The sequence below is a fragment of the Clostridium sp. YIM B02569 genome (assembly GCF_022320765.1).
Taxonomy (GTDB): domain Bacteria; phylum Bacillota; class Clostridia; order Clostridiales; family Clostridiaceae; genus Clostridium; species Clostridium beijerinckii.
In genome coordinates, this window is record NZ_JAKJJX010000025.1 from 1 (window position 1) to 57,671 (window position 57,671).

The 57,671-nt window shown below is 30.3% G+C and carries 48 protein-coding genes and 1 riboswitch (1 of these 49 running past the window's edge); of the genes, 30 read left to right on the forward strand and 18 right to left on the reverse strand.

Annotation, left to right across the window (positions count from 1 at the left end; genetic code table 11):
- Positions 1-94: 94 nt before the first annotated feature.
- Together L3B96_RS20280 and L3B96_RS20285 are read right to left on the reverse strand one after the other, a co-directional pair.
- Positions 95-2,056, reverse strand: coding sequence for a fructose-1,6-bisphosphatase (locus L3B96_RS20280; RefSeq protein ID WP_012060697.1), 1,962 nt, complete (start codon positions 2,054-2,056; stop codon positions 95-97).
- Between the two features lie 149 nt (positions 2,057-2,205).
- Positions 2,206-2,766: a CYTH domain-containing protein gene (locus tag L3B96_RS20285; protein WP_012060696.1), complete on the reverse strand. Its 561-nt coding sequence runs from the start codon at positions 2,764-2,766 to the stop codon at positions 2,206-2,208.
- A gap of 405 nt (positions 2,767-3,171) precedes the next feature.
- Here L3B96_RS20285 and L3B96_RS20290 point away from each other — a divergent pair, with 405 nt between their 5' ends.
- From L3B96_RS20290 to L3B96_RS20315, 6 genes are all read left to right on the forward strand, one after another.
- Positions 3,172-5,922 (forward strand): sigma-54-dependent transcriptional regulator, encoded by a 2,751-nt coding sequence (locus L3B96_RS20290; protein WP_238948416.1) that lies wholly within the window; start codon positions 3,172-3,174, stop codon positions 5,920-5,922.
- 191 nt (positions 5,923-6,113) lie between these two features.
- Positions 6,114-6,425 (forward strand): PTS sugar transporter subunit IIB, encoded by a 312-nt coding sequence (locus L3B96_RS20295; protein WP_012060694.1) that lies wholly within the window; start codon positions 6,114-6,116, stop codon positions 6,423-6,425.
- A gap of 20 nt (positions 6,426-6,445) precedes the next feature.
- Complete coding sequence (locus L3B96_RS20300; protein WP_012060693.1) at positions 6,446-6,757, forward strand: PTS lactose/cellobiose transporter subunit IIA; 312 nt, start codon at positions 6,446-6,448, stop codon at positions 6,755-6,757.
- Positions 6,758-6,802: 45 nt separating this feature from the next.
- Positions 6,803-7,705, forward strand: coding sequence for a BadF/BadG/BcrA/BcrD ATPase family protein (locus tag L3B96_RS20305; protein ID WP_238948417.1), 903 nt, complete (start codon positions 6,803-6,805; stop codon positions 7,703-7,705).
- A gap of 85 nt (positions 7,706-7,790) precedes the next feature.
- Complete coding sequence (locus L3B96_RS20310; RefSeq protein ID WP_238948418.1) at positions 7,791-9,068, forward strand: PTS sugar transporter subunit IIC; 1,278 nt, start codon at positions 7,791-7,793, stop codon at positions 9,066-9,068.
- A gap of 445 nt (positions 9,069-9,513) precedes the next feature.
- Positions 9,514-10,368 carry a PRD domain-containing protein gene (locus L3B96_RS20315; RefSeq protein ID WP_238948419.1) on the forward strand — a complete coding sequence of 285 codons (855 nt, stop codon included), beginning with the start codon at positions 9,514-9,516 and terminating at the stop codon, positions 10,366-10,368.
- Between the two features lie 44 nt (positions 10,369-10,412).
- On the opposite strand, the gene L3B96_RS20320 is transcribed toward L3B96_RS20315, so the two are convergent.
- Positions 10,413-10,910: a PTS glucose transporter subunit IIA gene (locus L3B96_RS20320; RefSeq protein WP_039769952.1), complete on the reverse strand. Its 498-nt coding sequence runs from the start codon at positions 10,908-10,910 to the stop codon at positions 10,413-10,415.
- 408 nt (positions 10,911-11,318) lie between these two features.
- Between L3B96_RS20320 and nagE the strand changes: the two genes are divergently transcribed.
- Together nagE and L3B96_RS20330 are read left to right on the forward strand one after the other, a co-directional pair.
- Entirely contained in the window at positions 11,319-12,755 is a 1,437-nt protein-coding gene (nagE, locus tag L3B96_RS20325) for an N-acetylglucosamine-specific PTS transporter subunit IIBC (RefSeq protein WP_012060688.1), read from the forward strand.
- A gap of 203 nt (positions 12,756-12,958) precedes the next feature.
- Positions 12,959-13,996: a nucleoid-associated protein gene (locus tag L3B96_RS20330; RefSeq protein WP_238948420.1), complete on the forward strand. Its 1,038-nt coding sequence runs from the start codon at positions 12,959-12,961 to the stop codon at positions 13,994-13,996.
- 169 nt (positions 13,997-14,165) lie between these two features.
- Here L3B96_RS20330 and L3B96_RS20335 read toward each other — a convergent pair whose 3' ends face one another.
- The gene (locus tag L3B96_RS20335; protein WP_238948421.1) at positions 14,166-14,948 is read right to left on the reverse strand and encodes an AraC family transcriptional regulator; all 783 of its coding nucleotides are present in this window, start codon (positions 14,946-14,948) and stop codon (positions 14,166-14,168) included.
- 414 nt (positions 14,949-15,362) lie between these two features.
- Here L3B96_RS20335 and L3B96_RS20340 point away from each other — a divergent pair, with 414 nt between their 5' ends.
- The 3 genes from L3B96_RS20340 (at position 15,363) to L3B96_RS20350 (ending at position 20,889) form a co-directional block, all read left to right on the forward strand.
- Positions 15,363-17,600, forward strand: coding sequence for an FAD-dependent oxidoreductase (locus L3B96_RS20340; protein ID WP_012060685.1), 2,238 nt, complete (start codon positions 15,363-15,365; stop codon positions 17,598-17,600).
- Between the two features lie 215 nt (positions 17,601-17,815).
- Positions 17,816-19,135 carry an MFS transporter gene (locus L3B96_RS20345; protein ID WP_077829109.1) on the forward strand — a complete coding sequence of 440 codons (1,320 nt, stop codon included), beginning with the start codon at positions 17,816-17,818 and terminating at the stop codon, positions 19,133-19,135.
- A gap of 278 nt (positions 19,136-19,413) precedes the next feature.
- Complete coding sequence (locus tag L3B96_RS20350) at positions 19,414-20,889, forward strand: amino acid permease (RefSeq protein ID WP_238948422.1); 1,476 nt, start codon at positions 19,414-19,416, stop codon at positions 20,887-20,889.
- Between the two features lie 226 nt (positions 20,890-21,115).
- Here the strand turns inward: L3B96_RS20350 and L3B96_RS20355 are convergent, their stop codons facing one another.
- Positions 21,116-21,805: a GntR family transcriptional regulator gene (locus L3B96_RS20355; RefSeq protein ID WP_238948423.1), complete on the reverse strand. Its 690-nt coding sequence runs from the start codon at positions 21,803-21,805 to the stop codon at positions 21,116-21,118.
- A 158-nt stretch (positions 21,806-21,963) separates the two neighbouring features.
- Between L3B96_RS20355 and L3B96_RS20360 the strand changes: the two genes are divergently transcribed.
- Positions 21,964-23,334 (forward strand): glycoside hydrolase family 1 protein, encoded by a 1,371-nt coding sequence (locus L3B96_RS20360; RefSeq protein WP_238948424.1) that lies wholly within the window; start codon positions 21,964-21,966, stop codon positions 23,332-23,334.
- Between the two features lie 222 nt (positions 23,335-23,556).
- On the opposite strand, the gene L3B96_RS20365 is transcribed toward L3B96_RS20360, so the two are convergent.
- The 12 genes from L3B96_RS20365 to L3B96_RS20420 all read right to left on the reverse strand — a co-directional run bounded on the left by L3B96_RS20365 (position 23,557) and on the right by L3B96_RS20420 (position 36,325).
- Entirely contained in the window at positions 23,557-24,183 is a 627-nt protein-coding gene (locus L3B96_RS20365) for a flavodoxin family protein (RefSeq protein ID WP_238948425.1), read from the reverse strand.
- Between the two features lie 90 nt (positions 24,184-24,273).
- Positions 24,274-24,804, reverse strand: a complete 531-nt coding sequence (locus L3B96_RS20370) for a nitroreductase family protein (protein ID WP_238948426.1) — start codon at positions 24,802-24,804, stop codon at positions 24,274-24,276.
- Positions 24,805-24,919: 115 nt separating this feature from the next.
- Positions 24,920-26,002, reverse strand: coding sequence for a GIY-YIG nuclease family protein (locus L3B96_RS20375; protein ID WP_238948427.1), 1,083 nt, complete (start codon positions 26,000-26,002; stop codon positions 24,920-24,922).
- Positions 26,003-26,349: 347 nt separating this feature from the next.
- Positions 26,350-27,270, reverse strand: a complete 921-nt coding sequence (gene argF / locus L3B96_RS20380; protein ID WP_012060677.1) for an ornithine carbamoyltransferase — start codon at positions 27,268-27,270, stop codon at positions 26,350-26,352.
- Between the two features lie 95 nt (positions 27,271-27,365).
- Positions 27,366-28,547: an aspartate aminotransferase family protein gene (locus tag L3B96_RS20385; RefSeq protein WP_012060676.1), complete on the reverse strand. Its 1,182-nt coding sequence runs from the start codon at positions 28,545-28,547 to the stop codon at positions 27,366-27,368.
- Positions 28,548-28,661: 114 nt separating this feature from the next.
- Positions 28,662-29,519 carry an acetylglutamate kinase gene (gene argB, locus L3B96_RS20390; RefSeq protein WP_012060675.1) on the reverse strand — a complete coding sequence of 286 codons (858 nt, stop codon included), beginning with the start codon at positions 29,517-29,519 and terminating at the stop codon, positions 28,662-28,664.
- Positions 29,520-29,615: 96 nt separating this feature from the next.
- Complete coding sequence (argJ, locus tag L3B96_RS20395) at positions 29,616-30,839, reverse strand: bifunctional glutamate N-acetyltransferase/amino-acid acetyltransferase ArgJ (RefSeq protein WP_038457999.1); 1,224 nt, start codon at positions 30,837-30,839, stop codon at positions 29,616-29,618.
- Positions 30,840-30,936: 97 nt separating this feature from the next.
- Entirely contained in the window at positions 30,937-31,971 is a 1,035-nt protein-coding gene (gene argC, locus L3B96_RS20400) for an N-acetyl-gamma-glutamyl-phosphate reductase (protein ID WP_238948428.1), read from the reverse strand.
- Positions 31,972-32,296: 325 nt separating this feature from the next.
- Positions 32,297-33,682, reverse strand: a complete 1,386-nt coding sequence (gene argH, locus L3B96_RS20405) for an argininosuccinate lyase (RefSeq protein ID WP_238948429.1) — start codon at positions 33,680-33,682, stop codon at positions 32,297-32,299.
- Complete coding sequence (locus L3B96_RS20410) at positions 33,682-34,905, reverse strand: argininosuccinate synthase (RefSeq protein WP_012060671.1); 1,224 nt, start codon at positions 34,903-34,905, stop codon at positions 33,682-33,684. Before L3B96_RS20410 ends, argH begins: the two co-directional genes overlap by 1 nt.
- A 344-nt stretch (positions 34,906-35,249) precedes the next feature.
- Positions 35,250-35,630 carry a DUF4363 family protein gene (locus L3B96_RS20415; RefSeq protein ID WP_077829107.1) on the reverse strand — a complete coding sequence of 127 codons (381 nt, stop codon included), beginning with the start codon at positions 35,628-35,630 and terminating at the stop codon, positions 35,250-35,252.
- The gene (locus L3B96_RS20420; RefSeq protein ID WP_012060669.1) at positions 35,627-36,325 is read right to left on the reverse strand and encodes a DUF421 domain-containing protein; all 699 of its coding nucleotides are present in this window, start codon (positions 36,323-36,325) and stop codon (positions 35,627-35,629) included. The genes L3B96_RS20415 and L3B96_RS20420 overlap by 4 nt, the downstream gene beginning before the upstream one ends.
- A gap of 352 nt (positions 36,326-36,677) precedes the next feature.
- Here L3B96_RS20420 and L3B96_RS20425 point away from each other — a divergent pair, with 352 nt between their 5' ends.
- The 10 genes from L3B96_RS20425 to L3B96_RS20470 all read left to right on the forward strand — a co-directional run bounded on the left by L3B96_RS20425 (position 36,678) and on the right by L3B96_RS20470 (position 47,840).
- Positions 36,678-38,333 (forward strand): nucleoside kinase, encoded by a 1,656-nt coding sequence (locus L3B96_RS20425; protein ID WP_238948430.1) that lies wholly within the window; start codon positions 36,678-36,680, stop codon positions 38,331-38,333.
- A gap of 647 nt (positions 38,334-38,980) precedes the next feature.
- Positions 38,981-39,694 carry an MIP/aquaporin family protein gene (locus tag L3B96_RS20430; RefSeq protein WP_012060667.1) on the forward strand — a complete coding sequence of 238 codons (714 nt, stop codon included), beginning with the start codon at positions 38,981-38,983 and terminating at the stop codon, positions 39,692-39,694.
- Positions 39,695-39,779: 85 nt separating this feature from the next.
- Positions 39,780-40,337 carry a glycerol-3-phosphate responsive antiterminator gene (locus tag L3B96_RS20435; RefSeq protein WP_012060666.1) on the forward strand — a complete coding sequence of 186 codons (558 nt, stop codon included), beginning with the start codon at positions 39,780-39,782 and terminating at the stop codon, positions 40,335-40,337.
- Between the two features lie 292 nt (positions 40,338-40,629).
- Positions 40,630-42,129 carry a glycerol kinase GlpK gene (gene glpK, locus L3B96_RS20440; RefSeq protein WP_012060665.1) on the forward strand — a complete coding sequence of 500 codons (1,500 nt, stop codon included), beginning with the start codon at positions 40,630-40,632 and terminating at the stop codon, positions 42,127-42,129.
- Positions 42,130-42,583: 454 nt separating this feature from the next.
- Complete coding sequence (locus L3B96_RS20445) at positions 42,584-44,011, forward strand: NAD(P)/FAD-dependent oxidoreductase (protein WP_012060664.1); 1,428 nt, start codon at positions 42,584-42,586, stop codon at positions 44,009-44,011.
- 17 nt (positions 44,012-44,028) lie between these two features.
- Positions 44,029-45,282, forward strand: a complete 1,254-nt coding sequence (locus L3B96_RS20450) for an FAD-dependent oxidoreductase (protein WP_238948431.1) — start codon at positions 44,029-44,031, stop codon at positions 45,280-45,282.
- 1 nt (position 45,283) lies between these two features.
- Positions 45,284-45,637, forward strand: coding sequence for a DUF1667 domain-containing protein (locus tag L3B96_RS20455; RefSeq protein WP_026885910.1), 354 nt, complete (start codon positions 45,284-45,286; stop codon positions 45,635-45,637).
- Between the two features lie 281 nt (positions 45,638-45,918).
- Positions 45,919-46,599 (forward strand): L-serine ammonia-lyase, iron-sulfur-dependent subunit beta, encoded by a 681-nt coding sequence (sdaAB, locus tag L3B96_RS20460; RefSeq protein WP_236896054.1) that lies wholly within the window; start codon positions 45,919-45,921, stop codon positions 46,597-46,599.
- Position 46,600: 1 nt separating this feature from the next.
- Positions 46,601-47,479, forward strand: a complete 879-nt coding sequence (sdaAA, locus tag L3B96_RS20465) for an L-serine ammonia-lyase, iron-sulfur-dependent, subunit alpha (protein ID WP_236896057.1) — start codon at positions 46,601-46,603, stop codon at positions 47,477-47,479.
- Between the two features lie 199 nt (positions 47,480-47,678).
- Positions 47,679-47,840, forward strand: coding sequence for a hypothetical protein (locus tag L3B96_RS20470; protein ID WP_238948432.1), 162 nt, complete (start codon positions 47,679-47,681; stop codon positions 47,838-47,840).
- A gap of 92 nt (positions 47,841-47,932) precedes the next feature.
- On the opposite strand, the gene L3B96_RS20475 is transcribed toward L3B96_RS20470, so the two are convergent.
- Positions 47,933-48,217 carry a putative quinol monooxygenase gene (locus tag L3B96_RS20475; protein ID WP_236896062.1) on the reverse strand — a complete coding sequence of 95 codons (285 nt, stop codon included), beginning with the start codon at positions 48,215-48,217 and terminating at the stop codon, positions 47,933-47,935.
- Positions 48,218-48,636: 419 nt separating this feature from the next.
- Here L3B96_RS20475 and L3B96_RS20480 point away from each other — a divergent pair, with 419 nt between their 5' ends.
- The 8 genes from L3B96_RS20480 to thiM form a co-directional block, all read left to right on the forward strand.
- Positions 48,637-49,326: a response regulator transcription factor gene (locus tag L3B96_RS20480; RefSeq protein ID WP_012060652.1), complete on the forward strand. Its 690-nt coding sequence runs from the start codon at positions 48,637-48,639 to the stop codon at positions 49,324-49,326.
- Entirely contained in the window at positions 49,323-50,879 is a 1,557-nt protein-coding gene (locus tag L3B96_RS20485; protein ID WP_238948433.1) for a HAMP domain-containing sensor histidine kinase, read from the forward strand. The genes L3B96_RS20480 and L3B96_RS20485 overlap by 4 nt, the downstream gene beginning before the upstream one ends.
- A gap of 284 nt (positions 50,880-51,163) precedes the next feature.
- Positions 51,164-52,168: an FAD:protein FMN transferase gene (locus L3B96_RS20490; RefSeq protein ID WP_238948434.1), complete on the forward strand. Its 1,005-nt coding sequence runs from the start codon at positions 51,164-51,166 to the stop codon at positions 52,166-52,168.
- A 427-nt stretch (positions 52,169-52,595) separates the two neighbouring features.
- On the forward strand, positions 52,596-54,170 hold the full coding sequence (locus L3B96_RS20495; protein WP_238948435.1) for an FMN-binding protein: 1,575 nt from the start codon (positions 52,596-52,598) through the stop codon (positions 54,168-54,170).
- Between the two features lie 65 nt (positions 54,171-54,235).
- Positions 54,236-54,346: riboswitch (TPP riboswitch) on the forward strand.
- A 189-nt stretch (positions 54,347-54,535) separates the two neighbouring features.
- Positions 54,536-55,075: an energy coupling factor transporter S component ThiW gene (gene thiW / locus L3B96_RS20500; RefSeq protein WP_171779475.1), complete on the forward strand. Its 540-nt coding sequence runs from the start codon at positions 54,536-54,538 to the stop codon at positions 55,073-55,075.
- 30 nt (positions 55,076-55,105) lie between these two features.
- Positions 55,106-55,912 (forward strand): bifunctional hydroxymethylpyrimidine kinase/phosphomethylpyrimidine kinase, encoded by an 807-nt coding sequence (gene thiD / locus L3B96_RS20505; RefSeq protein ID WP_238948436.1) that lies wholly within the window; start codon positions 55,106-55,108, stop codon positions 55,910-55,912.
- Positions 55,913-55,982: 70 nt separating this feature from the next.
- Entirely contained in the window at positions 55,983-57,287 is a 1,305-nt protein-coding gene (thiC, locus tag L3B96_RS20510) for a phosphomethylpyrimidine synthase ThiC (protein ID WP_238948437.1), read from the forward strand.
- A gap of 212 nt (positions 57,288-57,499) precedes the next feature.
- A protein-coding gene (gene thiM / locus L3B96_RS20515; protein WP_012060644.1) for a hydroxyethylthiazole kinase crosses the window boundary here: on the forward strand, positions 57,500-57,671 show its 5' end (the start). It continues 659 nt past the right edge of the window; the window shows 172 of its 831 coding nt (coding positions 1-172); the start codon lies at positions 57,500-57,502; the stop codon falls past the right edge of the window.

Here is a 57,671-nt window from a genome sequence, read left to right on the forward strand (position 1 = left end):
TTTATTCTACCTCCAACCTTATAAAATAAACATATTACTTTTTGAAGTTTACACGAAAGTCTTGACAGACTCATTTTAGGTAAGATAATGGCTGCTATCTTACCTCGTTTATTAATCCTTTTCTATAGGCTTTGAGCAATAATTTCAAATCTTTAATTTGATTTTTAAGCTCCTTTCCTATGTCTGTATCACCAACTTTTTTTCTGTCTAGTTTTTCTACTATTTGTGTTGAAGATAATATATCCGTTTCTTTACTAAATGCATCTTCAATTGATTTGAAAGGTTGATGAGATATTAGCTGAAGTCCATAGGAATTATAAGTCAATGTGTATCCTGCGAGGCCAGTTTGACTTCTATAAGCTTTAGCAAAGCCACCATCTATAACTATCAGTTTTCCATTACACTTTATTGGGTTTTCTCCAAATTTATTTTTAACTGGAACATGTCCATTTATTATTCGTGATTCAGCTGGATCTAATCCAAATTCTTCAAAAATCATATTACACATTTCTTCAGAATCCCTAAAATTGTAGTAGGGATTTTTCTTTTCTTTATGTGTACTTTTGTCTTTTATAAAGTATCTTTCAAAAGTTGTCATATCTTCTTTTCCAAAAAGAGAAGAACAGGCTCCAGTCCATAAATACCACATTATATCAATACCATATAATTTTTCAGCACTGCCTCTAGTACTGAAATAACCTTCTCTAGCTAAAGAATCAAATTTATCTAGAAGTTTTTTTCCTTTATACTCTTCACCATGAATAGTCATACTTTTAAAAGTTTTATCTTTATTTAAAGGAATACAGCCGTGAAATAAAAGATTAGAATTATAAGTTAAATATAGTCTTCCTTTATTAAATAAAAATAGAACGTGCTTTTGCAATTTATCGCTATTTATAAATGAAATTTGAAGCTTAGAAACCAATTTTTTTTCATCACTCGTAAGTTCAAAAGGATTATTAATATTGATTGTAGGGAAACTTTTGTCGCAAAGCTCATAAGTTATATTGTTTAAAGTTATGGTGCCATCACTATAATTTATCTTATCTAAAAGTAATCTATGATCCATATTAAATTCAGGTCTTCTTTTTATAATTTCATATTCAAGTTTAAATTGAATAATTGTTATGGCTTTATGCATTTTAGAAATAAGCTCAATTTCAGAGGCTCCATATAATGTTTCATCTGTGTTTTTAGGAACGAAAGCTATGCAATTATCATTTTTATAGTGCTTAAGTGCAAAAGTTGCAAGAGGTAATAAATTTATACCGTAAATATCTTCGATGACGTCTAGATTAGAATATCTAGCTGCTATTCTTAAAACATTTGCTATACATGTAGTATTACCTGAGGCAGCACCCATCCACAATATATCATGGTTACCCCATTGTATATCAACAGAATGATAATTTATAAGGGTATCGAGGATTATATCTGGTCTAGGACCTCTATCAAATATATCTCCGATTATGTGTAATCTATCTATTACTAGTCGTTGTATTAATTTAGATAGAGCCACTATGAACTCTTGGGCTCGTTCAATTTCGATAATAGTATTTATTATCCCATCATAATAACCCTGTTTATCATTATTATCAGATTCTTCATGTAATAATTCTTCTATAATGTAGCTAAAATCTGGAGGTAGCGCTTTTCTTACTTTAGATCTTGTATATTTAGAAGATACATGTCTGCATAATTCAATCAACCTATACAGATTAATTTTATACCAATCATTTATATCTTTTTCTTCTCTTAGAACAATCTCTAATTTTTGTTCAGGATAGTATACAAGTGTGGTTAAACTTCTTTTTTCACAGTCCATTAAAGAATTTTCAAATACCTCTTGAATTTTTCTCTTTATAGCCCCTGAACCATTTTTTAATACATGAACAAAAGGCTCATACTCACCATGAAGGTCAGCTAAAAAATGTTCTGTACCTTTAGGTAAATTTAAAATAGCTTCTAAATTAATTATTTCAGTTGATGCCGCTGCAATAGTAGGATATTGCTTAGCAAGCAGACTTAAATATTTTATGTCATCATATTTTTCCATGACATCCTCCTTTTATAAGAAAAAAAGTTTAGTTTAAAAGTAAACTAAACAAATTTCATTTTAAAAGTATACCTATCTCTATGTATATTTTACATTATATAAACTTATAATTCCATAGTAGATTTACAGTTAATGGAATAAAAACTTAATTATATTCCTTTAGGGACATTATTAAGCAATCCTCTTTCAGATAATATATCGTATATTGTTTGAGAGGTTGTATCTTCTAATGTATATCCAAGTAACTTCACTACTGTTTCCAATTTTTCTTCCGATGTAGTTTCAATTTCTAAATATGGGAAGGGACAAAAACTCTTGTCATTAATATCAATTTCAATTAAGCAATCAAGTAATTTATAGCTTTCTCTATATTTTTTATTAGATTCTTTCAGAACTAATCCAAGAGATTTAAATATACCTTCTCCCATAGTTTTGTTATCAATTATAACTTCATTTTCTTCCATGACTTTAAATCTGCCCTGGGATAGCATTTTTTTGGTAGTCATAAAATACACGATTTTATTATTAATCATATCATTTATAGTTCTTATTCTAGCATATCCTTTCTTATCTAAAAGACGTCCATCTTCAAAATCATATATATCATTTACTTGATCTTCCATTTTAACTTTTTCAGCACCATTTGATAATAAAATTTTCCTTATATTTTCAACATCAATATCAACGATCCTGGTTTCTAACTCTTGCATAGAATAGCCTCCTTAGTTAAAGTTAATAAATAATACTTAAAAAGAGTAGATATTTATTTTTATATAATAATATAATATAGCAATTTTAAAAGTTGTGCTAGTAAAATTGATTTATATGGCATATTTATAGTAGAGTCAGAATTATCTAAACAATTATAATAATATGAAGAATATGGTTGCAAGAAATAAAAATATTATTATATAATGAATTCAAAACTGGTAGTATCCAGTTATATTTTCACAAAGATTTATGTAGAAGAATTCAAAGGAAAATTTCAAATGTATCTTAGAAAGCGAAAAACATGGGACAATATATATAGGTGCATTTATATAGTAGGTTAAAAGTTATAAGGACAAATTCTATGTTTTTAATGTGGACTACTTATGAGTGGGGGATAATATTAAATGAAAGGATTACCTAGAAAGGAAGAAGTAATAAAGAGTCTTATTGAGCTTGAAAAGATCAAAGTAAGAGGAATAACAGCAGATGAACTGGGATTTTATATAGGAATAGACCGAACAAATATAAGTAGGTATTTAAACCAATTATATAAGGAAAAAAGGATAAATAAAAAAGAAGGACGACCAGTTATATATAGTAGTATCAAAAGTTACAAGAATGAAATGAATTCAATTAAAAATAAATCGGACATAATCGTGAAAAATATAGATAGCCTTGAAATGCTCATAGGTTCAAATCAGTCACTTAAATTACCTGTACAGCAAGCGAAAGCTGCAATATTATATCCTCCTAGAGGCCTACATACTCTTATTTTGGGTGAAACTGGTGTAGGAAAATCATTATTTGCAGAAGCAATGTACAACTTTGCTAAAGACTCTAAAATAATAGCTTCTGAGGCTCCCTTTATTAGGTTTAATTGTGCCGATTACTCAGATAATCCTCAGTTGGTTGTGGCACAAATATTTGGAGTAAGAAGAGGTGCATTTACAGGAGCAGATACTGATAGAGAAGGTTTGTTAAAAAAAGCTGATGGAGGAATATTCTTTTTGGATGAAGTACACAGGTTATCACCGCAGGGGCAAGAAATGTTATTTACTTTTATAGATAAGGGATATTTTAGGCAGCTTGGAGATACTGAGAAAAAGGTGAAATCTGAAGTGCAGATTATAGCAGCTACTACGGAGAATCCACAGTCATATCTTCTGAAAACATTTACTAGAAGGATTCCAATGGTGATTGTATTACCGACATTAAGAGAAAGAAAATTAGAGGAAAGATATCTTCTTTTAAACGAGTTCATAACAGAAGAATCTATAAGAATAGGAAAGAGCATATATATTAGTAAAAATGCGATTATTTCATTTTTACTATATGATTGTCCTAATAATATAGGGCAATTAAAAAGTGATATACAATTAGCTTGTGCTAAAGCATTTTTAAATTATAAGATTAAGAAAAATAATTATATTTTGGTAGATAAAAGTGATCTGCAACCTAGAATTCAAAAAGGAATAATGAGAATTAGAGAATGCAGAAAAGAAATAGAGAATTTATCTCAAGATATGGCTGATATTTTAAGATTTTCAAGTGAAGATAGTATACTAAAAAATATTGAATTTCATGAAAATCAAATAGAAGGCTCGGAAAATAAAAGTTTTTATTCGATAATAGAAAATAAGATGGAAAACTTAAAGGCACGAGGAATTAATGAGACAGAAATAAATGATATTCTAAATATTGATTTGGAAAAATATTTTAGAAGATATATTAGTAATATCACAACAAATGTTAAAAAAGATGAGATTGCCAAAATTGTAAACATTAAAGTAGCTACGGTTGCAGAAAAAATGTTGAGTATAGCATCTGAAAAGTTAAATAGGGATTTTGACCAGAAAGTTTATTTTGGGTTAGCACTTCATTTACAGGGAAGCATCGAAAGGATTAATTCAGGAAAAAAGATATATCATCCTAAGCTTAATATTATAAGGGTGGAAAATAGAGAAGAATTTGCTGTGGCCATGGATATTATAAAAATTGCAGAAAAAGAATTTCATATAGATATCCCATTAGATGAAATAGGCTATATAACTATGTTTTTGGCTGCATGTAATGATGAAAATAGTGAACAATTAGAGAAAAAGGTGAGAGTTCTAGTAATGATGCATGGAACAAGTACAGCTAGCAGCATGGCTGAGGTAGCTAATTCTTTAATAGGAGAAGAATATGTGCAAGCTCTAGATATGCCACTAACTATGAAGGCGGAGGATATGCTAGAGAAAGCTAAGAAAAAAGTTAAAGAAATATATAATGAAAAAGGGATGTTGTTACTTGTTGATATGGGGTCATTGGTTAATTTTGGAGGTATAATTAGTAATGAATTAGAAATAAAAATTAAAACCATAGATATGGTTACAACATTAACTGTTATAGAGGCAGGAAGTAAAGCTTTTAATGGGAGAAGCTTGGATTCAATATATAATTTATGCAGAGATATTGGAAAGTCCTCTATGCAAGTTTCTAAGGAAGACAATAAATACAATAAAGAACTAGTTATAATAACTACATGCTTTACAGGCGAAGGAGCAGCAGAAAGAATAAAAATAAGAATAAGTAATAATTTAAAGAATATAGAAAAAGTAAAAATTATACCGCTTAATATTTCTGATAGGGAAGAGTTTTTTAGAAAAGTAAATAGGTTAAAAGAGAAGTTTATAATATTAGCAGTTGTAGGAACTATAAAGATAGTTATTGAAGATGTTCCGTTTATATCAGCACAAGATGTTTTTTTGAGTGAGGGAATAAATTATTTGGAGAATTTAATTGACATCGAGTATGACTTTTTAAAAGTCAGAAAAGCATTGAGTAGTCAATTAAATGAATTAAATTCAATAAAGGTATTTTCAGATATTAGAGATGTAATAAGAAAAATAGAAGAAAATTTAAAAGTGAGAATTCAGCATGATGCACAGATAGGAATTTTAATTCATATCACTTTTCTTATAGATAAATTAAAGCATGGTGGTCAAGAATTAAAATTCAAAGATTTAGAAAATTATCGGCATATGCATAATAGTGAATTTTCATTGATTAAGAAAATTTTAAAGGACTTGGAGCGTGTATATAATATAAATATAGGAGATAATGAAATAGCTTATATAGTGAGAATTGTTAAGGAAAATATAATTACTGTGTAATAGCCAAAGCAGTGTGTAAGTTAAATTACACACTATTTTTTTTTGTTGCACACTTTGATTCATGAATTGTGTGACTATGAGATGATTTATATTTATTTGTGTATAAATATAATATTGGTATAAAACTTGCTTTATATAATAGTGTAATAGATGAGTGCTAGTAAATAAAAATATTCAAGGAGAGGTTAAAAATGAAGAATATATTATTAGTTTGTTCAGCCGGAATGTCCACAAGTTTATTAGTTTCGAAAATGGAAAAGGCAGCTGAAGAAAAAGGGATTGAATGTAATATAAAAGCTGTAGGAGAGGCAGATGTTAAAGAATATATAGGTAAGATAGATGTTTTGTTACTGGGGCCTCAAGTTAGATTTTTATTATCAAAATTTAAAGCTAATTTATCGGATAAGAATATATCCGTAGAAGTAATTAATACAGTTGATTATGGAACAATGAATGGAGAAAAAGTCTTAGAAAGAGCTCTAGATCTTATAAAAAATAAATAATTGAAAAGGAGAGAAACATTGTGGAAGAAACAATAATGAATCTTATAGTGCATAGCGGAGAAGTTAGAAGTTATTCAATGGAAGCTATTCAATGCGCTAAAAGTGGGAATATAGATGGAGCAAGAAAATTAATTGAACAAGCAGAAGCAGAATTATTAAAAGCACATAATGTTCAAACATATTTAATACAAAAGGAAGCACGAGGAGAAAAAACAGAAGTTTCTTTACTTATGATTCATGCTCAGGATCACTTTATGACTAGTATGACATTAAAGTCTATGGCAGTTGAAATTATAGAAATACATGAAAAATTTAATAACAATATATGTTAGTCTAATTATTTATTTACTTAAAGTTAAGGAAAAGGTAGTGATAGTATGAAATACATCATAGGTGTCGATGGTGGAGGAACAAAAACAGAAGCAGTAGCTTATGACTTTCAAGGAAATATTATAGTTACTTCTGTAAAAGGATTCGCAAATTTGCTAAATAATAGAGAAAAAGCACTAAATAATATAGTAGATTCAATAAGAGAAATAATGGATGTTCTTAAAGAAGACGAACTTGTAGGTTTATATCTTGGCATTGCAGGATCGGAAGTCGGAGATAATGCAAAAATTATAAAAGATACAATAAAAAATGAACTTAAGACTGACTGTGTACTTATGAACGATGCTGAAATAGCCCTAAAAGCTATGTTAAGGGGGAATGATGGAATATTGACAATAGCAGGGACTGGATCGATAGCATTTGGAGTTAAAAATAATTCAAGTGTAAGGTGTGGGGGATGGGGCAACTTATTAGGAGATGAAGGGAGTGGATATAAAATATCAATTGATGCTATAAAAAGAATGATATTTGAAGAAGAAAATTCTTTACCCAAATCAGAATTAACTACGAGAATTATGAAAAGGTTAGGTGCTAAATCAATAGGCGAAGTAGTAACTTTTGTATATTCCTCTACTAAGGACGAGATAGCATCTTTGGCAGAAGTAGTTTCAATATTGGGCGAGGAAGGAAATAAGATAGCTGAAGAAATATTGGTTAATGAAGGCGTAGATTTGGCTAAGACTGTTATAAATGTGTATAGAAAATTAAAATTTGAAAGCTGCTCTATTGCCTTGGTTGGTGGGGTTATAAGAAAAGCAAAGATATTAAGGAAATCTTTTGAAAAGTACCTAAGAGAAAATATAGTTATTGAGTATATAGTAGATGATGAAATTTCACCTACAATTGGTGCTTATTATATTAATAAAGCGAAGAGAGAAAGTAATGTTTAGGAAAATATTATACTAGACTATATAGAGCCATGGATGAGTTTTGACTTTATTTCAAATAAATCTTAGATATGGGGAGGAAATAATTATGAATAAATTTTTTGAATGGATGGAGGAGCACTTTGTTCCAATTGCATTTAAGATTGGTTCGCAAAGACATTTAGTAGCTATACGTGACGGATTTGCTACAATAACACCTATTATAATGGCTGGTGCATTTGCAGTATTGTTCAATAATATAGGATTTCAATGGTATCAAAATTTCATGGATTGGCTATTGCCAGCAGGTTGGAAAAGCTGGGGAGGATCTATATGGAATGGTTCTTATGCAATTATGTCAATATTAGTTGTATTTACGATATCATATCATTTAGCAAGATCGTATGATAAGGATGGCTTAGGAGCTGGAATAGTATCAGTTGCGGCATCGATGATCCTATATGCAACGACACCAGATGGAGGAGCATTTCCATTAACTTTTTTAGGGGCACAAGGTTTATTTATTTCATTGATAGTATCATTAGTATCTACAGAGATTTTCGTAAAGTTAATCGGCAATCCTAAATTAGTAATAAAAATGCCTAGTGGAGTACCACCAGCAGTTTCGAAATCATTTGCAGCATTGTTACCAACAATAATAATTTTAGCATTAGCAGCGGGAATTAAGGAATTATTTATAGTTATGAGTGTACCAGATATACATCAGGCATTATTCTTTACTCTACAGAAACCATTACAATTAATTGCAGGAAGCTTTTTAGGAGTATTTGTAATAGTATTATTGGTACATGTATTATGGTTTTTTGGTTTACATGGTTCAAATATACTAGCACCAGTAATAAATGCATTATTACTTCCATTACTTTTAGCTAATACAGAAGCAATAACAAATGGATTACAGCCAGAAAATATATTAAATAGTCAATTCTTAGATTCATATGTAAATATGGGAGGAGCAGGAACTTCAATAGCTTTATTAATTGCAATATATGTATTAGGTAGAAAAGCAGGTGCACAACAAAGGGCCATTGCAAATTTAGGTATAGCACCAGGAATATTTAATATAAATGAACCAGTAATATATGGTGCACCAATAGTTTTAAATCCGATCTATTTTATTCCGTTTATATTATCTCCTATAGCCTCATTAACCATAGCATATATATTAACAGTCATTGGGTTTGTTCCAAAGGTAGCAATAATGGCAACATGGACAACACCGCCAATTTTGGGAGCAATTATATCTACAAACTCAATCATGGGTGGAGTTACAGCTCTTATTTGTCTAATTGTAAGTATATTAATATATCTTCCATTTGTATATGTTGCTGGAAGGCAAGAATTAAGAAAAGAAAATGTAAAATAGGAATTTTAATAAAGGATTCTAGGATAGTTATTAATAATGTCTCTTAGTAGAATATTATTAATACTCTATATTGAATATTGAGTAATAAATGGAATTTTAATTAATATATTTATATTAGTCCATTTATTACATTTGTGAGTTATGAAATGTAGCAGATTCTTAGGAATCTGCTTTCTATTTATATATTAAGATTTCTTAAATCTGTGCTTTACAATAAATAATATATTAAGCTATTATTAATATATTAGATTTATATGGTTTAAAAGAATCATAATAGATACTAACGGCTAAGGATAAGTAAGGTATTTAAATAATAAGGTTAATGATAGAATCGTTTTATAAGATTAATAAGGTCATTTATATTTTCTAAATAATGTATTAATTTAGATGATAAGTGATTTGCTAAAGATTAGAAAGTTCTATAAATAATAAAAAGGGTGGTCATATGAGTAAAATTATTGATCCAGCAACTATAATAAAATCTTATAACAACAATATAGTTTCCGTAAACATGAATGGAAAGGAAAGAATACTTTTTGCAAAGGGAATTGGATTCGGTAGAAAGTCTGGAGATGCCATTGAAAAGGGTACTGAGGTTGAAAAGATATTTGTTATTGAAGATGAGGATAACTTAAGAAACTTTAAACAAGTAATTGAAAACGTTGATGAAGAATTTTTTGTGCTATGCGAAAAGATGATATCATATGTCGCAAATGAATTGAAAGAAAATTTGGATGAGAGAATACACGTCGCATTAGTAGATCATTTGAATTTTGCAGTGAAAAGGCTTTCGGATAAAGAAGAAATAGAAAATCCATTTCTTATGGAAATTAGAGCATTATATCCACAAGAATATTCGTTAGCAGAAAAAGTTGCGGAAGTTTTACAAAATGAAAAAAAGGTAAGAATTCCAGAAGGAGAGATTGGATTCATAGCATTACATATCCATTCTGCTAGAAATTCAGGTAAACTATCCAATACTATAAAGAATACACATTTGATAAACTCAGTAATTGAATACGTAGAAGCAAAAACTGAAATAAAAATAGACAAAACATCGTTAGACTATGCCAGATTTCTAACACATTTGAGATTTGCAATTAAAAGAATTTTAAATGACATATCTATTGAAAATGACTTTATAAAAGAAATAAAATCAAAATATAAATTATCATATAAAGTATCTAAGGGTGTAGCAAAAATATTAGTTTTAAAGCTAGAAAAGAAAGTTTCAGATGATGAAATAGCATATCTAGCAATGCATATAGAGAGATTTAGAAAAGCTACAATAAAACTCTAATTAAAATGGCTAACATATTAATAAAAACATGTTAGCCATTTTTTTTATAAAGTAAAAGTAATTACTTCATCTTCTCCAGCAACAACTTCTTTATCAATATTTGAATTTAAATCCTTGATTATATCCATGTTTGTAACAAGGACTGGGGTGATCAAAGAAAAACCTTTTCCTAAAATAAAATCCCTATCTATTTTTATAATTGGAGTCCCAGCTTTAACTTTAGTTCCAGCTTTAGCTAATTGTTCAAAACCTTCACCATTTAAAGAAACAGTATCGATACCTATATGAACTAATAACTCAGCTCCATTATCAAGAGTAATTGCAAATGCATGCTTTGTATTAAATACTAATGTTAAGGTTCCGTCAGCAGGTGAAACTACTATATCTCCAGTAGTATCTATTGCAAGCCCGTCTCCAGCCATTTTTTCTGCAAAAACTTTATCTGGCACTTTTGATAAATCTATTGTTTTACCAGTTATAGGTGCAACTAATTTTGCTTCTTTATTTGAGTCCTTTGAATTCTTCTTAAAAAAATTAAACATACTTAATATTCCCGATTAAACAGGAACAGTCACTTCCTTTCATTCTGTTATTTATTGGTAATAAAAAAGCATAAGTTTCCGAATTACGCAAACTTATGCCTGATTAAACAGTAACACATTTATGTACTAATTATATTATTTCATACAATTAGTGTCAACAATAAAAAAATAAAAAAGGGTATTGACTATAGAATAAAAATAGAATAATATGAGTGTATAAGAATACGATCTTTGGCGTGTAACCGATTAAATCAGGGCATTAGCTGAAAGGGATAATATAATTTATCCTTTTCAGCTTTTTTATTTGCTGAAAAGGATACATGTCCATAAGAATTATAATGCATTTAGGGATATAACAATCCTTAAAATAAATTTTATTAATTATTATGGAAGGGGAATTATATTATTATGATGAAGTATTTACAAAAATTAGGAAAATCCTTAATGCTTCCAGTAGCTTGTTTACCCGTTGCAAGTATTTTAATGGGTCTTGGTTATTGGCTTGACCCTACAGGCTGGGGAGCAAATAACATTGCTTCAGCTTTTATGCTAAAAGCAGGTAGTGCTTTAATTGACAATATGGGAATTTTGTTTGCAATTGGTGTAGGTGTAGGAATGTCAGATGATAATGACGGTACAGCAGGACTTGCAGGACTTGTTTCATGGCTTATGATTACAACATTATTATCTACAGGAGCTGTAGCAATGTTTAAGGGAATTGATGTTAAAGAGGTAGCGCCAGCATTCGCTAAAACTCAAACACAATTTATTGGTATTTTATCAGGTTTAATAGGTGCAGCCTGTTATAACAGATTTAAAAGTGTTAAATTACCAGATGCATTGGGATTCTTTAGTGGAAAAAGATGTGTCGCAATTGTAACCGCAGCATATTCAATAGTTGCATCTATAGTATTATTCTTTGCATGGCCTCTTATTTATGGTGCATTAGTAGCATTTGGTGAAGCTATTGTATCAACAGGTGCAGTTGGATCTGGTATTTATGCATTCTTCAATAGATTATTAATACCATTTGGTCTTCACCATGCATTAAACTCAGTATTCTGGTTTGATGTAGCTGGAATTAACGACCTTGGTAACTTCTGGTCAGGTAAAGGAACACAAGGAGTAACTGGTATGTATATGACTGGATTCTTCCCAGTAATGATGTTTGGATTACCAGCAGGAGCATTAGCTATGTACCATACAGCTAAAGATAAGAAGAAGAAAGCGGTATATGGTTTATTATTAGCAGCAGCAATATCTTCATTCTTCACAGGTGTTACAGAACCATTAGAATTTGCATTTATGTTCTTAGCTCCAGGTTTATATGTTCTTCATGCTGGATTAACAGGAATTTCAGCATTTGTATGTACATTATTACCAGTAAGAGCTGGATTTAACTTTAGTGCTGGATTTGTAGATTGGTTCTTAAGTTTCAAAGCTCCTATGGCAGAAAATCCAATAATGTTAATCCCAATAGGTTTAGTATTTGCAGTAATCTATTATGTAACATTCCGTTTTGCAATTACAAAATTTAATTTAAAGACACCTGGTAGGGAAGATGATGATGCTGAAGAACTAAATGTAAAACTTGCGAATAATGATTATACTCAAGTGGCAGCTGTAATATTAAAGGGTGTTGGAGGAAAAGAAAACGTAGTATCTATAGATAATTGTGTAACTAGATTACGTTTAGAAATTAAAGATCAAGCTGCTGTAGATGAAAAAGTTATTAAATCAGCAGGTGTATCTGGAATAATAAGACCAGGAAAAACAAGCGTACAAGTTGTTGTAGGAACACAGGTGCAATTTGTAGCAGATGAATTTAAAAAATTATGTAAGTAAATTTGAAGATCAATAATTAGATTAGGAAAATTATCTGATTAATAAATTAAGAATATTTAAAAATGTGGAAAAGAGATTGATGATATAAGAAATTAAGTTTTATATCAGACTCTTTTCCATTTTTTTTGTATGCTTTAAGGCTTTTTTTTAATTTACTTAAAGTTTATAATATCTAATGTATAAATTTATTTGGTGGTGAAAATATGGAATACATAAATGAGATTAATATAAATGAAGCAGTTATTCATATATTAGATAGTAATGGGGAAGAACCTATTTTAAACGAGTATAGTTTGGAATTAAATGAAGATATATATTTTTTCTTACATAAACATTTAGAAAAATGTTTTAAGGATGAAGAACTTAAATATGGAAAGTTTAATCCAGAAAGAAACATAGTTAAAGAAGTATCCCAGGATTATCTGACTGGAGTAGACAATAATTTAGTTAAACTATCTAAAGAATTAGCTAGGCAGCTATTCATAATAATGAAAGGAAATGTGAATATCCCATCTGGAGATTTAATAATAGTGTCTCTAACTACAGATCAAGGTCCAATGATAGGAATACTTAAGATGGATTATGTTAAAAATTTTACTCATGAAGTTCAATTTATAGATCAGAAAATAGGTATAGGGATAGTACCTCAAGCAGCAGGACTTCCAGGAAGTGGGCAAAGAATTCAAAAAGCTGCATTTATTAAACCAATTATAGAAGAGGATAAATATAACTTAATGATTTTAGATAAGCAAAAAGGTAGTAAGGAAGATGAGTATGGAGCAAATTATTTTATAAACACATTCTTAGGTGCAAGCATTGTTACAAATGAAAGAGATATGACCAAAACTTTTGTAAAAGCAGCGGAAAACTGGACTAGAGAAAATGTTACAAATGATGCAGGAAGAGCAGAAGAGATTAGGACTGCAATAAAAACTAAATTAAAAGAAGAAGATTCTATTAATATAGATGAGTTTTCGGCTGAATTATTTAATGAGCACCCTCAAGCGAAAGAAGAGTTTTCAACTTATATAAAACAACAAGGACTTCAGGAAGAAGTTGCTGTTGATAAAACGTGGGTTGAGAAAAAATTAAAAAGGGTCAGACTTAATATTGATAAACAAATTGATTTATATATCAATGAAGAGACATACCACGACCCTAGTAAGTTTGAGATACAAAGAAACGGTGATGGAACTATTAATTTAATAGTAAAAAATGTGATTAATTATATAGAAAAGTAGATAACTAGGCTCTATGATTTGTTGCTATTTGCTTTATATTTGAGAAAGTAAAGGCTCTAAATAGTTTACTTTGTGCTGGCTGATTCACAGCAGGTTTTTAAGAATCTAATATATTTATATTGTGCAACCCACATATAAATATATTAGATTTTTATTTTATATGAATTTATTACCGGTATTTTTTTCTGTAATCAGAAGGTGATATGCCTAAGTTCTTGGCAAAGACCCTACTAAGATAAAATCCGTTATCATATCCGCATTTTGAAGCAATACAATCTAATGTATCTTCGGTTCTGAGCAATAATACTTGAGCTCTTCTTAATCTTAAAGAAGTTATATATTCAATAGGAGTGGTTCCTATACACTTGTGAAATCGTCTAGTAAACTGAACAGAACTAAGTCCTAGCGAAGCTGAAAAATCTTTGATTTTAATGGATTCATAAGCATATTTATTTAAGTACTTTAATGAATAGTTTATAATTTCATCCTGAACAAAGTTTTTTGGGGAGCCGCTATACTGTGTTTCTATATAATATAATTTCATAATATCGCTTATCAATGAGCTTTTCCATTGGTTTAATTCAATATTGTTATTGTGACTATATAGCTTTAAATAGTAGTACATATTATTGAGTCTTTTTAAATCTGATACAGATATTTTACCAACTGGAAAAGATAAAGTATCATCTTCAGAATTTATTGAAAAGTTTATGAAGTGAAATGTAAGAGTGGTAATGACCTCCCTTTTGAAAATTATTCCAGGTGGGCAAATTACAATATCACCAAATTTACCTTTTCCTTTATGAGATTCAACTTCGTAACTGCATTCACCATCTTCAATAGCGTAAAGTACCCAGTTTGAATCTATGTCTTCATCCAATAAAAAATGTTCTTTTTTATCCCAAAAAATATGTTGATTAATATTTACGTTAAGATTATTTAAATCAAACATCAATAAGCCTCCTTTAAGAGCTAAGAAGATTATGCCATAGAAGAATTATAAGAAAATAGAAGTGAAATGTAAACATTTAAAAAATAATTAAAGTGATAATATCTGTATTTATATAGAGATTTTGATTGCAGAGTATGTGAATGCTAGATGTTCATTTTTTTAGATGTTTATATTTTGTGTAAATAATAATTGTTATATCAAGTATATGAAATAAAGTATATGCAGATGATACGTTAGTGAATTCAAAAAATCAGCACCCTAATATATTATAAAGATATAATCAGTAAGAGGTGGGATAAGCTATAGTCTTCCTATAAAGCTGATTATGAAAAAATAATACAATGCATTGTAAATATTAAAACACTAAATAGATGTAGACATTTAGGATTAATATATCTATAAAGGGAGCGAATTATGAATTACAAAAATGTAAAAAAGGATATAACCGTAATAGGTGGTGGTTTAGCAGGTGTGTGTGCAGCTATTTCTGCCGCTAGAAATGGTAAAAGTGTTTCTTTAGTACAAAATCGCGGAATTTTAGGCGGAAATTCTAGTAGTGAAATTCGTGTATGGGTATGTGGAGCAACAAAACATGGAGTAAACAGATATGCCAGAGAAACTGGAATTATGGGAGAATTGTTTTTAGAAAATCAGTATCGCAATCCAGATGGAAATCCCTATTTTTGGGACATGCTACTATTAGAAAAGGTAAAAGATGAAAAAAATATTTCTTTATTTTTAAATACAGAAGTGTCAGAAATCGATGTAATTGAAGGAGAAAAAGAAAATAAAATAAAATCTGTGACAGGGTGGACAATTGGATCAGAAACTAAGACAAAATTTGAAAGTGAGGTATATCTAGATTGTTCCGGAGATGGATTTATTGGAGCATTAGCTGGTGCTAAATATAATTTAGGGAGAGAATCAAGATATGAATATAATGAATTATTGGCGCCAGAAAAAGAAGATAAAATTTTATTAGGAAGTACTATATTATTTTATACTAAAGATGCTGGACATCCAGTTAAATTTATTCCACCTAATTTTGCAAAAGATATAAGTAAAACCAGTATTCCAAAGAATAGAGTTATAAAATCCAATGACTCAGGTTGCTGCTATTGGTGGATAGAACTAGGCGGAGAAGTTGATATAGTAAAAGACAATGAAATAATAAGAGATGAGTTATGGACACTAGTATATGGAATATGGGATTATATAAAAAATTCGGGAAATTATGATGCAGACAATCTAACATTAGAGTGGGTTGGGTCAATTCCAGGTAAAAGAGAATATAGGAGGTTTATAGGAGATTACGTTTTAAATCAAAATGATATTATTGAACAGACCGAATTTGATGATAGAATAGCTTTTGGTGGTTGGTCAATAGATCTTCATCCTGAGAAAGGAATATATGAGGAAAGCTGTGGCTCGAGAAATATACAAGCTGATGGAGTATTTCATATACCGTTTCGTTCCACATATTCTGTAAACGTATCGAATTTGATGTTTGCTGGAAGAAATATTAGCGCATCACATATAGCTTTTGGAGCAACTAGAGTTATGGCAACTTGCGCTACAATAGGAGAAGCTGTTGGATTAGCGGCAGCAATGTGTGTAGAAGACAAAATTATTCCTAGGGATTTATATATGAAGCATATAAAGAAATTACAGCAGATTTTATTAAGACAAGATGGATCTATTATAGGAATAAAAAATGAGGACATGAAAGATAAGGCTAGATCAGCAGCTATTATGGCATCTACATTATTAAAGAAAATTGAAGTCGTAAATTCTAACGATGAATATAGGTTGACTACAGATATAGGAATTTTATTTCCAATAGAAAACAGAGTTGAAGATGTAGAAATACTAATTTCTAGCTTAGAACAGACTACATTGGAAGTAGAACTTTGGGATACAGGCAGAGCAGAAAACTATATTCCTAAAAATCTTTTGAAGAAGAAAAAAGTACAAGTGGAAAAAGGAAGAAATCAATGGGTTAAGAGCGACTTTGTATTGGAATCAGAAGTGGCAAGAAATCTATTTTTGGTTGTAAAGGCTAATGATAAAGTTACAATACATTTATCTTATGAACAATTAACAGGTGTACTTTCATTTACTAAAAAGGCTATAGAAAATACAAATCTTGATGATTATATTGGTATAAATCCAATTGTTGAGTGGTCTATGAAAGAAATGGCTAGAAAAGAATTTTGCTTTAGAATTCATGGTGAAACAAATGCATATTCTCCTAGTAAAATTATAGATGGTTACTCAAGACCTTATGGGGGTCCTCATATGTGGATATCAGAAGATATTAAAGATACAGATGAGTGGATACAACTTGAATGGGAAAATGATATTGAAATTAACGAAATTCATATTACATTTAACGATGATGTAAACGAAGATCTTATAAATCTTCATCATCATTACACTGATTTTTCTGTAATGCCTGAATTAGTAAAAGATTATAAGGTTTCCATATGGAAGGATAACAAATGGGAAGTTATTGCATCTAAGAAAAATAATCGTAAGCGAAAAGAAATATTTAAAAATATAGGTAAGATTTTAGCAAATAAAATTAGAGTTACCATTGAATCAACAAATGGATGCAGGAAAGCTGAGATAATTGAGGTAAGAGTATACTAAGATATGCTTTAAGAAGGCGCAATTAGAAAATAGCAAGTCAATCTTACAAGCTTATTTTCCACTATACTGTTTCAGAAAATTATCACAAGGCCAGAGGTAAGAGCAAGCTACTATGTATTAGGATTAAAAATAATAATAATATTTTGGAACTGCTATTTTCTTTAATTCGTCTAAATAGAGAATAATTTATTTAAAGATAGGAAGGAATAAAGAGTATGAATATAAATAATAATTATAAGACTAATTTAACTGAAGAGAAGCCAACTAGAGTAAGATACTTAGTATTAGCTCTAATATTTATAAATATAGTAATAAATTATATGGATCGTTCAAATATATCTGTAGCAGCATCTCATATGTCGAAAGACTTGAAATTATCAACTGTTCAAATGGGATTAATATTTTCAGCGTTTGGATGGGTATATGCTGCATTGCAAATACCTAGCGGATACTTAGTTGATAGATTTAAGCCTCGTGTTGTATATGCATGTAGTTTATTTATATGGTCATTAGCTACATTGTTACAAAGTATTGTAGGTGGATTTGGATCACTTTTAGGTTTACGTTTATCTATAGGATGTTTTGAAGCACCAGTTATGCCAGCAAGCAATAAAGTGGCATCAAGTTGGTTTCCTACAAATGAAAGAGCATCTGCTATTGCAATATACTCTTCAGCTCAATTTGTTGGATTGGCATTTGTAAGTCCATTACTATTTATATTAGAGGATAAGTTTGGTTGGAAATTCTTATTTATACTTACAGGACTTGTAGGGATAGCATGGTCAATTGTTTGGTATGCATTATACAGAGATCCAAGTAAAAGTAAACGTATAAATAATGCTGAGCTAAATTATATCAAAGAAGGTGGAGGTATAGTAGAAGATGAGGATGTAGATAATTCGACTGCTAAGGAAAAATCTCAATTCAAATTTAGTGATTTAAAGATGATGTTTTCTAACCGTAAGCTTATAGGAATATATATTGGTCAATTCACTATATCATCAACATTTTGGTTTTTCTTAACCTGGTTTCCAACATATCTTGTAGAATATAGACATTTAAGTTTTATAAAATCAGGTTTTGTGTCATCAGTACCATATTTGGCTGCATTTTGTGGAGTTTTAGTTTCAGGTTTTGTATCAGATAAACTTATAAAAAAGGGAGTCTCTATGGGAGTAGCAAGGAAAACCCCAATAATTATTGGATTATTATTAACAACAACTATAATTGGAGCAAATTTTGTTGATAGCACTCCATTAATAGTAATGTTCATGGCTATAGCATTTTTCGGCAATGGGCTAGCAACTATTACTTGGATATTTGTATCATTATTGGCACCTAAAAATTTAGTTGGATTAGCAGGTGGGGTATTTAACTGCACTGGAGCATTATCATCAATAGTAATTCCAATCGTGATAGGTATTATTGTATCAGGAGGTAATTTTACTCCAGCAATAGCTTTGATAGGTATTTTAGCTTTAATAGGAGCATTATCATATATATTTATAGTAGGAAAAATAGAAGAAAATAATTAGAATTAAATAATTAAGTTTTACATTTAATTTTGGATGAGATAAAAGTTAGTGCTAGTTACCAGCATTAACTTTTATCTTTTATTTTTAGATAGATTTAATTTACATATTTAAAACTTATTTTAAATAAAATAATAGATATAAAATTTTATATTTAGATAAAGTACATGTTATATGAATTTTGAGGAATAATATTCTAGAAGTTATTTAGTACATCGTTAAGAAATTTGCAAATACTTTTATTTGCTTTCTTAGGTGTTTTAGTACGGAGGAGAATATTTATGAAGAAAAAAAACAAAGGATTATCTGCTTGGCAGCTCACAATGATGGCTTTGGGAAGCATAATAGGAGGATCGTTTTTTCTTGGCTCAGCGGTGGCTATTAATGCTGCAGGACCATCTGTTTTGATATCCTATATATTGGGAGGAATTTTAGTATACTTTATACTTTATGCTTTATCTGAAATGACTGTTGCAAATCCACATTCAGGATCTTTTAGGACTTTTGCATCAGAAGCTTTTGGGCCTGGAACAGGATTTGTTGTTGGCTGGGTTTACTGGATTGGTATGGTGCTTTCAATGTCTAGTGAGGCTACTGCTATATCAATTTTATTGAATGAATGGATTCCGAATATATCAATAGCTATAGGAGGAACTATAATTATTGTTGGTGTAACTTTGCTTAATCTTTTAGGGGCTGATAAATTAAGTAAGCTCACTAGTGGTCTTTCAGCTATAAAACTTTTTGCAATAATTTCATTTATAATTATATCTTTTCTACTTGTTACTGGAATAATTCCGGGAAGAACAGCGGTAGGAGCAGGAGAGCTTATGAGAGAGCCTTTTATGTCAAGTGGCATAGGAGGTATTGCAGGAGGAATGCTTATAGTAGTATTTGCTTATGCTGGTTTTGAAATAATAGGATTAGCAGCCTCAGAAGCTGATGATCCAAGAAAAACAATACCAAAAGCAATTAATTATACAGTTGTAAGTCTTATATCACTCTACATAATTTCTCTTATAGCATTACTTCCTTTAATTCCTACAGCAGATTTAAGCGAAAATATAAGTCCAATGGTTGCGGCTCTTGATAGATTGGGAATTACATGGGCTGGAAATGTAATTAATTTAGTACTTATTACAGCTATACTTTCTGCATCTCTCGCTTCTATGTTTGGGATTGCAAGAATGCTAAGATCACTTGCAGATGAAGGTGATGCTCCTAAGTTTTTGAAGGATAAAGGTGATATTCCTTACAAGGCTATAGTATTTTCCGGAATTTCAATGCTTTTAGGATTAGGATTTGGATTACTATTTCCTAGAATATATCTGTTTCTAGTAACGGCAAGTGGATTTTCGCTACTTTTTACTTACGCAGTAATTATGGCAACGCATATAAGATTCCGTAAAAGAAATGGATGTCCTCCAGATGGGAAATGTCAAATGCCTGGATTTCCGTATACATCTTGGATTGGACTAATAAGTATGATTGTTGTTATTTTTAGTATGCCTCTTATATCTGATCAAGCACCAGGACTTATAGTAGGATTGATAATGATAGCTCTATTTTCATCAATTTATATGATAATGAAATATTTTAGGAACACTGAAAAGAATAAAAATAGCTATGCAAGAGTTAGCAATAAAATGAACCGTTCAAAACTGATGACAGAATTTTCAGAAGAAGTTGCAGATGACAACGAATCAAAGCGAAATAATAATCAAAAAAGCCAATGTAAAAAATGCAGTAAGAAATAGATTAAAATGAAAAAAATATAATTTCTAAATAATATAATTCATTCTTTACAAAATTATTTGAGATGGTATCTGATAGTCTAAGATAAATATTAGTAAATTAGATTTTTAGAACATATATAGTAAATAAAATAAAGATATCCTTTAAATGCTTAACTTTGGGATTAAGTATTTGAAGGATATTTTTATTCTAAATTTTTTAATAATACGGATTTATACAATATTAGTTTTATCGCCTACAATAATATTGAAACTTACTTTCTCTAGATTTACTTATAGAATATTCATATATTCTACTATTAGTCAAATACCCTATATTTTCAATCTGCATTACAACAGACTCATTGGGTAAATCTAATAAATTACTCTCATATTCATTTAATTTTGTAGGGCTCACAGTTCTAATACCGTGACTAATCTTATAATCATATTGGGACTCAATATACGAAAGTAAACTAGATTCACAATCTTCTGTCTTAAGGTTTGGAAATAGGGAGTATGGCATGTAAATCTCTTCTGTATGAATAGGATGGGACTCTATATAACGAACTCTTTTTATAAGCCAAACATGAGAATTTACTTCTACCTGCAATAATTTGCTAAGTTCCTCAGATGAATCAATAAGTTTAAATTCATTAACATTTGATTTTATATTATCCGAATTGTAGTAATCAGAAAGAGAGGATAAAAAAAGAATGCTGTTATTATAATGATTAATATCATTAACATAAGTTGAGCCATCAATTGATTTAATCAAATATGACCTTTCAATTAAATGAGCTATTGCTTTTCTTATAGTATGCCTATTACATTGATATTTGATTGCTAGCTGAGTTTCAGATGGAATACGAGATGATACTAAGAGCTTTCCAGAAGTAATTTTTTCAATCAAGTCGTTAATAATATAATCACTTTTCAAATTTACTCACCTCGTAATAGATAAAAATTATTTAAATATATTATAGCATAATCAAAAAAATTGTTGTATAGACAGGTGATGAAAGTTAGATTTAATAAATATAAAATGTGATTAAAGCCTTAAATGCTTTGTATAAAGATAAGAGGAGAGTGTAATTTATGAATAAAAAAAATATAAACATAATTCCTGATAATTTCTTTTGGGGAAGTGCGGTTACATCATTTCAAAGTGAGGGAGCATGGAATGAAGGGGGAAAAGGAATTTCTATAGTAGATAAAAGAGAAATAAAAGAAGGTTTTTCTAATTGGGAAGTAGCCGTTGATTTCTATCATAGATATAAAGAAGATATAGCATTGTTTAAGGAGCTAGGAATAAATAGTTATCGTACAAGTATCTCATGGACAAGAATTATTCCAGATGGAGAAGGTGAAGTTAACGAAGAAGGGATAAGTTTTTATAATAATTTATTTGATGAATTATTAGCTAATGGAATAGAGCCAATTATAACACTTTACCATTTTGATTTACCAGAGGCGTTAGCGAAAAAATATAATGGATTTGCATCAAGAAAAGTTGTAGATTTATTTGAGAAATATGTAGGAGTAGTATTTGAAAGATTCAAAAATAAAGTAAAATACTGGATAACATTCAATGAGCAAAATTTAGTTATTCCGCGTATGGAGTTGTGGGGAGTAAAAGTAAGTAATAATGTTAATAAAGAAGCTTTAGCGTATCAAGTATGTCACAATGTGTTTATAGCTCATGCTAAAGCAACTAAACTGATGCATGAAATAATTCCAGATGGAAAAATGGGCGGAATGGTTACTTATATGACAACATATCCAATGACGTGTAAACCTGAGGATGCATTAGCAAACTTAAAAGTAAAAGAGCTCTTTAATGATCTCTATTTTGATGTATTTGCTAATGGTGAATATCCAACATATGTGACAAGTAGGTGGAAAAGTAGAGACATAAAGCCAATACTCGAAGACGGAGATGAAGAGTTATTAAAAGAAAATACAGTGGACTATTTGACATTTAGTTATTATCAAAGTTCAACTGTAAAAGATGATCCGGAATATACGGAGAGTATAGTAAAAGGAATGACACCAAATCCACTATTAAAGAAAAATGAATGGGGATGGGCTATTGATCCTATAGGTTTTAGAATAGCTTTAAAAGAGATATATGCAAGATATAAAATGCCAATCTTTGTAACTGAAAATGGAATTGGTGTTAGAGAAGAATTGAATGAAAATAAAACCGTAGAGGACGATTATAGAATAGATTATTTGAGAGCACATATAGAGCAAATGAAATTAGCTATGGAAGAAGGCGTAGATGTTATAGGCTATTTAACTTGGGGATGTACTGATATTTTAAGTTCACAAGGTGAGATGAAAAAAAGGTATGGATTTATATTTGTAAATCGTGATGAATCAGATTTGAGGGATTTAAAAAGGTATAAGAAAAAGAGCTTTGACTGGTTTAAAAATGTAATTTCTACTAACGGGAAACAATTATAAGATAGGGATTAAGGTAGAAACTAGAAATATAGTATAGTTAAAGAAGTTATATGTTGTCTTAGTAGGTTTATATTTAAAACTTTAATAGAGAAGCGATAAATTAAAAATAGAGTACAGAAGCTTAATTGCAATATATATATTTAATTAATTGATAAGTGTAAGATGGATTTAATAAAAGTTAAGAAAATATATCTTTTATTAAATCCTTTTTCTAAAATAGAGTTATCTAATAAAATTAGTTGCAACTCTAGGTTCACTTTCAGGCAATGAAATACCTGCTTTTTTACCAGCTTCTATGGATTTTAGAAGCCATGCCATATTTTTGCCAAGCATTCTCATTGTCTGCATTCCTTCTAAATCTTGTTTAACTTCTTCAGGAGTATTACCGTGAACCATATTCCAATACTGAGATGAAACAACCGGCATATTTGAAATAGTAAAATATTTATTTAATTGATCAAAAGCTGAAGCAGCTCCGCCCCTACGGCAGCTTACAACTGCAGCACCAGGTTTATTTGCAAAGCAATTTCCAGCATAAAAGAATCGGTCCAAAAAAGATGTAATTGATCCTGACGGAGCTGCGTAATGTACAGGCGAACCGAATATAAATCCATCAGCTTCTTTTGCTTTCTCTAAAGCGATATTCACGATATCATCACTAAATACGCATTTACCTTTACCACTTTTATAGCAGCCACCACAACCAATACAGCCACTAATAGGTTTATTTCCTATGTGAAAGATTTCTGTTTCAATATTTTCTTTTTCTAATTCACCAGCTATTTCGCACAAAGCAGTATAGGTACATCCTTTAGCTTTTGGACTACCATTAATAAGTAATACTTTCATTTTCACACCTCACTATAATTAATCAAACAAATTTATACAGAATTTTTAATAATCCACTATTGGATTGAAGTTTATGTTATGTCTTAATTATTATTTTATTGTGTTTATTTGAATAGTTTGTTTTAAGTCTTTTTCTTTTGTTAGAGGTTCAGTTGGATAACCTAATGCTAATGCAGCTGCTGGTACAAAACCTTCTGGTAAGTTTAATTCTTTTAGAAGATCTTTATCACTAGAAAGAGCAAATAGAAAACCTAGTAAATAGACACTACCGATTCCTAAATCAGTAGCAGCAAGAGACATGTTTTCAACTATACATGCAGCGTTAGCTACTTCTACAGCTGGAGCTTTCTCGTTTGGTTTCCCAGAAACAATTATTAATGTAGGAGCACCATAAAATGGTTTCATATTTGGATTTCCAAATACTTTTGCAGTAACTGCTGTAATTTTATCTAATAAGTTGGAATTTTGAATAACAGTTAGATGAACTGAGTTATATGCACCCATTCCTACTGGTGCTGCACAGCCAGCATTAATAATAGTATTTAAAGATTCATCACTGATTTGCTCAGATTTATAGCTTCTAGTAGATTTACGCATTGCGATTACTTTCATTAATTCCATAGTTAAAATCTCCTTTTATAAATTATTATACTTAGTTAAATGAACTTAGTATAATAATTATACCTACTTGTACAATTACGAACAAGTAGGCACAATTTTATTAGTAGGTATCATTTTATATACTAGGTAACAACTTATTAAGGATGTTATGTATGTTTATACCATTATTTGGAACGCTTAACCATTCTTCTGGAATTATAATATGTTTGCAGCTATTGGATTTATTTTTTAAATATGTGTAAATTATTTGAGATTCATCGATTTCTTCTTTTCCAATTTCTATTGGAACATCTCCATTGTTAAAATAAAATAAAATATTATCTTTAAGAATACTTTTCAATGTTTCTAAATCAAAGTTTTTTAAAGTATATTTTTCACTAAAGAGTATCTTATTTCCTCTAATAAGAAAAAATTTAACTATGTCATTATCTAAATATTCAAGCAAAGCAATATTTCTATTTTTCTTAGTAAATTTGATAATTTTAATTTTTTCTAGCAAATAATTTACTGAGCTTATGTAATCCCTATATTTAGCGGCAGTTTCAAAATTAAATTTTTCAGAAGCGCTATTCATTATATGTTCCATCTCATGGAGAATTATTTTATCATTACCATTAAGAAGATTTATTATTTTATTTAATATATTAAGATACTCTTCTCGTGGCGTACTATCCAAACACATTCCAATACATAACCCTAGAGAGTAGTTAAAACAGGATGAAGTTTTTCGCTGATTATTATTGCATTGTATTTTGCAGTATTCTTTAATACCATAAAGTCCTTTTTCAACAATGTTTTTTCTTGAATATGGACCAAAATAAATGTTTCCATCCGTTTCATTTGATTCATGAGATATTTCAATATTTGGATATTTTTCGTTAAGAACTATTTTTATGTAAGAATATGACTTGGGATTTTTCATTAGCCTATTATAAGCAGGCTTAATTTTCTTTATTAATTCACATTCAAGCAAAAAGGCCTCAAATTCAGTATCAGTAATTTTATACTCAAAATCCTTGAGATTTTGAACTAACTTAAGAATTTTAGGAGAATGAGATTTAGAATTTATAAAATATGATCCAACTCTACTTTTCAAGTTCTTTGACTTACCAACATAAATAACGTTATTCAGTGAATCCTTCATAAGATATACACCAGGTGAAGAAGGGAGTTTTTTTACTTTTTCTTTTAAATCCATATCCATATTATCTCCTCTAAAAATATATGTTGAGTAAATTATCATTAGTTAAATTAAAAATCAATTATTCATATAATTATATTTTATCATCACGCCTGTAAAATTAATAATAATTTATAAAATAAATATTTAAATTATGTGTAAATATAAAAAAATGATATAGTTGTTTGCGCAGAGTGCATCAGAAAAAAATTATTAGAGTTTCATTATTTCAAGATAAAAAACTTTTATTGTTTGAATGTATGTGAGTTGAAAAATTTTTTATCTTGAAATGATAGAAATTCTTTGCAATTTTTTTAGCAATCGAAGTAAACAAGTATATCATTTTTCTATTAACTAGAATTTTATTATTTCATTAATTTAACAAGGACAGCTTTTTGGGCATGTAATCTATTTTCAGATTCATCAAAAATTGAATCAGCATGTTCTTCTAAAATTTCAGCTGAAATTTCTTCTCCTCTATGAGCAGGAAGACAATGAAGCACCATAGCATTTTTATCAGCAATAGTCATTAATTCTTTATTAACTTGGAATCCTTCAAAGGCTTTAATCCTCTCATTAGCCTCACCTTCTCTGCCCATACTAGCCCAAACATCAGTAATTATAACATCAGCATCTTTAGCAGCTTCAAGTGGAGATGTAGTAATTGTAAAAGTAACGCCTTCTTTTTCTGCGATCTCTTTAGCTCTATTAAGGTATTTCTTAGATGCAGTATAATTCTCAGGAGATGCAACTGCAAAATTCATGCCGACTTTTAGGCAGCCAATCATTAGAGAATTGGCCATGTTGTTACCATCGCCAATAAAAGCAACTTTTAGACCTTCTAATATATTTTTATTTTCCCTTATCGTCATTAAATCAGCTAGTACCTGACAAGGATGTTCTTCATCTGTTAATCCATTTATAACCGGAATTGATGCATATTTAGCTAATTTTTCAACCTCATCTTGTGAGAAAGTTCTAATCATTATGCCTTGTATAAATCTAGAAAGAACTCTAGCAGTGTCTTCAATTGGCTCACCACGACCAATTTGCATGTCTCTATCAGTCAAAAAAAGTGAATTTCCACCTAATTGATACATGCCGGCTTCAAAGGAAACTCTGGTCCTAGTAGATGATTTTTCAAAAATCATTCCTAAACTTTTACCTTTAAGATGATGATGTTCTATGCCATGTTTTTGTTCGTATTTTAACTGATCTGCTAAATTTAAAATATCCAGAATTTCCTCTTTAGAAAGATCATCCATTTTTAGTAAGTCTTTTTTCATATATATGCCTCCAAACAATAAGAAAGTGAAAAATGAGCAGTTAGGGAGAAAATCCAAAAGATACGATAAAGATTATATTCATACCAAAGTAAAATTTACTTAAGGCTAGATAAAATTTCAAGAATAATGTCTATACCAACTTTTAATTCTTTCTCAGTTATAGTAAGTGGTGGGAGAAGTCTAACAACATCTTTACCGGCTGTAAGTACTAATAATCCTTTTTTTATAGCCTCTTTTTGGACTAGAGCGGGATCACATTTTACCTTTATTCCGATCATTAATCCCATACCACGTACATCTACAATTTGAGGATTTTTAGCTTCATCTATTAGCTCTCTTACAAATAATCCTCTTTTATATATTTTCTCAAAGTATTGTTCATTACAAATCTCTTCAAGAACAACTAAAGCACCAGAACATACAACAGGATTTGCTCCGAAAGTTGAGCCATGATCACCAGGCTTGAATACATCTGCAACTTTAGAGGAACAAAGTATTCCGCCTATAGGAAGTCCTGCACCAAGGCCTTTTGCTACAGAGACTATATCAGCCTCTACATTGAAATTATTATACCCAAACATTTTACCCGTTCTACCTATACCACATTGAACTTCGTCAAATATTACAAGAACATCTTTCTCATTACACGCTTTTACTACTTCTTGAACGAATTTTGTATCAAGAGGGATAACACCACCTTCACCTTGTATTGCTTCGAGCATTATGGCACAAACATCATCTGTAAGCTTAGCTTTAAAGTCTTCTATATCATTTGCTTTTACATAATCAAAACCTTCTGTAAAAGGGTAGAAGTACTTATGAAATTTCTCTTGACCAGTTGCTTTTAGGGTTGTTATTGTTCTACCGTGAAATGATTGAATTAGAGTAAGAATTTTACTTCTTCCAGCACCATATTTGTCGTAACTGTATTTTCTAGCTAGTTTAATTGATCCTTCATTAGCTTCAGCGCCAGAATTAGCAAAAAAGACTTTACTCATGTTGGCTTTTTCAGTTAATTCTTTAGCAAGTTTTAAACTTGGTTCAGTATGAAATATGTTCGATGTATGAGCAAGTGTTTTTAATTGATTACTAGTAGCTTTAACCCATTTTTCATGTCCATATCCTAAGCTGCTGACACCAATTCCACTTGTAAAATCTAAATATTTATTTTCATCTTGGTCATAAAGATAAACACCTTCGCCGTGAGTGAGTATAAGATCTAAACGACCATAGCTATTAACAACGTGTTCTTTTGCTTCGTTAAAATCATATGACATAAAATTGCCCCCTTTAAATTATTCAATAGTTAATAATATCTAGTATAAACTTTAGATCATTAACTATTATTAGAGAAATTTATTTGAAGTTTCTAAAATATTTTAATATTTTGATTAATAAATCATTGTTCCGATACCCTCATTAGAGAATAACTCTAAAAGAATAGAATGAGGTACACGTCCATCAAGGATAGTTGCTTTTTCAACACCCATTCTAATTGCTTCAACGCAACAATCAATTTTAGGAATCATTCCACCTTTTATTATCCCTTCAAGGCATAATTTGGGTATTTGATGTAATCTTAATGTGCTAATTAGAGTAGATATATCTTTTGGATCTTTCATAACTCCTGGAACGTCAGTAAGCAGTATTAATCTTTCAGCTTTTAATGCTGATGCAATTTTTGCTGCGCAAGTATCAGCATTTATATTATATGCCTTATTATCATCTTCTCCTAAGGCTACGCTACCAACAACAGGTATATATCCTGAACTTATGGTAGTTTTTAATATTTCTGTATTAACCTTAGTTATCTCACCTACATACCCTAAGTCGTTATCAGATTCTATTTTTTTAGCTTTTAAAAGAGAGCCATCCATTCCACATAAGCCAATGGCCTTTCCTCCAAATTTCTCTATTAAAGAAACTAAATTTTTATTTACTTTTCCGCCTAAAACCATTTGAACTACTTCAATGGTAATATCATCAGTATATCTTAAGCCGTTAATAAATTCACTTTTGTGATTTAATCTATTTAATAAATCTGAAATATCAGGACCGCCACCATGTACTACAATTGGTTCAATTCCAACACATTTCATTAATATAATATCATTTATTACTGTTTCTCTAAGTTCATTACTTATCATTGCATTTCCGCCGTATTTTACTACTATTATTTTTCCACGGTAACGTTGTATATAAGGTAATGCATGAACTAATACTTCAGCTCTTTCAGTATGATTCAACAAGTTAATACCCCCAGTCAATTTAGAATGTACAGTTCATAATTAACATATTAAGAACTGTACATTGGAATAAGTTTAAAATATATTTATAATCTAAGATTAACTTCTGTAATCACCATTTATTTTTACATATTCGTAACTTAGGTCACAGCCCCAAACATAAGCACTATAATCACCTAAGGATAAGTTAACTTTAATAACTATTTCATTTTCGCTAAGAACCTTTTTTGCAATATCTTCATCGAAGGGTAAAGAACTGCCAGATTCACAAACTTTTATTGAGCCAGCCTTACTTTCAAAGGCAACATCAACTTTTTCGGGATCGAAATCAATATTTGCATATCCAAGTGCACAAAGAATTCTTCCCCAGTTCGCATCGCTACCAAACATTGCAGTCTTTACTAAACTAGAGTTTATTACACTTTTACCTAAAACAACTGCATCTTTTTCGTTCTTTGCACCGATTATTTGACATTCTAATAGTTTTGTAGCACCTTCACCGTCTTTAGCTATATTTTTAGCCATAATTGTATTTAACTCAGTAAGGGCATTTAAGAAAGTATTATAACTTTCATCCTTTTCAGTTATAGTAGGATTTTCAGCTAAGCCATTAGCTAAAATTAATACCATATCATTAGTACTTGTATCTCCATCAACGCTGACTCTGTTATAAGTTACTCCAACACTCGATTGTAGTGCTTCATGTAGCAATTCTGGAGCAATAGAAAGATCAGTTGTAATGAAGGAAAGCATTGTTCCCATGTTTGGTTCAATCATACCTGAACCTTTTGCCATCGACCCCATAGTAATTTTCTTATCACCTATATAAAATTCTACAGCTAGTTGCTTTTGAAAAGTATCTGTTGTCATTATAGCTAAAGATGCATCATTAGAACCTTCCTTTGATAACTTTTCAGTAAGCATTGGAATACCGTCTTTAATAGCATCTATATTTAAAGGAACCCCAATTACTCCCGTAGATGCAACTAAAACATCTTCTGCTTTTAAGTTTAGTTTATTAGCTTGCAATGAAGTCATTTTTTTTGCCTTAATTAAACCATCATCACCATTACAAGTATTTGCATTGCCACTATTTATTATTATTGCTTGTGCTCTTTTGTTTGATAAATGCTCTTTTGTAACGTAAATAGGAGCCCCTTTAACTTTATTTTTAGTATACATTCCTGCTGCAGCAGCAGGAACTTCTGAATAAATCAAAGCTAAATCTTTTTTTAAGCTTCCTTGCTTTAATCCACAGTGTACCCCAGAAGCTAAGAAACCGTTAGGAGCTGTAACTCCGCCATCTATATATTTTATATCCAAATTTATAACCCCCTTAGTCAATGCACAGTGCTCGATGCACAATGCATAATTAATAATTAAATCTGTTAAAGTTTTTAGTATTTAAAAATGATATGAATTAAAAAGCTGGTGCAATTAGATTTAAACCTTCTGCTTCATTAAAACCTAAAATTATATTCATGTTTTGAATTGCTTGTCCGGCAGCACCTTTAATCATGTTATCTATAGTACTAATAATAATAATTTGATCTTCTCTATGATTTAAGTGTAGAGATATATGACAATCGTTTGTTAATCGTACGTTTTTTATTGAAGCTGTATCACCAAGTGGCAGTATACTAACAAAAGGTTCACCTTTATAAAACTCCGTATATAGTCTATGAATTTCTTCAAGATCGACTTTATTTTTTGGAATGCAGTAAATTGTTGAAACTATGCCTCTATTAATTGGGAGTAGGTGAGGAGTAAATGTTACATTTACTTTATCTTCTGCCATAGCAGATAATGTTTCCTCAATTTCAGGTGTATGTCTATGAGATCCAACTTTGTAAGGTGCAAAAGTTTCATTTTCTTCTGGAAAGTGAGTATTTAAAGTTAATCCTCTTCCAGCACCTGTAGTTCCAGATTTGGAATCACAAATAATGTTATCTAATTTTATTTGTGATTTTTTAAGTAACGGCATTAACCCTAATTCTATAGTTGTTGGATAGCAACCAGGATTTGCAACTAAGGAGCATTCCTTTATCTTATCTCTATTTAATTCTGGAAGTCCATAAACACTGTTTGCATGTATCTCAGGTTGTGTAAATTTCTTTCCATACCATTTTTCGTATTCTTCTTCGCTAGATAATCTGAAATCTGCACCCATATCAATACAGATCTTTTTATTATCTAGTGCTTTTTTAGCAATATCTTCACTTAATCCATGAGGGAGGGCAGTGAAGATTACGTCGCACTTTTCAACAACATCATGTGCAGATTCACAAATTAAATTTGTTTTACTTAAGAAATTTTTATATATATTGCTAATCTCTTGCCCCTCAAAAGAAACTGAGCTTAAAGCTGCAACTTCAACCTTTGGATGAGATAATAATAATCTTAAAAGTTCAGCGCCTACATATCCTGTGGCACCAATTATTCCGATTTTAACCAATTTTAAATAGCCCCCTTGTTTATTTGATTATTGCAAAATAATATTATTTATTTTCTGTATGTTAATTTTTAACTATAGTATTTCAATTGTCTATAAAATTTCGTGTTAGAAATTTCATAGACAATTGAAAGTTTTTATGAAGTAGAACTTGATTCAGAGGAGGATTTCCATCTGAATCTTAGTTAAACATATACTTCAAGGGATATTATAATGTACACTTAAGGAGTATGGTCTAAGACTTAGAAGCCGTTATCTGAGAATGCTACGGCTTCTATTATTATAAGGAAAAAAATATTAAATTTTTTCTTTACAATTACTAATCTTATTAAACTTCCTTATTTTCTGATATAAAATTTTTTAATGCTTCAATTTGAATTTTTACTGATTCTGTAGAAGGACCGCCTATAACTTTACGCTCTTCTACGCAAGTAAGTAAATCTATAGCATGGTAAATATCTTCTTCAAATGTAGGAGAGAAGTTCTTAAACTCTTCCATAGTTAATTCTTCAATCATTTTGTTATCTTTAATACATTGAAGGACTATTTCTCCGACTACTTCATGAGCATTTCTAAATGGCATGCCTTTTTTTACTAAGTAATCAGCTACATCGGTAGCGTTAGTAAATCCAAGACCAGCACCTTTTCTCATATTTTCCTTCTTAACTTTCATTGTTTTAATCATTCCACAGAAAGTTTTAAGTGAAAGAACAACTGTATCTAATCCATCAAATAGAGCTTCTTTATCTTCTTGCATATCTTTATTATAAGCGAGAGGAATTCCCTTCATAACAGTAAGTAAAGTCATGAGATCGCCATAAACCCTACCAGTCTTACCTCTAACTAATTCTGCAACATCAGGATTTTTCTTTTGAGGCATAATACTGCTTCCAGTGCTATAACCATCATCAAGTTCGATAAAGCTAAATTCATTAGTACACCAAAGAATTATTTCCTCTGAAAATCTTGATAAATGCATCATTATCATTGAAAGGCAAGAAAGTGTTTCGATAGCATAATCTCTATCAGAGACAGAATCTAAACTATTTAGTGTAACCTTTGAAAAACCAAGATCACGAGCAACAGCTTCTCTATCAATAGGGTATGTGGATGTTGCTAGTGCTCCAGATCCAAGTGGCATCTCATCAACACGTTTATAGCAATCAGAAAGTCTTCCTAGATCTCTTTTAAACATTTCAGCATAAGCTAAAAGATGATGAGCAAATGTAATTGGCTGAGCCTTTTGCATATGAGTATATCCAGGCATTATTGTACCTATGTTTTCATTAGCTTTTTCTAAAAGAACTTCTTCCAAAGCTATTATATCTTGTTTTAATGATGTTATAGCTTTCTTTAAATATAATCTTAAATCTAAAGTTACTTGGTCATTTCTGCTTCTTCCAGTATGAAGCATTTTTCCATATTCACCAATGTAATATGTCAAAGTACCTTCAACAAAACTATGAATGTCTTCAGAAGTTTCATCAATTTCTATAACTCCATTATCCATTCTTTTTAATATTTCTAGAAGACCAGAAGTAATTCTATCACTAGCTTCCTTAGAAATTATATTTTGATTTCCAAGCATGGAAGCATGAGCTAGACTGCCTTCAATATCTTCTTTATACATTCTGCTATCAACATTTATAGAAGAATTAAAATCATTAACTAATTTGTCAGTGCCTTTTTTGAATCGTCCGCCCCAAAGCTTCATTACATTTCCTCTTTCTTAATTTTTTCTTGCATTTTAGCTTTTACAACTGTTGGAAGACCGTATAGATTAATGAATCCAGCAGAATCCTTTTGATCGTATACTCCATCTTCTCCAAAAGTTGCATATTCTTCGCTATATAGTGAGTATGGGCTAGTCATGCCGGCATTGACAATATTTCCTTTGTATAATTTTAATTTAATTTCTCCTGTAACTGTTTCTTGAGTTTTATTAACGAATTCAGTTAATGCTTCTCTAAGAGGAGTGAACCATTGACCGTTATATACTAAATCAGCAAATTTTAAAGCAATTTGCTCTTTATAATGAGCTGTTTCCTTATCTAAGCAAAGTTCTTCTAGATCTTTATGTGCTTTATAAAGAATAGTTCCGCCTGGAGTTTCGTAGACACCTCTTGATTTCATACCAACAAGTCTGTTTTCTACCATATCAGTTATACCAATAGCATTTTCTCCACCGATTTTATTTAATTCATCTAGTAATTCAACGCTGTTCATTTTTTTACCATTTAAAGCAATGGCAATTCCATTTTCAAACGATAATGTTATATAAGTTGCCTCATTTGGAGCTGCCTCTAAAGTTTTGCAAAGTTCTAAAATTTTATCATATTGTGGTTCATTTTCAGGAAATTCTAAATCTAAACCTTCATGGCTTAAATGCCAGATGTTTTTATCTTTACTGTAATTTGTTTCACGGTTGATTTTTAATGGAACATTTTTAGCCTCTGCATAATCTATTTCATCTTCTCTTGATTTAATATCCCAAATTCTCCATGGAGCAATTATTGGCATTTCTGGAGCAAATGCTTTAACTGCCATTTCAAATCTTACTTGGTCATTTCCTTTACCTGTGCATCCGTGACAAATTGCATCTGCTCCCTCTGCTTTAGCAATTTCAACTAACCTTTTTCCGATTATTGGTCTAGCAAATGAGGTCCCAAGAAGATATTTACCTTCATATATAGCACCAGCTTGAATAGTAGGGAAGATATAATCATCAACGAACTCTTGAGTTAAATCTTCAATATATAATTTTGATGCTCCTGTTTTTATTGCTTTTTCTTCTAATCCATCAAGCTCGTCCTTTTGTCCTACATTTCCGCATACAGCAATTACTTCACACCCATAATTTTCTTTAAGCCATGGGATAATAATCGATGTATCTAGTCCTCCCGAATAAGCTAAAACTACTTTGTTATATTTTATCATTTTAAAAGCCCTCCTAAATAATCATATAAAATGCATAAACATACATGCAATGCTATTTTCTTAAATATAATCAATAAATTAATCTGATTTATAATACCTAATTGATGTTTATAATTATACAGTTTTGCAAAAGAATAATCAAGTATAAAATGAAAAAATATTCATAAAAATATTAAAAATATGCATTAAAAAATAATGTTTATGCAGGAAAAACAATAATTTATGCAAATAGCACTAGTTTTTATGCATGAATTATTGTGGTGCATAATTGTGCGAATAAAGTGAATGTTTATATATGCGAAAATTTTTGTATATATAATAAAAGTTTGCATGTCAATGTTCTATTAGAAAATATTCTCGAAATTTAGAGCTTGTAACTTCTTTAGATGATCAGTATTATGCTTTACTAAATGTAGAGATGTATGCGCTTCAGTTGAATCTTTATGAACAAGATATGTAGATAACCTTAAAGCTTCATTTAGCAAGTTATCAAATTCTTGATGGCTAAGATAAAGAGATGTTAAAACATTATTATCTTGAATAGTATTTAATAATTCAAGAGACTGATAATAGGCATCCTCCATTTTGTCACTTGCGATATTAAGTTCGATATCTTCAGTTTGCATTTCAATATTATCGCATAAGCTAATGACAGACTTATTTAAAAAATATACGCATGACATAGTTAGGAGAAACAAAAGTATTGATATTATAGCATTTCTCATTGCGCATCCTCCTTTTCGTATTTATCAAAAAGTTGATATTTAAATTTGCCTTCTGTATCATATAAAGCAATAAGGACATGCTTTATTGATTTAATATTGTGCTTTTTAAGTAGATTAGATATCCATTCTTCATCTTTATTCATGGAAGTTAGTGAGTTTTTATTTACTTCACCATCGGAAATTAATACTTTCGGCAATTTTGCTTCAGTATTTTGAGCAGTATTTCCTGAATTTGATGCATTAGAAGAATTATAATCTGTTGGTAATATAGATATTTGACCATCATTCTCTAAAATTGCATATTGAATTTCATCAAGATTAAAATAATTGGCAAGTCTTAACTCTTCTAGTAACTCATCTATATTTAATTGTTGCTTTTTTAGCGTTGAGTAATTAATTTTTCCTTTATGGACTAATATGCAGGGCTCTCCATCCACGAGCTTTCGGGTATATTGAAATTTTAATCCTATTTGTGTTAAAAGTGTTTTTAAAAATAGCAATGTTATAATTGGTATAATACCTAATAATAATGGGAGCCTTGTGTCTTGCATTGGCAATGATGCTAAGTCTGAAATCATAATAGTTATTACAAATTCATAAGGCTGAAGTTCTCCTATTTGCCTTTTTCCCATTAGCCTCATAGTTAATACAACCAATAAATATAAAATAGCAGTTCTGATTGATACTACAAACATTAAAAAATCACCTCGAAAATAATATTTGCAAAAATAAAATTAATATACGCACCATAGAAAAAAGCAGCTATGCTGCAACTAAGAACATTTCGCCATAGAAAAAAGCAGCCATGCTAAATAAGAACATTTCATGGTAAGTTTATAATTGGTATTTTATTTTATAGACTTAACAAAAAAGTTTATCTTTTTTGGAAATAGTGTATATAATATATTTGAAATGATTATTATGGTACCCAAATATTTGAATACAATTAGAATAAGAGACTTTACAGAGACGGAGAGCTTAATTTTCAAATTGTGAAATTAAAATCTAAAGGGATAATCAAATTATATAAAGGAAGGTTTGAATAGTATGGAGTGTAGAGGGATTGAATTTAAAGATAAGAAAATTAAAGCTAAAAAAGGACTGACTTTTTATGAATTAATTATGGGTAATTACAAAGATAGGGTTAAAGATATAGCTATATGCAAATTAAATGGAAGGTATTGTGAATTAACTGAAGTGATAGAGGATGATGGAGAAGTAGAATTAATAGGCTTTGACACAGAACTTGGAATGAAAATATTCACAAGAACTTTACAGTTTATATTTATAAAGGTAGCATTGGATTTATTTCCAGAATCGAAGATAACAATAGACCATGCTATAAGTAAGGCAGTATATGGAGAAGTTCATAAGGAAAATCAATTAAGTAAAGGTGAAATTGATAAGATAAAGGTCAAGATGCAAGAAATAATAGATAGAAATGTACCAATTAAGAGTATGAGAACGTCAAAAGAAGAAGCCATTAAGATTTTTGAAGGATATAAGATGGACGATAAAGTTAAGCTTTTAAAGTATTGTGATATAAAGCATGTTCATCTTTATGAGCTTGAAGGAAGGTATGATTATTTTTATGGTCCTATGGGATATTCAACAGGCATCATAAATAAATTTGATGTATTTAAGTATGAATCAGGATTCATTTTACAGAGACCAGAAGAGACTAATCTAAGTGAATTAGCTGAATTTAGAGAAGAAAAGAGCTTAACAAAAATTTTCATAGAGACTCAAAGATGGCTAAACATTTTAGGAATCGAAGATGTCGGGACTCTAAATGAAAAAGTGCTTAATAATGAACTGAAAAATATAATTATGGTTTCAGAGGGGCTTCATGAAAAGAAAATAGCTAATATAGCTGATGATGTTTTAGATAGAAAAGATGTGAAAATTATACTTATCGCTGGCCCATCATCCTCAGGAAAAACTACTTTTGCGAATAGGTTAAGTATACAATTGAGAGTGAATGGATTAATACCTATACCATTGTCCTTGGATAACTATTTTGTAAATAGAGAAGAAACGCCAAAAGATGAGAATGGAGATTATAACTATGAATCTATTGATGCATTGGACTTAAGTTTGTTGAATGATAATTTAGAAAGATTAATGAGCGGAGAAGAAGTGGATCTTCCTAGTTATAATTTTAAAACTGGGAAAAAAGAATGGAATGACTATAAAGTTAAATTACCTAAAAATGGAGTTTTGATACTTGAGGGGATACATGGTTTAAATCCAAATTTAATTTCAAGCAATTTAAATAGGAATGTATTTAAAATATATATATCAGCATTGACACAGCTAAATATAGATAATCATAATAGAATTTCTACAACAGATGTACGAAAGGTGAGAAGAATAGTTAGAGATTCATTATCAAGAGGATATAAGGCGGAAGAAACTTTAAAAATGTGGAAATCTATAAAGAAAGGAGAAAAAAATAATATATTTGTTTATCAAGAAGGTGCGGATGTAGCATTTAATTCTACATTGGTTTATGAACTCGGCGTTTTAAAGCCATATGCATTAAAAGAGCTAGATGAAATAACGGAAGAAAGTTCAGTTTATTCAGAAGCTATAAGATTAAAATCGTTTTTGAACTTTTTCAAAGAGATTAATGTTGATGAAGTGCCAAAGAATTCTCTGTTAAGAGAATTTATCGGAGGATCAGCTTTTTATGAATATTAAATTAAGTATGTTATTTCACTAATATTATTATATAGAACTATAGATAAATTTGAACATTTATCTATAGTTCTTGTGTTCTTAAGATAAATTTATAATAGATAAAATATTAACAATGTTTGATTGTAAAAATAAGGATTAAAAGAAGAAAATAAGAAACAATAATTAGGTATGAAACAAGATGCATTGGCAGTCAAGTAATTAAGAATGAATGAGCAAATAATATGTATTGATTTTAATTGTTATATTATTAACTAAGCTTGACACTATAAAGTAAATATGTGATACTAAATCTAACAAGAAAACAATTACATTGCAGTTCTGAAAAAATTTTAGAAATGTAGGCTATAGAGAAATAGAGAATAAAGCCACATAAAACTAAGTTTACTTAGGAAATCTTATGATTACCAAGTAAATTTGAAACTTATGTTTTAAACAGTTAGAAATATATGATTGTTTAAAATGTAAGGAGTTTTATGTGGCTATACTTATGGCCAAAATTACTGGATGTACATTGATTTAAAACTTTTAAATTAGTCATACTAAAATAAATTATGAATATTATGTAATGTGTTGTTTTCTAGTAATATTAACCGTTCTAAAATGTTAAAAAACAAACAAGTATTGTGAAGTAGAAGGGAGATAATGTTATGACAATTTTTTTCGCAGAATTAGTAGGTACTTTATTACTTATTCTATTAGGTGATGGTGTTGTAGCCAATGTCGTATTAAAAAAATCAGGTGGATCAGGAGCAGGATTAATAGTAATTGCAATAGGATGGGCTTTTGCGGTAGGAATTCCAGCATTAATTTTTGGAAGTTATAGTGGGGCTCATTTTAATCCAGCATTAACAATTGCGTTAGCAGTAATAGGTAAAGTATCGTGGGCTCAAGTTCCGATTTATTTAGCTGGACAATGTATTGGTGCATTTTTAGGAGCAGTTTTGGTATTTATTGTTTATAATGATCAATTTAAAGCTACTGAAGATAAAGGAAGCAAACTTGGTGTATTTTGTACAGGCCCTCAAGTAAAGAATACTTCAATTAATTTTATAACTGAGCTTGTAGGAACATTTGTACTAGTTTATGCAATTTTAGGAATGGGAGATCAAAATCTATCAAATGGAATGGGAACATTGTTTGTAGCATTTTTAATTTTGGCTATTGGTGTAAGTTTAGGAGGCCCAACGGGATATGCAATTAATCCAGCAAGAGATTTAATGCCAAGAATCGCACATGCAGTATTACCTATACCTGATAAGGGAGATTCTAATTGGGGATATGCATGGATTCCTGTTGTTGCCCCAATTGTAGGAGGAACTTTAGCTGCATTATTTTATGTAATGTTACATGGAATATTATAAAAGTTAATTAATAGTTAGAATTGACAGAGACAAACAACTATGTAATACTAAGAATAAAAAAGAAAACAATTACATGGGAGGGCCAATGAATATAAAAGAGTTATTAGAAGAAAATCCAATTATAGCAGCAGTAAAAAATGAAGAACAATTAAATCAGGCGTTAGATTCAGAAGCTCAAGTTATATTTGTTTTATTTGGAGATGTAATGAATATTAAAGAGATAAGTGAAATTATAACATCTAGAAATAAAATAGGAATAATCCATATAGATTTGGTTGAAGGATTTACGAATAAGGAAATTGTTGTAAAGTATATTAAAGAAGAAACTAAATTTAGTGGAATAATAAGTACAAAGCCACAAGTTGTAAAACTAGCAAAAAAGTATAATTTACTAGGAGTTCAAAGAGTTTTTATATTTGATACACTTTCTTTAAACAATGTAAAAAATCATATGATTTCTGAATGCGATGCAATAGAGGTACTTCCAGGAATAATTCCAAAAGTAATTGAAATTATTTCAAAATATTCTAGTAAGCCAGTTGTTGCTGGAGGACTAATTGAAACTAAGGAAGAGGTAATGCAGGCATTAAATTCAGGAGCAACATGCGTATCTACAACTAAAAAAGAAATTTGGAATATGTAGGCTGAAGAGAATTAGAGAATAAAGCCACATAAAACTGAAATTACTTGGGAAACACTTAATGGACTGAGTAAATTTAAAATTTGTACGAGGCAGTAAAAATAAATATTATTGCTTCTGTATAAATGGATGTTTTATGTGGCTTTAATTGTCGCTAAAATTACGTCTAGAACATTAACTCAATTTTTTAAGGTCAACCATTTGTTAAATTCATTTCCTAAAATATAAATAATAAATTTAACCTTTTCTAGGTAAATATTAGAATATATAAATATTAGAAAGCAGGGTGTTTTGTATGAAAAAATATATATTAGCATTAGATCAAGGAACTACAAGTTCAAGAGCGATAATCTTTGATAAAGAACAAAATATATTAGGAGTAAGTCAAAAAGAATTTACTCAAATTTACCCAAACCAAGGATGGGTTGAACATAATCCTTTAGAAATATGGGCAAGCCAATATGGAGTTTTACAAGAAGTTATTGCAAAGACTAATATAACTCAAGAAGAAGTAGCAGCTATAGGAATTACTAATCAAAGAGAAACAACAATAGTTTGGGATAAAAACACTGGAGAACCAGTATACAATGCAATAGTATGGCAATGTAGAAGAACAGCAGGTATAATAGAAGAACTTAAACTAGACAAAGAATTTAGTGAATATGTAAAAGAAAATACAGGATTACTTTTGGATGCATATTTTTCAGCAACTAAAATAAAATGGATTTTAGACAATGTAGAAGGTGCTAGAGAAAGAGCAGAAAAAGGTGAACTATTATTTGGTACAGTAGATACTTGGTTGGTGTGGAAACTTACAAATGGTAAGGTTCATGTAACAGATTATACTAATGCGTCTAGAACAATGCTTTATAATATAAAGGAATTAAGATGGGATGAAAGAATCCTAGAAAAGCTTAACATTCCAAAATCAATGTTACCAGAAGTTAAAAATTCATCAGAAGTTTATGGATACACAAATCTTGGAGGAACAGGAGGCGTTAGAGTTCCAATAGCTGGTATGGCAGGGGATCAACAATGCGCTCTATTTGGACAAACTTGTTTTGAAGAAGGTAGTGTTAAAAATACTTATGGAACAGGATGCTTCTTACTTATGAATACAGGAGAAAAAATGATTCATAGTAAAAATGGATTAGTAAGTACTATTGCAGTTGGTATAGATGGAAAAGTACAATATGCATTAGAGGGTTCAGTATTTGTTGGTGGTGCTGTTATTCAATGGATTAGAGATGAACTTAAGTTGGTTACTGATGCAGCAGATACAGAGTATTTTGCACAGAAAGTAGAAGACAATGGTGGTGTATATGTTGTTCCAGCATTCACAGGACTTGGAGCTCCATATTGGGATATGTATGCAAGAGGTGCTATCTTCGGACTTACAAGAGGTGCTAATAGAAATCATATAATAAGAGCTGCTCTTGAATCTATTGCATATCAATCTAAGGATCTTATAGATGCAATGCAAGAGGATGCAGGATGTAAATTAACAAGACTTAAAGTTGATGGTGGAGCAAGTAGAAATAATTTATTAATGCAATTCCAAGCTGATATAACAGGGGCAGAGGTTGTAAGACCTATTATAACTGAAACAACAGCTCTTGGTGCAGCATATTTAGCAGGACTTGCTGTAGGTTTCTGGAAATCAAAAGAAGAAATAGCTGAAAAGTGGGCTGTAAGTCAGTCTTATTCTCCAAACTTAGCAGAAGAGAAGAAGGAAAAATTATATAAAGGATGGAAAAAAGCAGTTAAGAGAGCAGAAGGATGGGAAGAGGAATAGAATGATACTTTAATAAGTGTTTATTATTCCAGATTAGTCTAAGTTAATCACAAGCTTTGAGTATTATAATGTACCCTAAATGTTGATGACATATAGGGTACATAGTTTAAAATAGTATTTGAAAATAAAGTAGTGTTATTATGTGAAACTTGATTTATATGAATCTTGATATCCATATAAATCTTAATTAGGTCTATGTATGGTCTAGTCAATGTTAGCTCCAACTTAAAGAAATAGAGGTAAAGATGGCTATACATCAGACAAATTTTTGATAAAAAATTAAAATTGAAAATTCAGAGCAAATAGTAGACAAGTATACATTTACATGATATAATGTATATATAATTTAAAATAAATGCTGAGAGAATATAGAGTCAAGCATGAAAACGTTGGTGGATTACACCTTGTTTTTAGCTTGACTTTTTTTATGCGCTATTAATAAGGAGGATGTAATATGTATGATGTAGCAATAATTGGATCAGGGGTTATTGGAAATTCTATTTTTAGGGAACTAACTAAGTACAATTTAAAAGTAGTTGTTTTAGAAAAAGAAAAAGATGTATCGATGGGAACAAGCAAAGCAAATTCAGCAATAGTTCATGCTGGATATGATCCTAAGGAAGGTACTTTAATGGCAAAATATAATGTAGCAGGAAATGAGATGTTTGAAGATCTTTGCAAAGAGTTAAGTGTACCTTTTAAGAGAAACGGATCTCTGATAATAGCTTTTAACGATGAAGATATGAAAACAGTACAAGCTCTTTATGAAAATGGGACAAAAATAGGCGTAAAAGATTTACAAATTTTAAGTAAAGAACAGGTTCTAGAAAAGGAACCAAACCTTAATCAAGAAATTTTTGGAGCTTTATATGCACCAACTGGTGGTATAGTAGGTCCGTTTGAATATACAATTGCACTAGCAGAAAATGCAGTAGCTAATGGAGGAGAAATTAAGCTAGAAAAAGAAGTTGTTGCAATAGAAAAAAATGATACATTTAAAATTACAACTAAAGATGGAGAAATAATAGAATCAAAATTTGTAATAAATGCAGCTGGACTTTATGCAGATAAAATTCATAATTTAGTTTGCAAAGAAAGCTTTAAGATAGTACCAAGAAGCGGGGAATACTTTGTAATGGATAAAACTCAAGGAAATGTAGTCAGCCATACAATATTCCAATGTCCATCAAAACTTGGAAAAGGAGTTTTAGTTACTCCAACTGTTCATGGAAATTTATTAGTTGGACCTGATGCCAGAGATATAGAAGATAAAGATGATGTTGGAACACTAGCAGAAGGATTAAATGAAGTAAGAGACGCTTCAATGCGTACAACTAATAAAGTTAATTTTAGAGAAATAATAAGGAGCTTTGCAGGTCTTCGTGCTAATCCAGATACAGGTGATTTTATAGTAGAAGAAAATGATGAAGTCAAAGGTTTCATAGATGTTGCCGGAATGAAATCACCTGGTCTTTCTTCAGCACCAGCTATAGCTCTTGATGTTGTGGAAATATTGAAAGAATCAGGATGTAAGTTAGATAAAAAATCAGACTTTAAGGCAAAAAGAGAACAAATTCATTTTATGGAATTATCAGCCAAAGAAAAAGCTGAATTAATAAAGAAAAATCCGCAATATGGAAGAATGGTTTGTAGGTGTGAAAGCATAACAGAAGGTGAGATTGTAGATGCAATAAAGAGAAGTATAGGGATACCATCCTTAGATAGTATTAAAAGAAGATGTAGACCAGGGATGGGAAGATGTCAAGGTGGATTCTGCGGACCAAGAGTTCAGGAAATAATAGCAAGAGAATGTAATGTCCCACTTGAAGATGTAGTTCAAGAAAAATCAGGTTCATATATATTATTAGGTAAGACAAAATAGAAGGATGAGGTGTTATTATGAGTTATGAATTAATAGTAGTAGGTGGAGGACCAGCTGGTCTTGCGGCAGCATATGAAGCATATAATAGTGGAATTAAAAAAATATTAATTTTAGAAAGAGATAAAGAATTAGGTGGTATATTAAATCAATGTATTCATAATGGTTTTGGACTTCATACTTTTAAGGAAGAGCTTACAGGACCAGAATATGCAGGAAGATTCATTGAAATGATTCAAGATACTAATGTTGAAGTTAAACTAGACACTATGGTATTAGAAATCGGAAAAGATAAAACTGTTTATGCAATAAATACAGAAGAAGGATATATGGAACTTAAGGCTAAAGCTATAATTCTTGCAATGGGTTGTAGGGAAAGAACTAGAGGTGCTATAAATATTCCTGGCGATAGACCAGCGGGTGTATTTAATGCAGGTGCAGCCCAAAGATATATAAATGTAGAAGGATATATGCCTGGTAAAGAAGTCCTTATTTTAGGATCAGGAGATATTGGACTTATAATGGCTAGAAGAATGACTCTTGAAGGCGCTAAAGTTAAAGCTGTAGTTGAATTGTGTCCATATTCAAATGGATTAAACAGAAATATAGTACAATGTTTAAATGATTATGATATTCCTCTATATTTATCACACACAGTTGTAGATATTGTAGGAGATAAGAGACTTGAAAAAGTTGTAATAGCAGAAGTTGATGAAAATAAGAGACCTATTAAAGGAACTGAGAAAGAATTTGATGTAGATACACTACTACTATCAGTTGGATTAATTCCAGAAAATGAAATATCATTTAATGCCGGACTTGAACCTGATAGAAGAACTAATGGTTTAATTGTGAATGAGAGTATGGAAACTTCAGTAGAAGGAATATTTGCATGTGGTAATGTAGTTCATGTTCATGACTTAGTTGACTTTGTAACTCAAGAGTCAAAACACGCAGGTTTTTCTGCTGCTAAGTACATTAAGGGTGAACTTAAGAAAGATAAATATGTAAACATAATAAATGGTACAAATATAAATTATACAGTGCCACAAAAAGTTAATGCAGAAGCTGTTGATGATAAACTAACTGTATTTATGAGAGTAAATAACATATATCATAATAAGGCATTAGTTGTAAGATGCAATGATGAAGTTATAGCTAAATTTAAAAGAGCTCACTTAGCACCATCAGAAATGGAAAAGGTAGTTTTAAGTAAGGTGCTATTAGAGAAAGTTAAAGGTGATATAACAATATCATTAGAGGATGGTGAATAAAATGGAAAAAGAATTAATTTGTATATGTTGCCCTAAGGGATGTCATTTAAAAGTAGATGCTGAAAATAAAAGTGTACAAGGTAATGGCTGTAATAGAGGTATTGAGTATGGAATAAATGAAGTTACAAATCCTGTAAGAGTAATAACTTCAACTGTTAAAGTGGAAAATGGAGAATTACCAGTAGTACCTGTTAAAACAAATAATCCAATTCCTAAAGGACTTAATTTCAAATGCATGGAAGAAATAAATAAAATAACAATAAAGGCTCCTGTTAAAATAGGAGATGTTGTAATAAAAGATGTTCTTGGAACTGGCGTTGATATAGTTGCGACAAGAAATATACATGAAAAATAGAAACTAATGAAAGTTTGATTAAAAGCATCATCGATATTAAATATTGATGATGCTTTTATTATGGATTATATTTTAGAAATCACATATTCTAACAATAACTAGATTTAGAATTCAAGTAAGTTAAGTGCTAAATTACTATTAATATGTAGAAACTAAATTGAAACATGTATATGTAATCAAATTTATGATATTATTTAGGTAGAAAAAGCTAGAGTATAAATATATTAGTAAAGAAAAACTAATGATATATATAATAAATAAAAGGGAGGATATTTCTCACAATGAAAGGGATAGGAGTTTTCGATATTTTAGGGCCTATTATGATAGGACCCTCAAGTTCACATACAGCAGGTGCAGCGAGGCTTGGGAAGATAGCAAGAGGTATAGCAGGTGGAGACGTATCAGAGGTGACATTTTTACTACATGGTTCATTCGCTAAAACATATAAAGGTCATGGAACAGATAGAGCTTTAGTTGCTGGTATTTTAGGAATGGAACCAAGTGATGAAAAACTTAGATATTCTATGGAGATAGCAAAAGAAAAAGGTATTAAATTTTTATTTAAGGAGGCAGAATTAGGTGATGTTCATCCTAATACAGTAAAATTTATTATGAAAACAATTAGTGGTCAATATTGCGAAGTTATGGGATCATCAATTGGCGGTGGGAATATTCAAGTTGTAGAAGTTAATAATAATAAGGTTGATTTTACTGGAATGTATGAAACTTTAATAATAGCTCATAAAGATGCTCCGGGGGTAATTAATAGTGTTACAAGTATATTATATAGTGAAAATATAAATGTAGCCTTTATGAGAGTTTTCAGGCAGCAAAAAGGGCATGAAGCTATAATGATTTTTGAGATGGATAATAAAGTTAATAATATTTTAATAGAGAAAATTAAGGAAATAGAGTTAGTACATAATGTAATTTCAATAAGCCCAGCAAAGGAAGGTGAATAATATGTTTGCAAAAACAGGTATGGAATTGTTAGAAATATGTGAAGAACATAATATTTCATTAAGTGAATATGCAATAAGATATGAAGTGGAGGAAAAAGGAGTAACAAGGGATGAAGCAATAGAAAAAATGAGGAAAAATTTGAACGTCATGATTTCAGCAGCTAATGAGGGAATGGAGAAAGAAGTTTATTCTGTTAGTGGCTTAATTGGTGGAGATGCTTTTAAGATACATAATTATGCTAAGAAAGGAAAAGCTTTGACAGGTGATGTAACCAATATGGCTATGGCTATGGCACTTTCTTCATCGGAGGTTAATGCGTCTATGGGTAAGATAGTTGCATGTCCGACAGCTGGTTCTTGTGGAATATTACCAGCAGTAATTTTAAGCGCTGGAGAAAAACTTGGATTAGATGAAGAAGGACTTATAAATGGATTATTTGCGGCAGCTGCTGTAGGAATGATTATTGGTTTAAATGCAACACTAGCAGGAGCAGAAGGTGGATGTCAGGCAGAATGTGGATCAGCTTCTGCAATGGGAGCAGCTGCTGTTGTTGAGATGATGGGAGGAACTCCTGAGATGAGTTTAGATGCAGCAGCAATAGTAATTAAAAATGTACTTGGCCTTGTTTGTGATCCAGTTGCGGGACTTGTTGAAATACCATGTGCCAAGAGAAATGCACAAGGAGCAATAACTGCTTTATGTATGGCAGATATGGTAATGGCAGGTGTAGCTTCAAAAATACCATTTGACGATACAGTAAGTGCCATGTACAAGGTTGGAAAAAGTTTGCCAGAATCACTTAGAGAAACAGCTTTAGGTGGAATAGCTGTAACTAAAACAGGACTAAAGCTTAAAGAACAGGTTTTCGGAAAAGAATAATGCACATATAAAGTATTGTAAAGAACTTAAAGCAAATTGATAAACAATCGAAATAGAATACATGTATTCTATTTCTTTATTTTGCTATCACCTTTAAGTAGTTCACATATACATTTAGTTATTTCGGACGTAGATACCGAGCCTAAAGTAAAATATATATTTTTAATTATAGTCTACACTAGAAAGGAAGGTCATACTTTTGCAGAAGTATTGCATTGAGTTTTTAGTTGTAGATATTTCCTTAGTAGAAGTTGTTTTATTTATTGCTTGTCACGAGCTTGCCTCGGGAACATTCAGAAATGGTGCAACTTCTTCTAGTGGAAATTCACAGCTAAATACTCCAGCAACCTGGAACAAATGAATGACCTTCCTTTCGGTATTTACGTATATAACTTTAAGTTTACTTTAGGGATCCAGTGATTAACAATACCTTACGAAGGTGCATTGGGATTTTTATATTTCTTTGTATAAATTTACTTCCCCATTGCCTACACGAAGTTCACCTAGTAAAGGAACTATTCTTGTAAAATGCTCACTTTTATTATGCAAATTAATTGCTTCTTCGTCTTGCCATTCTTCTATAAAGGTGAATATAGAACTATCATTGATATCTTGAAACAAGCCATATGAGATACAGCCTTCTTCTTGTCTACTTTTATCAACTAACTCTTTCCCAAGGCTTAGATATTTTTCTGTTTGTTCATTTTTAATAACACTTTTGGCTACTATTTTTATCATATTAATCCTTCTTTCTATAATATTTATTAAAATTAGTATATCACTTAATTAAGAAATATTTTAACTTTATTAATAATAGATGATATAGAAGAATTTAGTGCATGTATAAACTTACTATACATGTTGTAATAATAAATTTTCATTTAAAACTCTAGTAATCTAAGGACTTGATTAAGGCCAGAATGTAGAAATTTAATTACAATAATATACGTAAATTTCTTAATTTATCGTTCCAGTATATGAATTTGTATATAATTAACTATAAAATTACTAAACTAACTATAGTATAATATGTTGAAATAAGCTATCTATATAAAAATGTCTAAAAAGATTTATAAATAATTTTGATTGCAAATTATTGACCTAAAAGACTTTTGAAATTAAGAAAAGCTATTTTATTAATAGAGGAGAGGAATTTAATGAACTTAGGAGCAAGAGATCAGATTACTATTCTTATAGTTGATGATGAAAAAAGTATAGTGGACTTTATTAAAATGGGGTTAGAAGGTGAAGGGTATTTAGTATATGAAGCATATGATGGGAATGAAGCAATAGAGCTAGCAAGAAAAATAAATCCTAATATAGTGATATTGGATATTATGCTGCCAGGAATGGATGGATATGAGGTATGTTCAATTATTAAGAAGTCTATAAAAACATCAGTTATTATGCTAACAGCATTAGATGAAGTTGATGATAAGGTAAAAGGGTTGGATATTGGAGCTGATGATTATATGGCAAAACCTTTTAGCTTCAAGGAGCTTTTAGCACGCATTAATGCGAGGATAAGAAATAGTTTTCCGGAGCTAAGCGATATTACTAATATAGGAAATTTTAAAGTGGATGATAAAGCTCATGAAATAACCTATCGTGAAAAAGTATTAGATCTACCTCCAACCCAATACAATTTGTTAAGTTTTTTACTTATGAATAATGGAATAGCATTGAGCAAATCGCTTATACTTGAAAAAGTATGGGGATATGATTTTAATGGAGAAGATAATATTGTTGAAGTATACATAAGGTACTTAAGAGATAAGATTGGAGACAAAGATCATAATATCATTAAAACTGTCCGAGGTGTTGGATATAAGATGGTGGCACAATGAAAAAATTAAGAAATAAATTAAAAATAAAGAGTTTGAAATGGCAATTGTTGTTTAGGTTTCTTGTGATATTAATTTTATTATTGGGAATTATGGGACTTTTTCAGTATATAAGTATGAAAAATTATTTATACAAAACAAAGGTGCAAGTACTTCATGAGAGGTTTCATAATCTAGACTTTAAGAAAATGTCAAAAGAAAATATGGAGGATATAACTGAAAGTGATACTAAAGAAATTTTAAAGAATTTGTGGGATAAAAATATGAGTGTAGCTCTAATAAATAAAAATGGAGAGCTGTTAGGTCAAAGAAGCAATATAGATACACCTAGAGATGATGATGACGGCGACGATGATTCAAAGGAGCCAGATGAGCTAAAGAGGAAAGAGGTACCAGTACCGGTGCTTTCTAGAGAGAAATATATAGAGATTTGCAATGAACAAGGGAATTTAGAACATACATATGAAGTAGTAAGAGATGAAAACAATAATTATCAAATGGTTGCATGGATAAAAGTTGGGGATTTAGATTCACCATCAGGGTTAATACAGCTGAGTACACCAATAGACGATATTACAAGTATCTTAGATAGGCAAGAGTATGTGCATATTAGTCTTTCGATTATGATTCTCATAGTGGGAACAATACTTGGAATCACTATTTTTAATCGAACATTGAAGCCGTTATATAAGATAACTGATACTGTGGAAGGAATAAGTGTAACTGATCTTCATACAAGACTAACGGAAGAAAGTGGTCAATTAGAAATTAATAGATTATCAAAATCCTTTAATATTATGCTTGAAAGAATAGAGGCATCATTTGAAAAAGAACAGCTTATCAAAGAAAAAATGAGACGATTTGTATCTGATGCATCACATGAATTACGTACACCACTAACTTCAATTCATGGTTTTGTTGAAGTATTATTAAGAGGGGCAGCAAAAAATCAGGAAAAATTAGATTTGGCTTTAAACAGCATATTGATGGAAAGTGAAAGGCTTGCAAAATTGGTAAATGACCTTTTAATATTAACTAGGTTAGATCAGCAGCCAATTGTTGAAATAAAAAAGGAGAATTTGAATGATGTTATAAATGAAATAATTCCTCAACTGCAGATACTTTCTAAGGATAGAACTTTAAATATAGAGTTGAAGGAGTATATAGATGTATATATAAATAAAAATCAAATTAAGCAGGTCATATTCAATATAACTCAAAATGCTGTAATTCATACTGATAAAGAAAAAGGTGTTATAACAATTTCTATAGGCATAGAAGATTACCAAAATAAAACCTTCGCGGTTTTGAAGATATCTGATAATGGAACTGGAATACCTAAAGAGCATTTAGATAAAATATACGATAGATTTTTCAGAAGTGATTCTCACAGAGCTAGGGAACAAGGAGGATATGGATTGGGTCTTTCTATAGTAAAATCAATAATTGATAGCAATTGTGGAAAAATAAGAGTAGAAAGTGATCTTGGAGTTGGGACAATATTCTCAATATATTTAAAATTAGAAAATAAGGCAGATGGATTTGATGTTTCTTGATTGTGCCTAAATAAGAAAAGATGTTACAAAATAGATTTATCGTATTATTTTGTAACATCTTTTTTAGTATATTTCTTTATTCTATTGATTAAAATATCAACGCATCTTTAGTTTAAGACATCGATAAGAAAATCTGGGTGAGTAGTCTTAAATAGTTCTCAGCAAATTCTAAGCTTTAACTAAGGATACATTAAGACTTTTTTGTTATAATTCCAATAATGAGGAAATTTATATATTTTAGGTAGGTGGGGATTATTATAAGTACAGTAAGTATTTTCATATTAATGATTGTGATAATAATAGTCATTTTATTCTTTATATTTGTGACTGGTAAAATTGAAAAACATGAAGCAACTAGGAGCAGTTATGCTCTTGGAACTTTGATCAACTTAAGAGCAAATGGAAATAAAGCTAAAGCAGCAATAGATAAAGCGCTAGAAAGGTTAGACCAAATTGATGATAGAATGTCAGCTTTCAAAGAAAGTAGTGATATATCAAAAATAAATTTTAATGCAGGAAATAAGAGAGAGAAAGTAAATAATGATACTTATTTTGTAGTTAAAAAAGCCATAGAATACAGTAGAATTTTAGAAGGTACTTTTGATCCAACAATAAGACCATTAGTAAAGTTATGGAGTATAGGTACAAAAGAAGAACGAATTCCGGAAAAATCTAAAATAGAAAAGGTATTAAAACTTATAGATTATAACGATGTTATTTTTGATGACAAAAATAATTCAATAATGTTAAAACATGATAAACAAGCTCTAGATGTCGGAGGTATTGCAAAAGGATTTGCAGCTGATGAAATAAGAGATATTTTTTATCAGTATAATATTAAAAGTGCATTAATTGATTTAGGTGGAAACATTTTTGCTCTTGGAAGTAAGGAAGACGGTTCAGCTTGGAAAGTTGGAATTCAAAACCCATTTAAGCCTAGGGGAGAATTTATAGGAATATTAAGCGTAAAAAATAAATCAATAGTAACCTCAGGTAATTATGAAAGATATTTTATAAAAGATGGAAAGAAATTTCATCATATAATTGACCCTAAAACAGGATACCCATCTGAAAGCAAAATTATAAGTGCAACTATTATATCAGATAATTCAATTGACGGAGATGGCTTATCAACTGGTGTTTATATAATTGGTATTGATAAAGCTATGAAGATTATAGAAACTATAGAGGGCATTGACGCTATATTTATTACAGAAGATAAGAAAATATATAAAACATCAGGGATTGATGAAAGTATTTTTACATTAACAGATAGTGAATTTTTTTAGCTATTGTGTCTGGAGCTAAATATAGAGGCAAGGACATAATTGAGTCAATAAGAAAGCTTTAAATCAATCAAAATAATAAGAAGAGATAATACAGATTGAAACAAACCTCGTTAAGTTGGAATACAACTTATTAGCAGGGACAAATTCAATTTGTACTATCTTTTTTTATTTAGATTCTTCGAATAATTTAGCCTTTTCCTTAATTCTAAGATGTTTTAATTGCCATTTCTCAGCGAATTCTCAGCTTAGATTAAGGGAGCATTAAGGTTCTATTGCTATAATTCACTTAATTAAAGAAATTGCAATAGCAGATAATGAAGTGAAAATAATATTTCTATTAGAAATTAATTGGAAAAATGTGATTAATGTAATTAACATAAAAATTTATTATTGCTAAATATAGAGAGTTAGAAAAGGGGAAAGAAACATGGCAAGTAAAATAAAAAAATCGCAGATTATAAGGCATATTATACAATTGATTGCATTTATTCTGTTACCAGGCCTTTATTCAATGACATTCAGTGAAGTAAAAACTGTATATCAAATGATTATCAATGGTAATTTTAACTTTTTTTCAGCATTACCAAGCTTAATAGAATTTATAGCTATTATGCTTTTGACTATACTATTAGGAAGATGGTTCTGTGGCTGGATATGTGCATTTGGTGCGTATAATGATTTAATATATTTTATATCAAGAAAAGTATTTAAGATAAAATTTAGAGTAGATGAAAAAGTTGATTCTGTACTTAAGTATGTTAAGTATGTAGTATTAGTTTTTATAATAGCTATTTCATGGACTATGGGAAGCAGTATACTAGAAAGTACGAGTCCTTGGGATGCTTTTGGTCAAATAACTGATGTATCTACTATTTTTTCAAGATTAATTATTGGATTGATATCTTTAATATTAATCACGATAGGAGCAGCATTCATTGAGAGATTTTTCTGCAGATATCTATGTCCTTTAGGTGCAATATTCTCTATTATTTCTAAGATTGGAATAGTTAAGATTAATAAGCCAAAAGTTGATTGTGGTAAATGTAGAGCCTGCACAATGAATTGTTCAATGGGGTTACCGCTCTATAAGGTAGATTATGTCAAAGGTGGAGATTGTATAAATTGTTTAAAATGTACTGAAGTATGTTACAGAAATAATGCTAATGTAAATGTACTTGGAAGAGATTTAGATGCTAAGTTAACAGGATCAGTAGCTATGGCTACATTTTTAGGTATATATGGACTTACTAACTTCGCCGGTAATGCAGTAACTAAATCTGGAATCGTAGCTAAGAGTAACGCAGTTTCAAGCAATTTAAATTCACAAACTGAATCTTCACAAAAATATAAGGATGGAACATACATAGGCACTGGACAAGGGTATAGAGGCGGACAAACTAAAATGTCAGTTACTATTTCTAATGGAAAAATAGCTAAAATAGAAACTATATCTAATGAAGATACTTCAAAGTTTTATCAAAGAGCAGAAGAAACTATAACTAATAGTATAATTTCAAAACAATCAACATCAGTAGATACTGTTTCAGGAGCTACATTTAGTAGTAAAGGTATCATAAGTGCTGTTAAAAGTGCATTAGAACAAGCAGCTAGTGGAGAGTCAACAAGTAGCACTTCAAATAATAATAGTACAAGTAAAACTGAAGTTGCAGCAGAAAATTCAAAGTCAAATCCAGGAACTACAAGTTCGAATGCAGTTCAAAATACTACAAGTGAATATAAAGATGGGACATACACAGGAAGTGGAACTGGTTATAGAGGAGGAACAACTAAGGTTTCTGTAACTGTATCTGATGGAAAGATATCAAGTATACAAGCTATATCTAATCAAGATACTCCAAAGTTTTATCAAAGATCAGAGGGAACTATAATTAAGAGCATAATTTCAAAACAATCAACATCAGTGGATATTGTATCTGGGGCAACTTATAGTTCGAAGGGTATCGTGAGTGCTGTAACAAATGCTTTGAATGAAGCAAAATAATAAAATATACTTGACGTTTGAAACTTAATGGTATAACCTTTAAGTTGTGAAAGAAAATTTTATAATTGAATAACTAGGGGAGCTAATATTTTGGCTGAGATTGGAAAGATTGATTTCCTAGACTCTTATAACCTGATTTGGATAATACCAGCGTAGGGAAGTATATTAATATTATTTGTGTAAGTATTGATATGATTTGTGCATGATTTATTGATGTATCCCTTGTGGATACATTTTTTTTATGCAAAATAATTAACTTCTTTTAAGGTTAATCAATTTAAACGTCATTGTAAAGGTGATTTAGTAAATTTATTTCACATTAAAAAGTAAGTTTATTGATTTTATTATTAAAGGAGTGAATTTTAATGAAAGAAAAGAGTAAAGCACAGAAGATGGCGCTAAGTGGCGTGTTAATCGGTATTTCTGTTATTTTTGGAACATTTTCAATACCGATTGGAGCTGCTAAAATATCTCCAATACAACATTTCGTAAATGTAGTTGGAGCAATAACACTTGGGCCAGTATATGCTCTTATGAATGCATTTGTGACATCCCTAATAAGAAATTTTATGGGAACAGGAAGTTTATTGGCTTTTCCAGGAAGCATGGTAGGAGCATTACTTGCAGGAATTCTTTATAAAAAATTTAGAAAGCCGGGCATTGCAGTAATTGGAGAAATAATTGGAACTGGAATATTAGGAGCATTATTAGCTTATCCTATAGCTACAATGGTGTTAGGAAAACAAGTAGCAATTTTTGTATATGTTGTTCCGTTTATATCAAGTTGTAGTGTTGGAGCAATTATAGCGTACTTTTTTATAAAAGTTCCTGTCATTAAAAAAATACTAGTAGATAATGAGTTTCAAGTTAAAAGAGAGGAAACTAATAACATAGATAAGATTTAAATGAAATATTACAGGTGAAAGGATGAGTTTATGTTTAGAGCATTAACTATTGCAGGATCAGATACTTGTGGAGGAGCAGGAATTCAAGCGGATTTAAAAGCTTTCTCAGCAAATGGAGTATATGGGATGAGTGTTATCACAGCGGTAACGGCTCAAAATACTATGGGGGTTTTTGGAATTCAAGATATAAATCCTGAAATGATTGAATCTCAGATAGATGTTATTTTTGAAGATATAAGAGTAGATGCTATAAAAATAGGAATGGTCTCTAAAATTGAATCTATAAAAGCTATATCAAAATCTTTGAGAAAAGTTGATAAACTACCAGTGATAGTTCTAGATCCAGTTATGATTTCTAAAAGTGGATTTAATCTGTTATCGAAGGATTCAAAAGATACTTTAGTTAAGGAATTATTTCCATTAGCAACATTAATAACTCCTAATTTGCCAGAGGCAGAAGAAATTTTAGGGATGAAAATAGAAAACTTAGATGAAATGAAGGAAGCCGCTTTGAGAATTAAAGAACTTGGTCCGAAGGCAGTTTTAGTTAAAGGAGGGCATTTAGAAGGGGAAGCAACAGACTTGTTATATGATGGAAAGAGCTTTCTTATTCTAAAGCAAGAAAGGATAAATACCACTCATACTCATGGAACAGGATGTACTTTATCTTCAACTATAGCAGCAAATTTAGCTAAGAATATGACAATAGAGGAAGCAGTTAGAATTGGTAAAGAGTATATAACATGTGCAATCGAACATGGTTTTGAGCTTGGTAAAGGTGTAGGCCCTACTAATCATTTTTACGAGCTATATAAGAAAGCAGGAATGATTGAATAATACTATAGAACTCAAGTTAAATTTTATAACTAATAAATTAAATAATAATGGTATGAGGAGAGGGAAAGAAATGAATTATAAAACACAAATGGAAGCAGCTAAAAAAGGTATAGTTACAAAGGAAATGAAAATAGTAGCGGAAAAAGAAAGAATTTCAGAAGAAAAATTAATGAAACTTGTTTCAGAAGGTAAAGTAGCTATACCTGCGAATGTCAACCATAAATCACTTAGCCCAGAGGGTATTGGTGATGGATTAAGAACAAAAATAAATGTTAACTTAGGTATATCAGGAGACTCGGTTGATTATTGCAGAGAGATGGAAAAAGTAAAAATGGCAGTTGATTTTGGTGCAGAAGCAATAATGGATTTAAGTAATTATGGGAAGACTCAAGAGTTCAGGGAAAAGCTTATAGAATATTCTCCAGCTATGATAGGAACAGTTCCTATGTATGATGCAATTGGATACCTTGAAAAAGATCTTTTAGATATAAAAGCTAAAGATTTTCTTGACGTGGTGTTAGCTCATGCTAAAGCTGGGGTTGATTTTGTTACTATTCATGCAGGAATAAATAAAAGAACAGTTTCGCTATTTAAAGAAGATAAGAGAAGATTAAATATAGTATCAAGAGGTGGGTCATTACTATTTGCATGGATGGAGATGACAGGAAATGAGAATCCATTTTATGAATACTATGATGAATTACTTGATATACTAAGAGAATATGATGTAACAATAAGTCTTGGAGATGCTATGAGACCTGGCTGTATTGATGATTCAACAGATGCTGGACAAATTACAGAACTTATAGAGTTAGGATTATTAACAAAAAGAGCTTGGGAAAAAGACGTACAAGTTATGATAGAAGGACCAGGTCATATGGCAATGAATGAGATTGCAGCTAATATGCAAATTGAAAAAAGATTATGTCATGGGGCACCTTTCTATGTATTAGGCCCTCTTGTTACAGATATTGCACCTGGGTATGATCATATAACTTCAGCTATTGGTGGCGCTATTGCAGCAACACATGGAGCTAATTTCCTTTGCTATGTAACACCAGCTGAGCATTTAAGGCTTCCTGATTTATCTGATGTTAGAGAAGGAATTATTGCATCTAAAATTGCAGCTCATGCAGCAGATATTGCTAATGGACTTCCAGGGGCTAGAGATAGAGATAATGCAATGGCTGATGCTCGTCAAAAACTTGATTGGGAAGAGATGTTCAAGATTGCTATTGATGGGAAAAAGGCTAGGGAATATTTTGAAAGTGTACCACCAGAAGATATGCATAGCTGTTCTATGTGCGGGAAAATGTGTGCAGTAAGAACAACTAACAGAATTTTAAATGGCGATAAAGTGGAGCTTCTGGATTAGAAATAAGATTTACGTGAATTATAATTATCTATGTTGCAAGTGAATTTCTACAGTATTATTTCAATTTAGCATTTGTCTTATTAAAATTTTAAATGTAAGTTCATAATTGCAACATAGATATCAAGTAAAAGAAACTTGGGAAATTTTTACTTTTGAGAGGAGGTATTTTAGTGAGAATTATTAAAAGAATGAATTCTTACTAAAAGATATTTATGAGTAATGAAATATCAATTAAAATAGGAAGTTTATTAAATGAAGTTAGGAATAAGAAACCACTTGTACATAATATAACAAATTATGTTACGGTTAATGATTGTGCAAATATTTTACTTGCAATAGGTGCATCACCAATTATGGCTGATGATATAAAAGAAGCAGCGGATA

Excerpts from the sequence above, each read along its gene's own strand:
- L3B96_RS20480 (WP_012060652.1), top strand. The coding sequence starts at position 48,637 with ATGAACTTAGGAGCAAGAGATCAGATTACTATTCTTATAGTTGATGAT.
- L3B96_RS20315 (WP_238948419.1), top strand. The coding sequence starts at position 9,514 with ATGAGTAAAATTATTGATCCAGCAACTATAATAAAATCTTATAACAAC.
- L3B96_RS20370 (WP_238948426.1), bottom strand. The coding sequence starts at position 24,804 with ATGGAATTAATGAAAGTAATCGCAATGCGTAAATCTACTAGAAGCTAT.
- thiC (WP_238948437.1), top strand. The coding sequence starts at position 55,983 with ATGAATTATAAAACACAAATGGAAGCAGCTAAAAAAGGTATAGTTACA.
- L3B96_RS20420 (WP_012060669.1), bottom strand. The coding sequence starts at position 36,325 with ATGTTTGTAGTATCAATCAGAACTGCTATTTTATATTTATTGGTTGTA.
- L3B96_RS20345 (WP_077829109.1), top strand. The coding sequence starts at position 17,816 with ATGAATATAAATAATAATTATAAGACTAATTTAACTGAAGAGAAGCCA.
- L3B96_RS20330 (WP_238948420.1), top strand. The coding sequence starts at position 12,959 with ATGGAATACATAAATGAGATTAATATAAATGAAGCAGTTATTCATATA.
- L3B96_RS20455 (WP_026885910.1), top strand. The coding sequence starts at position 45,284 with ATGGAAAAAGAATTAATTTGTATATGTTGCCCTAAGGGATGTCATTTA.
- L3B96_RS20415 (WP_077829107.1), bottom strand. The coding sequence starts at position 35,630 with ATGAGAAATGCTATAATATCAATACTTTTGTTTCTCCTAACTATGTCA.
- L3B96_RS20360 (WP_238948424.1), top strand. The coding sequence starts at position 21,964 with ATGAATAAAAAAAATATAAACATAATTCCTGATAATTTCTTTTGGGGA.
- L3B96_RS20350 (WP_238948422.1), top strand. The coding sequence starts at position 19,414 with ATGAAGAAAAAAAACAAAGGATTATCTGCTTGGCAGCTCACAATGATG.
- L3B96_RS20495 (WP_238948435.1), top strand. The coding sequence starts at position 52,596 with ATGGCAAGTAAAATAAAAAAATCGCAGATTATAAGGCATATTATACAA.
- L3B96_RS20310 (WP_238948418.1), top strand. The coding sequence starts at position 7,791 with ATGAATAAATTTTTTGAATGGATGGAGGAGCACTTTGTTCCAATTGCA.
- argH (WP_238948429.1), bottom strand. The coding sequence starts at position 33,682 with ATGAAGCTTTGGGGCGGACGATTCAAAAAAGGCACTGACAAATTAGTT.
- L3B96_RS20490 (WP_238948434.1), top strand. The coding sequence starts at position 51,164 with ATGATTGTGATAATAATAGTCATTTTATTCTTTATATTTGTGACTGGT.
- sdaAB (WP_236896054.1), top strand. The coding sequence starts at position 45,919 with ATGAAAGGGATAGGAGTTTTCGATATTTTAGGGCCTATTATGATAGGA.
- L3B96_RS20290 (WP_238948416.1), top strand. The coding sequence starts at position 3,172 with ATGAAAGGATTACCTAGAAAGGAAGAAGTAATAAAGAGTCTTATTGAG.
- L3B96_RS20425 (WP_238948430.1), top strand. The coding sequence starts at position 36,678 with ATGGAGTGTAGAGGGATTGAATTTAAAGATAAGAAAATTAAAGCTAAA.
- glpK (WP_012060665.1), top strand. The coding sequence starts at position 40,630 with ATGAAAAAATATATATTAGCATTAGATCAAGGAACTACAAGTTCAAGA.
- L3B96_RS20475 (WP_236896062.1), bottom strand. The coding sequence starts at position 48,217 with ATGATAAAAATAGTAGCCAAAAGTGTTATTAAAAATGAACAAACAGAA.
- L3B96_RS20295 (WP_012060694.1), top strand. The coding sequence starts at position 6,114 with ATGAAGAATATATTATTAGTTTGTTCAGCCGGAATGTCCACAAGTTTA.
- L3B96_RS20485 (WP_238948433.1), top strand. The coding sequence starts at position 49,323 with ATGAAAAAATTAAGAAATAAATTAAAAATAAAGAGTTTGAAATGGCAA.
- L3B96_RS20410 (WP_012060671.1), bottom strand. The coding sequence starts at position 34,905 with ATGATAAAATATAACAAAGTAGTTTTAGCTTATTCGGGAGGACTAGAT.
- sdaAA (WP_236896057.1), top strand. The coding sequence starts at position 46,601 with ATGTTTGCAAAAACAGGTATGGAATTGTTAGAAATATGTGAAGAACAT.
- thiW (WP_171779475.1), top strand. The coding sequence starts at position 54,536 with ATGAAAGAAAAGAGTAAAGCACAGAAGATGGCGCTAAGTGGCGTGTTA.
- L3B96_RS20375 (WP_238948427.1), bottom strand. The coding sequence starts at position 26,002 with ATGGATTTAAAAGAAAAAGTAAAAAAACTCCCTTCTTCACCTGGTGTA.
- L3B96_RS20305 (WP_238948417.1), top strand. The coding sequence starts at position 6,803 with ATGAAATACATCATAGGTGTCGATGGTGGAGGAACAAAAACAGAAGCA.
- L3B96_RS20435 (WP_012060666.1), top strand. The coding sequence starts at position 39,780 with ATGAATATAAAAGAGTTATTAGAAGAAAATCCAATTATAGCAGCAGTA.
- L3B96_RS20445 (WP_012060664.1), top strand. The coding sequence starts at position 42,584 with ATGTATGATGTAGCAATAATTGGATCAGGGGTTATTGGAAATTCTATT.
- nagE (WP_012060688.1), top strand. The coding sequence starts at position 11,319 with ATGATGAAGTATTTACAAAAATTAGGAAAATCCTTAATGCTTCCAGTA.
- L3B96_RS20430 (WP_012060667.1), top strand. The coding sequence starts at position 38,981 with ATGACAATTTTTTTCGCAGAATTAGTAGGTACTTTATTACTTATTCTA.
- L3B96_RS20280 (WP_012060697.1), bottom strand. The coding sequence starts at position 2,056 with ATGGAAAAATATGATGACATAAAATATTTAAGTCTGCTTGCTAAGCAA.
- L3B96_RS20320 (WP_039769952.1), bottom strand. The coding sequence starts at position 10,910 with ATGTTTAATTTTTTTAAGAAGAATTCAAAGGACTCAAATAAAGAAGCA.
- L3B96_RS20365 (WP_238948425.1), bottom strand. The coding sequence starts at position 24,183 with ATGAAAGTATTACTTATTAATGGTAGTCCAAAAGCTAAAGGATGTACC.
- L3B96_RS20335 (WP_238948421.1), bottom strand. The coding sequence starts at position 14,948 with ATGTTTGATTTAAATAATCTTAACGTAAATATTAATCAACATATTTTT.
- argF (WP_012060677.1), bottom strand. The coding sequence starts at position 27,270 with ATGAAAAAAGACTTACTAAAAATGGATGATCTTTCTAAAGAGGAAATT.
- L3B96_RS20385 (WP_012060676.1), bottom strand. The coding sequence starts at position 28,547 with ATGTCATATGATTTTAACGAAGCAAAAGAACACGTTGTTAATAGCTAT.
- L3B96_RS20340 (WP_012060685.1), top strand. The coding sequence starts at position 15,363 with ATGAATTACAAAAATGTAAAAAAGGATATAACCGTAATAGGTGGTGGT.
- L3B96_RS20450 (WP_238948431.1), top strand. The coding sequence starts at position 44,029 with ATGAGTTATGAATTAATAGTAGTAGGTGGAGGACCAGCTGGTCTTGCG.
- thiD (WP_238948436.1), top strand. The coding sequence starts at position 55,106 with ATGTTTAGAGCATTAACTATTGCAGGATCAGATACTTGTGGAGGAGCA.
- L3B96_RS20285 (WP_012060696.1), bottom strand. The coding sequence starts at position 2,766 with ATGCAAGAGTTAGAAACCAGGATCGTTGATATTGATGTTGAAAATATA.